This window comes from Methylopila henanensis (assembly GCF_042681025.1).
Classification (GTDB): Bacteria; Pseudomonadota; Alphaproteobacteria; order Rhizobiales; family Methylopilaceae; genus Methylopila; species Methylopila henanensis.
The window spans coordinates 25,501-80,679 of record NZ_JBHUER010000002.1 but is presented as its reverse complement, the minus strand read 5'-3'; the positions used below and the strand labels follow the sequence as shown (position 1 = coordinate 80,679).

The following is a 55,179-nucleotide window of genomic DNA, read 5'->3' as shown; positions in this document are numbered from 1 at the left end:
CACCAGCTTGGCCCGTGTCTCCTCCGCGGCCTGGGCCCGTCGTCCTGCGGCCATCTCCTGCGCTCCGTCGTTCACATACGTCGCGTACGCATATTGACATACGCGCCGTATGACCAGATGTGTTCGACATACGGTCCGTATGTATGGCGCGCGGTCAAGGCGTCGCCGACCGCCGTCCGATCCCCTCGCGCCGGCTTCCCATCAGGAGTTTCAGATCATGACCATCCGCGACGCGGTGTTCCCCTCCGATCCGCAGCCGCTCTACGAGGCTCATCGCTACTCGCCCGCCATCCGCTCGGGCGATCTGCTGTTCGTGTCCGGACAGGTCGGCGTGCGCGAGGACGGCACGCCCGAGCCGGATTTTCCGAAGCAGGTGCAACTCGCCTTCGACCATCTCGAGTCGGTGCTCAAAGCCGCCGGAGCCACCTTCGCCGACGTGGTCGACGTCACCACCTTCCACACCGACCAGGCGTCCCAGATCGAGGCTGTCGCCGCCGCCCGGCTGAAGGCGTTCGGCGGGCCGCCTTACGCGAACTGGACCGTGGTGGGCGTCACCTCGCTGTCCGGCTTCGACTTCGAGATCAAGGTGATCGCGCGCGTTCCCGCGGCGACCTGATCTCGCCAACCTCGACGCCGGCGCTGGTTTTGCCCGTAGGCGGCCGCTGCGCCGCATCATTGTCGCCATTGACACCCTCTGGCCGCATGGCCACCTAATCCTCAACAAAGGCGCGCGTTTCCCCAAAGCTTCGCGCGCCGCTCCCTTGGGCGGCCGCCCTGCGAGGCCTTAGGCTCGCAAGAACGACCGCGCCGAATCGTGGCCGCCGCCCGTACGGGCTGCGGCCTGTGACAAGGAATTCAGACCATGACCGCTGCCAAATCGCGCGCGACCGACGCTCCTGGCGAAGTCGACGTCCACCCGGTGCTGCCGCTCCGGGACATCGTGGTCTTCCCGCACATGATCGTGCCGCTCTTCGTCGGCCGCGAGAAGTCGATCCGCGCGCTCGAGGAGGTGATGAAGGCTGACCGGCCGATCCTGCTCGCGACCCAGCGGAACGCCACCGACGACGATCCGGGCGCCGACGGGATCTTCGAGGTCGGCACGCTCGCCTCGGTGCTTCAGCTGCTGAAGCTGCCGGACGGCACCGTGAAGGTGCTTGTCGAGGGGCAGTCGCGCGCCCGCGTGCTCGGCTACACCGACCGCACCGAGTTCTTCGAGGCCAAGATCGAGGCGGTCGACGACGTGATCGAGAAGCCCGTCGACGTCGAGGCGCTCGCGCGCTCGGTCGTCTCGGACTTCGAGAACTACGTGAAGCTGAACAAGAAGGTCTCGCCCGAGGTGGTGAGCGCCGTCAGCCAGATCGAGGACGCCTCCAAGCTCGCCGACACCGTCGCTTCGCACCTCGCCGTCAAGATCGGCGAGAAGCAGGCGGTGCTAGAGCTGACGGACGTGTTCCAGCGTCTTGAGAAGGTGCTGTCGCTGATGGAGAGCGAGGTCTCGGTCCTTCAGGTCGAGAAGCGCATCCGCACGCGCGTCAAGCGCCAGATGGAGAAGACGCAGCGCGAGTACTACCTGAACGAGCAGATGAAGGCGATCCAGAAGGAGCTCGGCGACGACGACGGCCGGGACGATCTGGCCGAGCTCGAGGAGCGCATCGCCAAGACCAAGCTCTCGAAGGAGGCCCGCGACAAGGCGGAGGCCGAGTTCAAGAAGCTGCGCCAGATGAGCCCGATGTCCGCGGAAGCGACCGTCGTGCGCAACTATCTGGACTGGCTGCTGTCGATCCCGTGGGGCGTCAAGTCCAAGGTCAAGAAGGACCTCGCGCAGGCCGAGGCGCTGCTCGAATCCGAGCACTTCGGGCTCGAGAAGGTCAAGGAGCGCATTGTCGAATATCTCGCGGTGCAGTCGCGCGCCAACAAGCTGACGGGCCCGATCCTGTGCCTCGTCGGGCCGCCCGGCGTCGGCAAGACCTCGCTCGCCAAGTCGATCGCCAAGGCGACCGGCCGTGAGTACGTGCGCATGTCGCTCGGCGGCGTGCGCGACGAGGCCGAGATCCGCGGTCATCGCCGCACCTACATCGGCTCGATGCCCGGCAAGGTCATCCAGTCGATGAAGAAGGCGAAGAAGGCCAACCCGCTGTTCCTGCTCGACGAAATCGACAAGATGGGCATGGACTTCCGGGGCGACCCGGCGTCAGCCCTGCTGGAGGTGCTCGATCCCGAGCAGAACAACTCCTTCAACGACCATTACCTTGAGGTCGATTACGACCTGTCGAACGTGATGTTCGTGACGACGGCGAACACGCTGAACATCCCGCCGGCCCTGATGGACCGGATGGAGGTGATCCGCATCGCCGGCTACACCGAGGAGGAGAAGGTCGAGATCGCGCGGCGGCATCTGCTGCCGGAGATCCTGACCAAGCACGGCCTCGCCGAGAAGGAGTTCACGATCGAGCCGGCCGCTCTGCTCGAGGTCATCCGGCGCTATACCCGTGAGGCGGGCGTGCGCAATCTGGAGCGCGAGCTCGCCAACGTCGCCCGCAAGGCGGTGAAGGAGCTGGTGCTTCAGAAGCGCAAGAAGTCGGTCAAGGTGACGGCCGCCAATCTCGCCGATTACCTCGGCGTCATCCGCTATCGCTACGGCGAGGCGGAGGCCGAGGACCAGGTCGGCGTGGTCACGGGGCTCGCCTGGACCGAGGTCGGCGGCGAACTGCTGACGATCGAAGGCGTCATGATGCCCGGCAAGGGCCGCATGACGGTGACGGGCAACCTGAAGGACGTGATGAAGGAGTCGATCTCCGCCGCCGCGTCCTATGTCCGGAGCCGCGCCATCGACTTCGGCGTCGAGCCGCCGCTGTTCGACCGCCGCGACATCCACGTGCACGTGCCGGAGGGGGCGACCCCAAAGGACGGCCCGTCCGCGGGCGTCGCCATGGCGACCGCGATCGTGTCGATCATGACGGGCATCCCGGTCCGCAAGGACATCGCGATGACCGGCGAGATCACGCTGCGCGGCCGGGTGCTGCCGATCGGCGGCCTGAAGGAGAAGCTGCTCGCCGCGGTCCGCGGCGGCATCAAGACGGTGCTGATCCCGGAAGAGAACGCGAAGGACCTCGCGGACATTCCGGACAGCGTGAAGACCAGGCTGGAGATCATCCCGGTGCGGGTGGTCGACCAGGTCCTCTCCCACGCGCTGCTCCGCAAGCCGGAGCCGATCGAGTGGGATGAGGAGCGGGCTCCGCCGCCCGCTCCTGCGATCGAAGAGGAAGCGCCCGGGCTCCGGGCGCACTGAACGGACGCATGACCGGCCGTCCCGCATGGGGACGGCCGGTTCGTCCATAGCGGGCATAGATCGCGAAATGCACGCGGTCAGGCGCTGAAATCAGCCTTCTACCCCCCGGAAACGTATCGAAACTGACGGAAAACCGCCCGTCTGTCCTTGCGCTCCGGCAGATTTCGCGAAAGTGTGCCGGGCTCGTTCAAGGGGATGCGCCGTTGCGCGATTCCTGTCGTCACATGGAGGGAACGATGAACAAGTCCGATCTGATCGCTGAGGTCGCCGAGACTTCCGGCCTGACGAAGCTCGACGCGGCCAAGGCGGTCGACGCGACCTTCGACGCCGTGATCGCCGCTCTGAAGAAGGGCGATGAGGTTCGCCTCGTCGGTTTCGGCACGTTCGCCGTCGTGAAGCGCGCCGCCGGCGTCGGCCGCAACCTGCGCACCGGCGAAACGATCAAGATCCCCGAGTCCAAGACGCCGAAGTTCAAGGCCGGTCAGGCCCTGAAGGACGCCGTCAACGCGTGATGCGCCCGACGGCGCCGCGCTCCTCAGGATGCGCGGTCGCCGGGGACGTCAGACGTTTACGACTTGCGCGAACGGCCGCTTCCGAAGACAAGGGAGCGGCGTTCGTCGTTCTGGAGCCGGGCGGTTAGCTCAGCTGGTAGAGCATCTCGTTTACACCGAGAGGGTCGGCGGTTCGAGCCCGTCACCGCCCACCACGCTCCGGACTGACGCCCCTCATGACAGGGGCGTCCCGACTTCCGAAAAGCTTCCAGGCGGCCAGGATCGGCGGGCGCTCGCGCGCTCGCCTCAGGATGGCGACGCGCGGTCCTGCGCCAGTTCGGCGATCGCCCGCAGATGGCGCTGCGACACCGGCGCGGTCAGTCCGTTGGAAAGCGTGAGCCGCCCGGCGCGGCCCGAACGTTCAAAGCTCTCGATGGCGGCCGCCGCGACCCACCACGAGCGATGGGCCTGCGCGCCGGGCGTCGGGCCGAGCTCCCTCATGGCGTCGCCAAGCCGCATCAGGACGAGGCTGGAGCCCCGGCTTGTGTGCACGCGCACATAATGGTCCTCCATTTCGAGGCAGACGATCGGGCCGCGGAGGTCCGGCGGCAGCCGGGCCAGCAGAGTGCTCGCCGCCGGCGGCGCCGCGACGGTCGCGTCGCCGCCCGCGACGGCCGGCGGAGGCAGGGCGCGCATCGTCCCGCCTGCGCCCCCGTCATATCCGGCGACAGCCGTGCGCGGCGCTCCGAGAATCCCGTCCGACAGAATGACAACGCCGAGGCATATCAGCGCGATCTGCCCGTACATTTCGATCAGCTCCGGGACGCTCGCCTCCCATCCGACCAACGCGGTGGTCGCAGGCGCCACCACCGCCAACATCGGCGCAGACGCGACGGCGACGAGACAGATTCGCCGAATCCAGACCCCGGCGCTCCGATAAGCGTCGATGTTTCGGAGCGCCTGCTCGACCAGCGCCGCCACGATGAACCAGCACGCCAGCAGGCCGGTCCAGTAGCCGAGCTTCGACAGGAAGTCCGGCTCGTCGGTGGTGAAAGGGCCGATATAGGCGAAGACGAGCCCAAGGCCCAAGGCCACGCCCAGTTCGCCGACGCGCTGGCGTAGCCAGGGCTCGGCCTGAAAATTCGCGAAATCACGCATCGCGGACCTGCTTCCCCTCAAAATTCAGAGCACGTCACGAAGCATTTGGCGCAATGGCGAAGGCGCGCTCGCAGTGTCCCCGCGCGCCGGCCATGGCTGTCTCATCGCGCCGGTCCGTTCGGCAGCGGGAGAGACGTGGACATGAAGCAAATCCGGACGAGATTGGGCATAGCGGCGATTCTGGCCGTTATCGAGGCGACGTCGGCCCATGGCGCCGATCTTTCCGACGAGGCCGCTGCCCCGCCCGTGTCCACCCCCGACGAGCGGGTGTTCTCGGCGTTCGTCGCGGCCGGCGTCGGCTTCGCGCCCGAATACGAGGGCGCCGATTCCTACGACGTCGTTCCGTTCGCGATCGCCAACGTGAAATGGCGCGGCGTCGAGCTGCAGGTCCGTGGCCCGCAAGCCCGGATCGACGTGCTGGCCGACAGCCCCTGGGACATCGGTCCGATCGTTGGCTACCGCGGCAAGCGCGACGACGACGTGAGCGGCCCGGTCAGGCGTCTCGACGAGGTCGACGCGGCCATCGAGGCCGGCGGGTTCATCGGCTACCGCTTCGGCGGCCGCGCGGACGGTCAGGGCGAGATCGGCGTGGAGGCGTCGTTCCTGCAGGACGTCTCGAACGCCCATGACGGTTTCACCATTACGGCGGGCGTGTCCTACGCCGCGCTGAGATGGGGGCCGCTCTACGCCAATGTCGACGTGGAGACGACCTACGCCAGCGAGGATTTCAACCGCGCCTATTTCGGCGTGACCCGGCCCGGATCGGTCGCCTCCGGGCTTCGCGCCTACCGCCCGGACGCCGGCTTCAAGGACGTGAGCGGGGGGCTGACCGTCGGCTACCAGTTCAACGAGCGGTGGGGCGCGCTCGCCCGGGCGGGCGTAACGCGTTACGTCGGCGACGCCGCGGACAGCCCGGTGGTCAGGGACGGGTCGGAGACCACGGGCATGTTCGGCCTCGCGCTGTCCTACCGCTACTGAGCCGCATCAAGCCCGTGCGGACGGGTCGGGCATGCCCGACCGGCCTGGCGGGCGAAGCGATCGGGCCGTCGCGCGTCGCCATATGCGTCCCCCATCGGCGCGCGCCGAATCCGGGCTCCGACGGCCGCCGATCGAAACGGCGGTCGTCGGCAGGCTTACGTGACGACGCCGCGGCCGCGCGCCGCGGAAACGCTCCGGCGCGTCCGGCGTTTCGACAGGGGAAGCGCGGGGAGGGCGGCATGCGGGGACGATCCGGAGAGAAGACGAGACGAGGTCCGCCCATCGATCCCCTTATCGTCGTCGCGGCGGCGATGGCGGTCGCGGCCCTGGCGCTTGGCGCAGCCCCGCGTCAGGGCGGGAACGCGGCGGAGCCTTTCCGAAACGTGTCCGCCTCCGCGCGCGGACGCGACGCCCGCGCCCCCCAGGATTTTCCAGTCCGCGGCTGGCGCGACATCGCGCTGCGTCTCTACGGCCAGATCGCGGAGGATCGCCTGCTGGCGGTCGCCGCCGGCGTCACGTTCTACGCGCTGCTCGCGATCTTCCCCGCGCTGGTCGCCCTCGTTTCGCTCTACGGCCTCACGGCCGACCTTTCCACGCTCGACGCCCATCTCGCGACGCTCCAGGGCGTCGTGCCGCGCGCGGGTCTCGACATCGTGCGCGATCAGGTCGCGCGCATCGTGACGAAGAGCGACGGGGCGCTTGGCTTCGCCTTCGCCTTCGGTCTCGGGGCGGCGCTGTGGAGCGCCAACGCCGGCATGAAGGCGATGTTCGACGCCCTCAACGTCGTCTACGAGGAGAAGGAGAGGCGGTCCTTCGTCGTCCTCAACCTCACCTCGCTCGCCTTCACCTTCGGCGGCATCCTGTTCGTGCTGATCGCGTTCAACGCGGTGGTGGTGCTGCCGATCGCGCTCGAGTTCGTCGGGCTCGGCGGGCGCGCGGAAGCGCTGCTGCAATTCGGACGCTGGCCGGTGCTGTTCGTAGGAGTGCTTGCGGCGCTGACGCTGCTCTACCGTTTCGGTCCGAGCCGCCGGCCGCCGAAATGGCGATGGGCGGCGCCGGGCTCCGTGCTCGCGGGGGCGCTCTGGGTCGGCGGCTCGCTCGCGTTCTCCTGGTACGCGGAGAACCTCGCGACCTACAACGAGACCTATGGCTCGCTGGGCGCCGCGATCGGCTTCATGACCTGGATTTGGATGTCGGCCGCCGTCGTCCTGCTCGGCGGCGAGCTGAACGCGGAGATGGAGCACCAGACCAGGATCGACTCCACCGTTGGCGCGCCCCGGCCGCTCGGACTGCGCGGCGCGGCCATGGCCGATCAGGTCGCGCCTTAAGCGCTGTCTCAGCCGCCGTCATAGGCCTGGCGCAGCGCGGCGATGTCTATTTTCGTCATCGGCAGCATCGCCTGCATCACGCGGGCGGACCGTTCTGCGTCGGGATCGGCGACCCAGGCCCCGATCTCCGCCGCATTGACCTGCCACGTCACGCCGAAGCGATCCGTGATCCAGCCGCAGGACTGCGGCGTTCCGCCGTCCGAGAGCTTGTCCCAGAGCGCGTCCAGCTCGGTCTGGCTCGAGCAGCCGATGAACAGCGAGATCGCGCCGGTGAATCTGAAATGCGGGCCGCCGTTGATCGCCGTGAAGCTCTGGCCGGCGATCTCGAACCCGATCGCCATCACCTCGCCGGCGCGGCCGGGGCCGTCCGCTCCATAGCGCGCGACGCTGGTGACGCGGCCGTCGTCGAACAGCGACACGTAGAAGGCGACCGCCTTCTCCGCGTTCCAGTCGAACCAGAGGTTCGGGATGATCTTCTGCGTCGGAACATGCATGGCGTTCGCTCCCTGGGTCCGGCCTGTCGGCCGCTTTGAACCAAGGACGATCGGACACGCCCGATCCCGACATCCCCTCCCGGCGCGTCGGTCAGGCCTTGCGCGCGCGCGCCTTGGGGATGGGGGCCGCAGCCGCGACCGCGCCGAACTCGGCGACGACCACATATTTTGACCAGAAGGGCTTTGACGGATCGGCCGGGTTCTCGCGCTCCGGCACCCAGAGGACGTTGACGACGCGCCCCCCGCGCTCCGCGACGTCGTTGAGCTTGCTGTTCAATCCTTCGACGGAGTCTTTTGTTATGAGAGTCTCATACTGAAGCATCAAGGCGTTCTCCACCGCGCCTTCTGAATGGGCGCACGTATTGTTCGAACGATTATACGGAGACGCGCGGAGGTTGGAAGCGGTCTCGCCGGGGTCAGGACGCGGCGGCGGACGAAAAAAGCCCGGCCGCTCCCCTGACGGCCGGGCTTGCTTCGCACGTTCGGAGGGAGAGGGGCGGGAATCCGTTCCGACGCCTTTCGGCGGGGGATCCAAATGCGAAGCATGAGGACATTAGGACGCCGCCCCTGAACGCAATCCGGACGGCGCGTTCATCGGCCGTTCATTCCAAAGCGACGGTCGCGCGCGGCCGCGCGTCAGCTTAAGCTGCGGCAGCGAAACCGAGGCAGCGCGCCGATGAGCTTGGGCCGGTTCCCTTCGCAGCTGCGCTACCGCCTCGGGGCGACCGCCGTCGTCCTGGCCGCCGTCGCGGCGCTCGTGGCGCTGGCGTCGCGCGCGCTTGCGCAACCGTTCCTGCTGGCTGACTTCCCGCCGATGAAGGCCGAAGTCGCGGTGGCGACGCTCGCGGCCTGCGTCGCGTGGTTCGCCTTCCGCTCGGGCTCGCGTCTGCTGCGCGGATCGGGCGTCGCACTGGCCGGCGTGGTGGCGGCGATCGCGCTCTTCACGCTCCTCGATCCCATCCTGCGCCTCGACGCGGCCATCGGCGATCGCTCCCAGACCCCGCCGATCGCGACCGCCGTCGCGCTGTTCTGTCTCGCGGGCGTCCTCGCCCTCACAGGCTCGGTCAGGGCGGCCGCCGTCGACGCGCGGCAGGTGCTGCGGCTCGTCGGTCTCGCCACGGCCCTGTTCACGCTGCTGCTCTACATGGCGGAGCCCTCGACGATCAGGGTGGTTCGGGGTTTCGAGACCTTCTCCGTCGACAGCGCAGCGGCGTTCTCGCTGCTGTTCCTCGCGAGCGGCGCCGACCGCGCGGCCACCAGCCTGCGCTGGCAGATCGCTCATCTCGGCATGGTGGCGATCGCGCCGCTCGCCGCGCTCACCGTCCATTTCGCCGGTTCGGAGCGCGAGATCGCGCTGCGGGGCGCGGAGGAGCGGCTGGAAAGCGCGGCCAGACTCGGTGCCGAACGGCTCGATGCTGTGGTCGAGGACGCCCGCCGGCTGCTGCTATTCCTCGCCCGCTCGCCCGACGTGCTGCGCGCTGGCCCGTCGTGCCTCGATCGTCTTGCCTCGTTCTCGACCCTCAACACCAGCCTGAGCGCTCTCTATGTCGTGAACAGGAGAGGGATCGTCACCTGTTCGAACGTTAGGGGCGTCGCGGGCCTGAACATCGCCGACCGGGACTATGTCCGCGACGCCCTGTCGTCGCAGGCGTTCACGGTCAGCGGTCTGTTCGTGTCTCGTCTGAAGAATATGCCGCGCATCGCGGTGGTCACGCCGCTCCTGGTCGAAGCGCGCGAACCCGTCCTGCTCGCGGCGGTGCTCGATCTCGCCTCGTTCGGCGACCCGTTGCGCAACCTCGCGGCGGAGTTCGATCCGCGCGCGACGCTGACGCTGGTCGACCGCCGCGGCATGATCATCGCACGCCATCCGCAGGGACATGCGGCGGGCGCGAGCGCCGTCGACGAGCCCTTCGTGGCGAGGGCGTTGTCGGATCCCGGCTCCACGTTCGAGGCCGTCGAGATCGACGCGCGCTCGACGGTGTTCGCGTCCCGGCGCGTTCTCGCCGACCAGGGCGCCCTGATCGTCGGCCTGCCGAAACGCAATGTCGTCGCGCCGGTCGACAAGCGCATGAACCAGCGGCTCGCGCTGATCGGGCTCGTTCTGGTCGCTTCGGTGGGGCTCGGCACCCTTGGAGGCGAGGCGCTGGCGCTGCGGCCGCTGCGGAGGCTGACGGCCTACGCCCGCAAGCTTCAGGACGGAGATCTCGGCGCGCGGCCGCAGGTCAGCGCGCGCGGCGAGGTGGGCGCGCTCAGCCGCGCGCTCGGCGTGATGGCGGCGGCGGTGGAGGACCGAGAGCGCCGTCTCGCCGGCGCGGAGGCGCTGTTCCGCGGCCTGTTCGATCACTCGCCCGACTGCAAGGCGGTGCTCCGGGTCGACCCCGACGGGGCGTTCCGGGTCGAGACCTGGAACGCCGCCGCCCACCGCGCGACGGGGCTCACGCCCGACGACGTCGTCGGCCGCACGCCGACGGAAGTGTTTCCCGGCCCGCGCGGCGACCTGATTGAGCGCGACCTCGCGCGGACGCTGGAGCTCGGGCAGGTGTCCCGCATCGAGCGCGAGCCGACCGTCAACGGCGTCCCGCAAACTTATGAGATGGTTCAGGTGCCGCTTCGAGGCGCCGACGGCCGGATCGAGCGCATCTTCATCTCCGCCCACGACATCTCCGACCGGAAGCGCGTCGATCGCCTGAAGAACGAGTTCGTGTCCACCGTCAGCCATGAGCTGCGCACGCCGCTCACGTCGATCGCCGGCTCGCTCGGCCTGCTCGCGGGCGGGGTGGCGGGACCGCTGGGCGACAAGGCGAGCCACCTGATCGCGATCGCGCATTCCAACAGCCTGCGGCTGGTCCGGCTGATCAACGACATTCTCGACATCGAGAAGATCGAGGCCGGCCGCATGGCGTTCGATCTGATGGAGATCGACCTGATCGAGATCGTGGAGCAGGCGGTCCGGGGCCTGCGCGCCTATGCCGACGAGTTCGAAGTGGTCATCGACGTCGCGCATGACGAAACCGATCTCGTCGTGCGCGGCGACGCCGACCGCCTGAACCAAGTGGTGACCAACCTCGTCTCGAACGCGATCAAGTTCTCGCCGCGCGGCGGGACGGTGGAGGTGGCGGTGAGCGCCGAGGAGGATGTGGCCACGATCGCCGTCCGCGACCGCGGCGCGGGCATACCCGAAGCCTTCCGGCCGCGCCTGTTCAGCAAGTTCGCCCAGGCGGACGGCTCCGACAGCCGCCGCAAGGGCGGCACCGGGCTTGGCCTCGCGATCGTCAAGGAGATCGTCGAGCGTCACGCCGGCGCCGTGTCCTACGGCACGGAGCTTGGCGTCGGCACCGAGTTCCGCGTCCGGCTGCCGCGGTTCCGTCGGCGCGACGTCGCCCCGCCGATGTTCGCCTCGGGCGAGGCGCTGCCGCGGGTGATGATCTGCGAGGACGACGTGTTCATCGCGGCGCTGCTGTCCGAGCTGCTGCGCGACGCCGGCTTCGACAGCCTCGCCGTGGGAACCGTGCGCGCCGCGCTGAAGGCGGCCGAGACCGAGCAGATCGACGCCATCCTTGTGGACCTCAACCTGCCGGACGGCGACGGCATCAGCCTGATCCGCGACCTGCAGGCGGCTCCGCGCACCCGCGACATCCCGATCGTGGTCGTCTCCGCCCAGGCCGGCCGGGGACGGGCCGACGCGCGCGCCTCGGCGCTCGACGTCGTCGCCTGGCTTGAAAAACCCGTCGACGCGCGACGGCTCGCGGCGGTGCTGCGCGCCCGGCTCGGCGTCCGCGAGCCCCGGCCGCGCGTCCTTCACGTCGAGGACGACGCCGACCTGCGCAAGGTGGTGGCTGCGGCCATCGGCTCGATAGCGGACGTGGTGTCGGTCGGAAGCTTCGACGACGCGGAGCGGGAACTGGCCCGAGGCGCGTTCCAGCTCGCCATCGTCGACATGACGCTCGACGACGGTTCGGGGCTCGATCTTCTGGCGACGCTGGAAACGCGCCGGCCGCACGCGATTCCGACGATCATCTTTTCCGCCGACGACATCGATCGCGACGTCGCCGCCCGCGTCGAAGCGGCGCTGACGAAGTCACGGACGTCGCTGTCGGTGCTGGTCGAGACCGTACGGCGCCTGGTCGCCGAACGCCGCCGGGTCGTCACGCTCTGACGGAAGCCCGGAGCGTGACCGTCCGCGCCGGTCGAGTCGGAGCGAGCTTATCCGGTTGGGCGGGTGGGCCGCTCGCCGTCAGCGGGATTTCCGGAGCGCCGAGCTGGCTGCGTCCACGGCCTTTCCGGCCGTCTTCTGCAGCTTGCCTTCGGTCTCTTCGGCCTTCCCTTCGGCCTGCAGCCCGACGTCGCCGATCGCGCGGCCGACCGCGGCCTTGCCCTTGCCGACAGTCTCCTTGACCGCGCCCTTGATGGTGTTGGTGTTGACCATGACGATCCCCGATTTGCGTTGGTTGGGAAGTGCCTCGCCCGCCGTCAGCGCAGCAGGCGCCCGAGCACGAGGCCGGTGAACAGCGCGGCCCCTGCGGCTGCGAGAGGGTTCTCGCGGATCGCGTCCGACAGCGACGTCGATCGCCGAAGCGCGGGAGCCCGTGTCGAAGAGGTGGAGCGGGCGGAGTCGCGGACCGCCGAAACGCCCTCGTCCGCGGCGTCCTCAATGACGCGCGCCGTCTCCGCGCCTGCGCTTCGCGCGCCGCGGGCGGCCTTGCGCGCCACGTCGGCCGTGGCTTCGGCGGCTTCGGTTGCTTTCGAATCGGCCATCGAGCGAGTTCCTTCCTGTCCGTCGCCGAAACGCGCCGCAATCTGCGCGACGAGCCCCGGCGTCATCACTGCGTGCCCCATGAACGCCGGGTTCGGCCCTGGGTTCCCTCGGGACGAGCCCCTGTCGCCGCGGGGCGGCGCCGTTCCGCGCGAAGGATGTGGGAAAAGGCGGCTCATGCCTGCTTGCGGAGCGAAACGCGGCCTCGTATAAGGGCCGCCGTCGGCCACGGAGTGTAGCGCAGCCTGGTAGCGCACCTCGTTCGGGACGAGGGGGTCGCAGGTTCGAATCCTGCCACTCCGACCAACCTTTTCAATGGGTTGGGGGTCGACAAAGAACGTCGCGGCCATGAGCCTGGCGACGTTTCACGTCGCGGGACGCCCGCGGCTTTGTTCTTTCCCAGACAAGAACGCTCCGCCGTCCGGTCCAGCACGACCGGCGAGGGGACGCGAACGCGCCCGGTTCGTTCCGCCTCTTTGATCGGCTGTGACGCGCCGCCAGCGCAACCGTGTGCAGAACGCCTGCGAAGGCGTTCATCTCAGTGGGCGGTATTCGAGTATTTGTTTTTAACAATTATAATTAGGGGGCTTTCACAAGAATTTTTGGCGCGTCTCGTCGTCGTGAATACTTTCCTCTCCCTGGCTTATTGCGCCATGGGTCCGCGACGCCGCATATAACACTTGCAGATGCGGGTTTTGTCGCGCGGCTCCACGGAATATTTCCGTCCGCGCGCACGGGGGAACTATCTTATGACTACTTTGGCTGCGGGCCCTTCCGGGGCGCCGTCGGGCGACTCTGCGCCGGCGTCTTCGGGCGGGACTGAAACCCTGCGCAACACGCTCGGCCTTCTGCCGATGATCGCGCTGTCGGCCGCCCTCGCGACGCCGGCTTTCGGCCAGCAGGCCGCTCCGCCGGCCGCAGACGGCGCCCACACCGCGCTCGACGAGATTTCGGTGATCGGGCAGGGCGGCGCCGGCGAGGGTTACAAGACCGAGACGCTGTCGTCGGCCAAGGCCACGGCTCCGCTTCTCGACACGCCGCAGACGGTCACGGTCGTGCCGCGGCAGGTCATCGAAGAGCGCGGCTCGCGCACGCTGACCGAAGTGCTGCGCAACACGCCGGGCATCAGCTTCGACGCCGGCGAGAACGGCTTCGGCACCTCCACCAATAACTTCACGCTCCGTGGTTTCGACACGAGCGGCAGCGTCTATGTGGACGGCGCGCGCGATTCCGGCAGCTACGCCCGCGACACCTTCAACGTCGACCGCGTCGAGGTCATCAAGGGTCCCGCCGCCGACAACGGCCGCGGCGGCCTCGGCGGCTACGTCAACATCGTGACCAAGGCGCCGACGCTCGACACCTTCGCGCGCGGCGACGCCAGCCTGAGCTTCGATCAGTACGGCACCGATCCGCTGAAACGCGCGACCATCGACGTCAACCGCGCGATCTCCGAGACCGTCGCCATCCGGCTGAACGCCATGGGCGAGCATGGCGGCGTGATGGGCCGGGATGTGGCCGAGAGCCGCGCCTTCGGCATCGCGCCCTCGATCAGCTTCGGCCTCGGCACCGCGACCCGAGCGACCCTGTCCTACGAGCACCAGCAGCGGAACGACATCCCGGACTGGGGCGTGCCGGGCGCCACCATCAAGGGGCTCGACACCCACCAGTCGAACGCCCGCGCCCGGCGCGACAGGTTCTATGGGCTGTCTTCGGATTTCGACGACTCCCAGGCCGACAGCGCGATCGCGCGTTTCGAACATGACCTGACCGACGGAATCACCGTCAGCAACCAGACGCGCTGGGCGCGGGTGGACCGCAGGTCCCGCTACACGCACGCGCTCGGCTATCGGCCCGACGACCAGCATGTCACGACGCAGACGCAGTTCTACGACCGTGTGAACGAGTCGCTGTCGAACCAGACCAACCTGCAGGCGAAGTTCGACACCGGCGCGTTCCGCCACACCGTGTCCACGGGCGTGGAAGTCACACGCGAGACCTCGAAGGCGGACCGTTTCGCCAGCATCGACGGCCGGGCTATCCCGGTCGGCAACCCGAACCCGGATCGCGACCCGTTCGACGACAGCGAAGATAGCCTAAGGTTCAGCCCGAACGCCGCGAGCGACGTGAAGATCACCACGGTCGCGGCCTATCTCTACGACACCGTCGACTTGAACGAGCAGTGGCAGATCACGGGCGGCGTGCGCGTCGAACGCTACAAGCTCGACCTGGACGACATCAACCTGATCAACCCCGCGGCCGGGTTCAACTACGACGAGACCAAGACCACGCTCAACGGCAAGATCGGTTTGGTCTACAAGCCGGTGCGGGAGGGCAGCCTCTACGCCTCGTTCGGCACGACGGCGCTGCCGCCCGGCTCGTTCCTGTCGAACCCGGACATCTCCCGCACCGGCGCCAACGGCTTCCCCGGCTTCGTGCCCGGCGCCAAGACCGTGCGCGGCTACAACTACGAGATCGGCGCAAAGTGGGACTTCTTCGGCGGCGCGCTCTCGACCACCGCGGCGGCGTTCCACACCGAGAAGCATAACGCGCCGATTACGGGCGCTGACGTCGTCGGTGGTCCGGTCGAGCTGAAAGGTTATGGCAAGCAGATCGTGCAGGGCGTCGAGATCGGCGTGGCGGGCAAGATCACCGAGGCCTGGAGCGTGTTCGGCGGCGCCACGTTGCTGCGCAGCGAGCGCAAGCACAGCGCCTATCTCGACCGCGTGCGCAATAACGCGAATACGGGCGACTACGGCGACTACACCCGCACCGACGGCGACCGGCTGGCCTTCACGCCCAACTTCTCGGCGACGCTCTGGAGCACCTACGACGTGACGCAGAAGTTCACGGTCGGCGCCGGCGTGCAGTATTCGGGCTCGTCCTATCTCGGACGGCCGGACGACGCGCTGCGCATCATCCCGAACGGGCGTTACGGCAAGCTGCCGAGCTACTTCCTCGCCAACGCCATGCTGGGCTACAAGGCCACCGAGAACATCGACGTCCGCTTCAACGTGGACAACGTGTTCGGCGAGAAATACGCCGTCACCACCAACTGGAACGGGTCGCGCGCGACGCTCGGCGCCCCGCGGGTGTTCCGCGTAAGCTCGAGCTTCAAGTTCTGACGCCGTCCGAACTCAGGCGACGAGGCGCGGGCCTGGTCCACCCCTCGTCGCCACCGATCGCGGGAACACGATGCTCGTCTCCATCCCTGACGTCCTGACGCCGGACGAGGTCGCGCATATCCGGGAGGCGCTGGAGACGGGCGACTGGGCCGATGGACGCGCCACGGCGGGCGGGCAGGCCGCCGCCGTCAAGCGCAACCTGCAGGCGGCGGGAGATTCGCCCGTCACGCAGCGGCTCGGGCAGATCGTCCTGCAGGCGCTCGCCCGCAACGCGCGCTTCACCACCGCGGCCCTGCCGCTGCAGGTGACGCCGCCGATGTTCAACCGCTACGATCCCGGCATGACCTTCGGCGCGCATGTGGACGGGGCGATCCGCACGACGCCGGGAACCGGCGCGCGCATCCGCGCCGACGTGTCGTCGACGCTGTTCCTCACGCCGCCGGAGGATTACGACGGCGGCGAGCTCACGATCCGCGACACCTATGGCGAACACGCCGTCAAGCTGCCGGCGGGCCATCTCGTGGTCTATCCCTCAACCAGCCTGCACGCCGTCACGCCGGTGACGCGCGGCAGCCGCTGGGCGGCTGTGTTCTGGACCCAGTCGATGGTGAAAGACGACTGGCGTCGCACGATGCTCTACGATCTCGATATGTCGATCGTGAGCGTCCGCGAGCGTCTCGCGGACGACGATCCGGCCGTGGTCGGCCTCATGGCGCACTACCACAACCTGCTGCGGTCGTGGTGCGAGGTCTGACCTGCGCGCCGCGCGTCGTCGCGGGGCGGCGATGAGCGCGGGGCCGGCCGTGCCGCCGGACGTGGCGTCGCTCGCCGATTACGAGCGCCACGCGAAGGCGCTGCTGCCGCCGGACGTGTGGGCCTACGTCGCCGGAGCGGGCGCCGACGGGCTGACCCAGCGCTGGAACCGCGAGGCCTTCGACGCCCGCGCGCTCGCCGGCCGCGCGCTCGTCGACATGGCGGGCGCGACCACCGCCGCCACCCTGTTCGGCGCCGAGATGCCGTTCCCGATCATGCTCGCGCCGGTCGCGCGGCAGACGCTGGCGCATCCCGACGGCGAGCGCGCCACGGCGCTCGGCGCCGGCGCCCTCGGCGCGTGGATGACGCTGAGCGTGCTGTCGAGCGCCGCGGTCGAGGAGGTCGCCGCCGCGGCCCGTGCGCCGCTCTGGCTCCAGCTCTACATGCAGGGCGACCGGGACTGGACGCTCGGGCTGCTGCGGCGGGCGGAGGCCTGCGGCTGCCGCGCGATCGTGCTGACGGTGGACGCCGCCGTCAGCGGGGTGCGCAACGATGAGCAGCGCGCCGGTTTCCGGGCCGAACGGATCGACGCCGTGCATCTGCACGGCGCGCCGATGGCGCGCTCCAGCGCCGGGCCCGGCGAGAGCCCGGTGTTCAAGGGGCTGCTCGACGGCGCGCCGACCTGGGCGGACGTCGACTGGCTCCGTGCGCAAACGGCGCTCCCGCTGCTGCTGAAAGGCGTCGTCCATCCCGACGACGCCGAGCGCGCCCTCGACCGCGGCGTCGACGGGATCGTGGTCTCGAACCATGGAGGGCGGACGCTCGACACTCTGCCCGCGAGCCTTCACGCGCTGGAGCGGATGGCGGAGCGCGTTGGCGGCCGGGCCCCGCTGCTGCTCGACGGCGGGGTGCGAAGAGGCACCGATGTGCTGAAGGCGCTCGCCTGCGGCGCGAGCGCGGTGATGGTCGGCCAGCCGCAGATCCACGCGCTCGCCGTCGCGGGCGCCGTGGGCGTGGCCCACATGCTGGCGATCCTGCGCGCCGAGTTCGAGGTCGCGATGGCGCTGACAGGCCGCCGCGCGGTCTCCGAGATCACGCGCGACACGCTCTGGTGAGCTTTTCCGCTCAGCCCGCGAGGTCGAGCGGCGGCAGCCGGCGCGAGAGGCGGTCGGCGATCACGGAGACCACATGCTCCGCGTCGCGGCCGACGGCGCCGAAGCGTCCCGAGCCCCAGGTGTTGAGCCACGGCAGGCCGATGAAGGACACGCCTTCCGCCCCCGTCACGCCGCGCTTGTGGACCGGCCGTCCGGCGCCGTTGAACACCGGAACGTCGAGCCAGCGGAAGTCCGGCGTGAAGCCGATGCACCACACCACCGAGGCGACGCCCGATGCGGCGAGGTCGAGCGTTCCGCGCTCGGCGGGCGGCGTCCACACCGGCTCGTAGACCGAAGGCGGCGGCGCCTCGACGCCGGTCTCCGCGATATGCCGGTCGATCGCGGCGTTGATGCCGTTGTAGGTGCGGTCGGCAAAGTCGAGGCTTTCGGCGAGGTTCTCCCGGAAGCGCAGGACGCCGTCGTCGTAATCCTCCAGCACGCCGTAGAGCTCCATGCCTTCGTTCGCGAAGCGCCGGAGGTCGATGTCGCGGCCGCCGTCGCGGCCGGTGACGTAATGGTTGGTGTTGTCGCGCACGCCCTCGCGCAGCGGGTGCTTCTCCACCGTCATCTCGTAGTAGCCCATGTCCGCGAGCCAGGTGACGACGTCGCGGCCGCGGTAGAACCGGGCGCAGCGCGGAGCGGGCCCGACCGCGAGATGCACCTTGCGGCCCGCGAGGTGCAGGTCTTCCGCGATCTGCGCGCCCGACTGCCCGGAACCGACGACCAGCACGGCCCCCTCCGGAAGCTGTCCGGCGTTGCGGTACTGCTCGGAGTGGATCTGCGCGATCGATTTCGGCAGTTTCTCCGCCATGCGTGGGATGATCGGGGTGTGGTAGCCGCCGGAGGCGACGACGACTTCGTCGGCGGTGAAATCGCCGGCGGAGGTCGCGACGGAGAAGCCGCCTTCGGGACGGCGCGCGACCCGCGTCACCGACACGCCCTCGCGGATCGGCGGGTCCACCTTCTCCACGAAGCGGCGGACATAGGCGACGATCTCGTCCTTCACCATGAAGCCGTCCGGGTCCGGCCCGTCATAGGGATGGCCGGGCAGGTCGCACTGCCAGTTCGGGGTGACGAGGCAGAAGTTGTCCCAGCGCCGCGTCTCCCACACATGGGCGGCGGTCTTCGCCTCGAACACCAGATGATCGATCTTGCGCTGCTTCAGCCAGTAGCTGACGGAAAGGCCCGCCTGGCCGCCGCCGACGACGACCACGCTGTGATGCGGAATGGCGCTCATCGTGGTGCTCCCCGGCTCACTCTTCGAAGGACAGGACGGCGACGCGCGCGTCGGCGGTCGCGGAGAAACGGCGCGCCTGGGTTTCGATGCGCGCGAGCTGCTCGAGCGCGCTCGAGCAGGCGAAGCCGTACTTCGCCCGAACCCGTTCGCTCGCGATGTTCAGCGCGGTCCGCGACCGCTCGAGAAAATCGCCGACGGGATAGCTCTCGCCCGCGGCCATGTGCTCGCGAATGACGAGCGAGGGCGAGTAACAGCTCTCGGTGGCCCCGTCCGGCCAGCGGACGGTGAAGCGCATCTCAGGCATGGGCGGCCTCCTTCGGCAGGGCGGCGTAGACATCGAGGTGGGCGCGGGCGACGGCGCTCCAGCCCATCCGGGCGGCGGCGACCGGACCGCGCTTCGCAAGGCGGGAGCGCGTCGGTTCGGCGAGAGCGATCATCAGCGCGTCGGCGATCGAGCCGGGCTTGAGCGGATCGCACCAGGCGACGTCGCCGTCCTCGAAATGCTCGGTGAAGGGCGCGAGCCGCGACACGACCGCGGGGACGCCGCTCGCGAGCGCCTCCAGCGCGACGAGGCCAAAGCCCTCGCGCAGCGACGGGAACGCCAGCGCGTCGGCGAGCCGGTACAAGGCCGGCATGTCGGCGTCGGGCAGGGGGCCGGTCACGATCACGTCGCCGTCGGCCAGACCCGCGGCGGCGAGCTCGATGTCGAAGCCGGCGCGGTAGGCGTCGTGGTCGAGCAGCGAGGCGCCGCCCGCGATCACGAGCTGGGCGCGGTCGTGCATGCGCCGGACCTGGAGGAACGCCGCCAGGATGCGGCGCGTGTTCTTGCGTTCCTCGACGCCGCCGACGCTCAGGATCACCGGGCCGCCGCCGAGGCCGAGGCGCGCGGCGAGTGCCGCCTCCCGGCCGTCCGGCTCCGGGCGGAAGCGCTGGCCGTCGACGCCGTTTCCGACGATCGTGGCGGCGAGGCCGAACCGTTCCTGCACCACGCTCCGCCACATCTCGCTCACTGTGAAGGCCGCGTCGGCGGCGGAGACGGAGCGGCTCTGCAGGGCGTCGAGCCTCGGATCGGCGAAGGGATCGAGATGGTGCACGGTGCGCGCGAAGGCCGGGATCAGCCCGGCGGCCTTGAGGTCGGCCAGCGCGTTGCCGGAGATGCCGTCCTGCGCGTGGAACACGTCGAAACGGCGCGCCGCCGGACGTTCGAAATGCCGGCGGTAGTCGGCGATGCGGGCGAGCACCATGTCGGTCACCCCGCCCTCGACCCGCGTCGCGGGCACGGAGACGGTTTCGAACGTCGTCGTGCGGAAGAAGCCGCGGCCGTCGGGGTCCGGCGCGTGCGCCACCGGCTCGTGGCCGAGCGCCGCGAGCGCCGTGGCGAGTTCGAGGGCGTGCACCACGCCGCCGCGCGGATTGACCGAATGGCACAGCAGCGCCACGCGCAAGGGCCGGGGCGCGCTCATGCCGCCGCCTGCGCCGGAGCGCAGCCGAGAAGCGGGGATTGCGTCAGGTCCCAGACCGTCGCGCGCTCGTCGCCGTCGGCGATCTCCACCAGGCCGCCGGCTGTGACCGAGCCCACGTCGGCCGCCGCGATCCCACGCGCGGCGAAGCGCGCGACGACGGCGCCGACGTTCTCCGCGGACGCCGCGAGCAGGAAGCCGAAGCTCGGGAAGCTCCGGAGCCAGCGCGCGAGCGGAGCCTCCGGGGGGCGAGGCGCCGCCGCGACCTCGACCCGCACGCCCACGCCGGAGCATTCGGCCAGCATCGCCGCGGTGCCGACGAGGCCGGCCTGGCTGATGTCCTTCGCCGCCCGGGCGAGGCCGGCCTCCGCGATTTCGGCCAGCAGCGCCAGATCGCCCCGTAGACGCTCCGGCGGCGCGTCGGTCGCGGCCTCCCAGTTGTCGAACGGCTCGCGGTAGCGGCCGCGCAGGTCAATCGCCGCGATCAGCCGGTCGCCGGGCCGCGCGTCGAAGCTCGTCAGCAGCGCCTTCGCGCGACCGAGCACGGCGACCGAGAGCTGGCCGCGGTCGCAGGCGAGATTGGTGTGTCCGCCCACGATCGGGACGCCATAAGCCGCCGCCGCCGCCTTCAGCCCCGCGAGCACCGGCGCAGCGTCGGCCTCGCCCGCGGCCCACAGCGCGTCGACCACGGCGACGGCGCGTCCGCCCATGGCGGCGACGTCGGACAGGTTCACCATCACGCCGCACCAGCCGGCGAACCACGGGTCCTTCTCCACGAAGGCGTTCATGAAGCCCTCGATCGCGAACAGGAGGAAACCGTCGGCGTCGGGGATCGCGGCGCAATCGTCGCCGACCGGCACGGCGGAGGCGCCGGAGAGGCCGAGCCGCCCCGCCGCGCGGGCGATGTCGGCCTTGGCGGCGAGCCCTGCGCCGTCACGCAGCGCGGCGGCGAGGGTTTCGAGCGCGGTCACGCCGCCCTCCGCGCCGGGGCGTAGAAGCCGGTCTCAGGCGTCGTGAAGGGCGGATAGAAGGCGAGGTCGGCCTCCATCTTCAGGTGCGGGCGTCCATGAAGTTCCACCTCATCGAGAACGGACCAGCGTAAGCGCTGGAAAAGCGGGCCGTTCTGGCTCTGGACGTGGGCGAAGAAGCGCGTGCAGCCGCGGGCGCGGGCGGAGGACACCGCGAGCCGGATCAGCGCCGCGCCGAGCGCGCCGACGCGGCGGTGGCCGGCCGCGACGGCGAGGCGGGAGCCCCACCAGACGTCCGGCGCCTCCTCGTGGATGCGCACGGTGCCGACCACCGCGTCATGGGCGACCGCGAGCGACGACACCGCGACCAGCGGGATCGCGCGATCATCGACGGCGTCGCGATCGTCCCTCTCGAACACCTTCTGCTCGTCGCAGAACACGGCGCGGCGAAGCTCGGCCGCGCCGCGCCGCTCCCAGGCGCCGACGGCCCACTTGATCTGGTAGCCCGCGGGGACGAACGGCCTTACCGGCTCGAAGAGCATGGCGACGCCCCCCGTTCGTAGGTGGCGAGCGAGGAGCAGGCGCCGCATTTCGCGCATCCAGCCTTCACATCCACCGCGCGCAGGCCGTTCGCGATCAGCATGCCGGCAAGCGGGCGCAGGATGGAGGCCATGAAGGCCGGCGACGGCGTCGGGTGGCTTTCGAGCGGCGTGCCTGAGATCGGCGTGAACGGCACCACGAAGGGGTAGACGCCGAGCGCGGTCAGCCGCTCGCAGACGTCGAGCACCTCTTCGGGCGTGTCGCCGAGGCCCGCGAGGATGTAGGTCGAGACCTGACCCCGCCCGAACACGGGGACGGCGGCGGCGAAGGCTTCGAAGTAGCGCTCGACCGAGACCGTCGCCTTGCCCGGCATGATGCGCCGGCGCACCGGCTCCGACACGGCCTCGAGATGCATGCCGAGCGCGTCCGCGCCCGCGTCGCGCATGCGCCCGAACCAGGCGTCGTCCTCCGGCGGCTCGCACTGCACCTGGATCGGCAGGTTCACGCGGGCCTTCACGCCTGCGGCGCTCTCGCTAAGCACCGCGGCGCCGCGGTCGGGGCCCTTCGGGGTGCCGGTGGTCATCACCATGTGGCGCACGCCGTCGAGCCGGACGGCGGCTTCCGCCACCTCGGCGAGCTGCGCCGGCGTTTTGTGGGCGATGGTGCGCCCGGCCGCGAGCGACTGGCCGATCGAGCAGAACTGGCAGGTCTTCGTCCGGCTCTGGTAACGGATGCAGGTCTGCAGCACCGTGGTCGCCAGCACGTCGCGGCCGTGCAGCGTCGCGATGTGGCTGTAGGGCACGCCGTCGGCGGTCTTCAGCCCGTAGAACTTCGGCGCGAGCGGGAACGAGGCCTCGGCGACGACGGCGCCGTCGCGGGTGATGCGGCTGCGGCCGAAGGCGTCCGGCTTCTCGACCAGATAGGGGCTGTCGAAGGCCGGCGCTGTGTGCACCGGCGCCATCACGGTCATGCCGTCGATGGTGATGGCCTTGTGGTCCGAGGGGCCTGCGCCGCCGCGGCGGCTCTGGGCGCCCGCGCTAGGATCGACGAGCCGGACCCCGAAGGACTGCAACTCGTTGATCAGCTCCTCGGTCGGCAGCGTCGGCTTCGGCTTGGTCGGCATCGGCGTCATCGGATGCGCTCCAGGAGGGAAGGTCGGCGGACCGGCGGACCGGGCCTGCGGGTCGGTCGTCGAGGACGAGGCTCAGCAGCTCCGGTCGGGCGTAGTGGCCGACGCTGTCCATCATCCGCTTGCGCTTCAGCACGAGCGCCATGTCGAGATCGGCGATCAGAAGACCTTCGCCGGAGGTGAGCGGCGGCGCGAGATGCGCGCCCTCGGGCGACACGATCGCGGTCATGCAGCCGCCGGTGAGCGCCTTGCGCAGCTTCTCGTCCGGGGCGATGCGCTCGCGCTGCGCATCCGTCAGCCAGCCGGTGGCGTTGACGACGAAGCAGCCGCTCTCCAGCGCGTGGTGACGGATCGTCACCTCCATCTGGTCGGCGAAGATCTGGCCGACCATGGAGCCCGGAAACTGCGCGGCGTGGATCTCCTCGTGGTCCGCCATCAGGGCGTAGCGGGCCAGCGGGTTGTAGTGCTCCCAGCACGCTAGCGCCCCGACACGGCCGACGGCGGTGTCGACGGCGCGCAGGCCGGAGCCGTCGCCCTGACCCCAGATCATCCGCTCGTGATAGGTCGGCGTGATCTTGCGGCGCTTGAGCTTCAGCGTCCCGTCGGCGTCGAAGATCAGCTGGGCGTTGTAGAGCGAGCCGTGGTCGCGCTCGTTTATTCCGAGCACGACGACCAGGCCGCGCCGCCGCGCCGCCGCGGCGACCGCGTCGGTCACGGGGCCGGGGACCGACGGCGCGTGCTCGTAGAGCCTGAGGTGCTCCGCGCCGGTGACGACCGGCGGATGCACGAAGGAGAAGTACGGGTACCAGGGCACGAAGGTCTCGGGGAACACCACGAGGTTCGCGCCCTTCGACGCCGCCTCGTCCAGCGCGTTCAGCACACGCGTCAGCGTGCCGGCGCAGTCGTCGAGATCCGGCGCGATCTGTACGGCCGCGGCCCGGACGATGCGTTTCTCGCTCATCGCCATGTCTCCCTGGCCGTCTCCCGGATCGGCCTGCGGCCATCCGGGACGACGGCTGTGGCCGCTCTCAGAGCGTCCAGGTGTCGAGGATGAAGGCGTTCTCCTTGCGGTGAAGGAGAATGACGTCGAGCACGTCGAGCGGGCTGATCGGCGTGACGCCCGGGATCAGCGCGCCTTCGCCGTGGCCGTAGAGCGCCTGGAGCGCGAAGCGGCAGGCGTAGACCTTGCCGCCGTCGGCGAGGATCTTCTCGATGCGGTTGTTGAAGTTGAGATGGCCGGGAAAGGCCTCGTCGCCCAGCGTCGGAAAACCGCGCTGCACGCCGAGCGTCACGCCGGGGCCGTAGAGCAGCACCGAGGTCTCGAAGCCCTTGGCGATCAGGCGCGAGGCCTGCAGCAGGTTGACGAGGCCGATCGAGCCCTCAAAGGCCACGGTGTGGAAGGTGACGAGCGCCTTTTCGCCCGGCGCCGCCTTCACGTCCTCGAACACCTTGCTTTCGTAGTCGACCAGAAAATCGCCCTTCTGATTGGCGGGCTTCGTCACTGCGGGCATCTCGCTCTCCTGTTCGGCTGCCGGGCCTCGCCGCCCGGGTCGCTGACAGGGGAGCAACCCTCGTGCCAACCGCCAAAAAGCGCTGGCATACAAAGACTGCATCAAATTGCATTCAATTTTCCATGCAATATTGGATGGATTGCGGGCGCCTGAAATCCCTGAAACTGAACGTATGACGCGTCAACAGGCACTGGTCGCCTTGGACATGAGCAAAATATTGCAGGTATTGCAGGGTGGCTCGACAGCCGAAGGCATGCAGTCAATAATCCCGCAATTAGGGAAATTGCAGGCAGACTGGCATGGCCGACTGGACTCCCGACTTCGCCCTCAGCGACAAGCCGCGTTACCTCGCGATCGCCGATCTGATCGCGGCCGACATCCGGTCCGGGCGGCTCGCGGTCGGCGACCGGCTGCCGCCGCAGCGGGTGCTGGCGAAGCGGGTCGGGATCGATTTCACCACGGTCGCGCGCGGCTACGAGGAGGCGCGCAAGCGCGGTCTCGTCACCGCGCGGGTGGGGCAGGGCACCTTCGTCGCTGGCGCGCCGCAGACGACGCAGATGCGCGCCCACGCCCGGCTGTCCGCCGACCTCACCATGAACCTGCCGCCGGAGCCGACGGACCCCGCCCTGCTCGACATGATGCGCGAGGGTCTGGCGGCGGTCGCGCGCGATCTCGTGCCACGGCTGCGCTACCAGGGCTTCGGCGGCTCGGCGGAGGACAAGGACGCCGCCTCGTCCTGGCTCGGCCGGCGCGCGCTGGTGCCGTCGCAGGACCGCCTGTTCGTCACGCCCGGCGCCCATCCCGCGCTGCACGGCGTGTTCAGCATTCTGGCGAAGCCCGGCGACGTGATCCTGTGCGAGGCCGTCACCTATCCCGGCGTCCGCTCGATCGCGGCCCAGCTCGGCGTCCGGCTGGTGGGGCTTGCGATGGACGAGGACGGCGTGACGCCGGAGGCGCTCGAGGAGGCCTGCGCGCGCCATGCGCCGAAGGCGGTCTATCTCAACCCCACGCTCCAGAACCCGACCACCCTGACCATCCCTGAGGAGCGGCGGGCGGCTCTCGCGGCGGTGGCGCGCGCGAACGAGCTGCCGATCGTCGAGGACGACGCCTACGGCTTCATCCCGACGCGGAAGATCTCGCCCTTCGCCGCGATCGCGCCCGATCTCACCTGGCACGTGGCCGGCCTCGCCAAATGCATCGGCGCGGGTCTGCGGGCGGCCTATGTGGTGGCGCCGAGCGCGCGGGCGGCCTGGCCGTTCGTGGCGGCGCTCAGGGCCGCGACCGTCATGGCCTCTCCGCTGACCGTCGCGCTGGCGACGCGCTGGATCGAGGACGGCGCCGCCGACGCCATGCTGCGCTTCATCCGCGAGGAGACCGCGGCCCGTCAGCGCATGGCGGCGGAGATCCTGCCTCCCGGCTCGTTCCGCGCGGACCCGCTGAGCTTCAACCTCTGGATTCCGCTGCCGCCGCCCTGGAGCCGGTCCTCCTTCGTCGGGCAGATGCGCGAGACCGGGATCGGCGTCGTGGCGAGCGACGCCTTCACGGTCGGCTCCGCGCCGACAGAGGCTGTGCGGGTGTGCATCGGGGGGCCGTCGACGCGCGACGAGATCAGGGCGGCGCTCGAGTTCATCGGCCACGCGCTGACTGAGCCGCCGGAGCTCGCCTCGGCCTATATCTGAGCTCGCGGGGGCGGCTCAGCCCCCGGCGATCTCCACATTGCCGTCGAAGCCGGCCCGGACGGAGAAGTTGCGCTGGAAGGTGCGTCCGTCCCGGCGCACGATCGCGACATAGTCGCCCTCGGACAGCACGATCGGCGGCAGCTGGCCGATCGACTCGCGGATCACGTCGCCGCCGGGCGTCAGGATGGTCCAGGAGGTGTCCGGCAGCTCCGGCGCGCCGGGCTCGTGCACGAGCTTCAGCGCGACCTGCGCCGCCTTGTGGTGCACCTGGGCCTCGACGAACTTGCCGGCGCCGACCTCCAGATCGACCTCGATGATGGCGTTGGCGTCGCCATAGGCCGAGACGACGTGATAGGTGCCGGCGGGCAGTCGGAGGGTCGTGCCGGGCGCGATCTTCTCGGCGACCGTCCGCGTCACGCCGCCGTCGTCGCGGGTGAGGGTGAAGCTCAGCCGGTCGCCCGGAATCTTGACGTCGCCGACGAAGCCGGTGAGCCGCACCGCGCCGGCCTCGATCACCAGCGTGTCCTCGCGGGGCCCCCGCGCGTCGACCGTGACGTAGCGCGCCACCGCCACCAGCCCGTAGACCGCGTGCACCACGTAGCCGCCCGGATCGAGCTCGAAGCGCGGCGAGCTGTCGGTCGATTCGGCGACCATCATGTGCTCGCCGTTGGCGTCGGCCGTGTCGGTGAACACGCGCCACTTCACCCCGCTCATCACGCGCGGCCCGTTCTTGCTGAAGGCCGCGTGCAGGGTGAGCGGCTGCTTGATCACCGGAGCCGTGGGCGAGGGCAGCGCCGCCGGGGTCGTCCGCGCGGGGGCGGGCGCCGGCGCCATCGGCTCGGTCGCGGCGGCGGGGGGCGCCGCCGGCTTCGCCGGGGCGAGATTTGGAATCCTGATCCCGTTCAGCAGATCGCCGGCGCCGCCGAACGGGTCCGGCCGGCCGAGGGCGGCCTCCGGCGGGGGCAGCCGCGGCGCGGCGGGGCGGCTGGAGTCGCCGTCTTTCGGGGCGAGCAGGTCGATCCGGCCGGTGAAGCTGCCGCCATAGCTGAAGCCGCCGCGCTCCTTGGCGGCGGGTCCGCCGCCTCCGCCCGGCGTGGCCTTTCCGCCTTCCTGCGCGAACGCAGGATGCGCCGCGCACGCCATGGCGGCGGCGGCGCAGGCGGCGACCCAGGCGGGGACTGAGCGACGGTGCATCCCCGTGCGATGCCACCGCGCGCGGGTCTTGGCAAGTGCGGGTGACGTGGAGCCCGCCGTTGCGCGGGCCCGCGCCGCGTGCGATGGCCGCGTCGTCCCGCGCGAACGCAGGAGAAGCGCCATGACCGACGCCGCGAACCCGACCATCGAGCTGCTGAGCGCCCGCCGCTCCGTGCCGGCGAACGCGCTGGCCGAACCCGGGCCCGACGCCGGCCAGCTCGAGCGCATGCTGACCGTTGCGGCGCGCGTGCCCGACCACGGCAAGCTCGCGCCCTGGCGCTTCGTCGTGATCGAGGGCGGGGCCCGCAAGAGCCTCGACCTCAGGCTCGCGGCCCTGCTGAAGGAGCTTCAGCCCGACGCCCCGCCCCAGCGCGTCGCGCAGCAGGAAAACCTGTTCTCGGGCTCCGCGCTCGTCGTCGCGGTCGTCAGCCGCGCGGCGCCGCATGTGAAGATCCCGGAATGGGAGCAGGTGCTGTCCGCCGGGGCGGTCTGCATGAACCTCGTCGTCGCCGCCAACGCCTTCGGCTTCGGCGCGCAGTGGCTGACGGGATGGGCCGCCTACGAGCCGCGAGCGCTGGAAATCCTCGGCCTCGCGCCGCAGGAGAAGATCGCAGGCTTCATCCACGTCGGCGCACCGACCGAGCGCTGGAGCGACCGTCCGCGGCCGGACCTCGCCGAGATCGTGACGCGGTGGAGCGCCTGATGGTCCACAGCTACGAGGTCGCCAAGGGCCATCGCCTGCCGCACGACCCGTTCAAGGCGATCGTCGCGCCGCGCCCGATCGGCTGGATCTCCACGGTCGACGCCGAAGGGCGGCCGAACCTTGCGCCCTACAGCTTCTTCAACGGCGTCGCGGGGTCGCCGCCAATGGTGATGTTCTCGTCCGAGGGCTGGAAGCACTCGGTCGCGAACGTGGACGCCACCGGCGAGTTCGTCTGCAACTTCGCGAGCCTCGCGCTGAAGGACGCGATGAACGCCAGTTCCGCGCCGGTCGCAGCCGGCGTCGACGAGTTCGAGCTCGCGAGGCTCGAGACGGCGGAATCGAGCCTGGTGCGGCCGCCGCGGGTCAAGGCGAGCCCGGCGGCGCTGGAGTGCAAGGCTCTGAGCGTGACCGAGCTTTCCGATCTCGACGGCCGCAGGATCGGGCGCTGGATGGTGGTCGGTCAGGTCGTGGCGGTCCACATCCGCGAGGAGTTCCTGACCGGCGGCCTGTTCGACACGGCGAAGGCCGGCGCGCTCGCGCGCTGCGGCTACATGGACTACGCCGCGGTCGAGACCGTGTTCGCGCTCGAACGCCCGAAGGCGTAAGCGCCGCCGCTCACAGCGCGCCGAGCGCCGCCGCCTGTTCGGCCGTCAGCGCGAACTTTGCGTTGAACCCGTCCGTCCGCGCCGCCTCGGCGTCCCGGATGAAAGCGTCGTCATCGCCGGCGAAGGCGCTGTCGATCGCCGTGACGCCGGCTGCCGCCGCGGCGACGACCACCGCGCTGCGGACCGTGGCGAGGGGCGCGATCAGCGCGCCGCCCGGACCACGGGGCGAGGCGGCTCCGAGATCGGCGGCGAGAGCGTCCGCGTCCCAAGCGATCCCTGCGAGCCGGGGATGACCCGCCCCGAGGCCGGCGAGACCGAGCGCGCCCTTCGCCGTCGCGATGCGGGCGACGACGCGGAGCGCGCCGTCTGGCCACTCGCCTAGCGCCTCGGCGACCGCGAGCCGGGCGGCGAGATGCTCGACGTCGGCGCGCGACGAGGTCGCCTCCAGCACCACGCCTGCGATGACGGGCACCGCGGCGAGCGTCGCGGGATCTAGCGCGTCGGGAGCGGGCAGGGCGAGCCAGATCGGGACGGATACGTCACCGGTGTGGAGGCCGGCGAGCGCCTCCGCGTCGATCACCAGCGGCCCGCTGGCGGCGGGTTTGAACGGGTCGGCGCCGGATGCGCGGAGATAGGGCGTCATTCCCATTGTTTCGCTCAGGCCGGCCGGGCGGCGCAAGGTGGCCGCCGCCCCGTCGCCCATATGGTTAACCCGAGATTTACCATGATCGGAGCAAGCTTTCCGCAGGCGTCGCAGGGGAACGCCGCAGCCGGAATCGCGCCCGCCATGCAGCTTCTGTCTCCGGCCGACGCCGTGAGCCGCGTGACCGCCGCCCTCAAGGGCGCGGCCGACGCGACGGGAGCCGGATTCGACTACCTGCTTCGCACCGCCCAGCGCGAATCCTCGCTCAACCCGACCGCGAAGGCGTCGAGCTCTTCGGCCCGCGGCCTGTTCCAGTTCATCGATCAGACCTGGCTGCAGGTACTGAAGGAGGACGGTCCGAAGCTCGGCCTCGCCGAGGAGGCGGCCGACGTGACGCGCACCACCTCGGGCCGCTACGTCGTCGCCGACCCCGCGCGCCGGGCGGAGCTGCTGGCCCTGCGCGACGATCCGACGACGTCGGCGCTGCTCGCCGGCGCCTTCACCCGCCGCAACGCCGCGACGCTCCAGGCCGGGATCGGCCGGGCGCCGACCGAGGGCGAGCTCTACGCCGCGCACTTTCTCGGCGCGAAGGGCGCTACGGAGCTGATCAGGCTCGCCGCCGACCAGCCGTCGACGGGCGCCGCGAGCGCCTTTCCGGCGCAGGCGTCCGCGAACCGCGCGATCTTCTACGACAAGGGCCGCGAGCGCACCGCGGGCGAGGTCTACGCCCGCCTGACCGCCGGCGGCGGCTCGACCGCGACGGTGACGACCGCTCTCGCCCTGCAGGAGGCGCGGACGCGGACCGAGGACGTCGCCCCGTTCAACGCCGGCGTCGAGGACGACGGCCGCGCCTTCCATTCGCTGTTCAAGACAGGCCGCCGTTCGCCGGTGTCGGCCTATGTGGCCGAAGCTTGGTCGTCATTCGGCGCGGCGGGCCTCGTTTCCGACGTCTCGGGTCCGTTCCGGGGCCTGAAGACCGCGGCCCGCGCCGAGCCAGCGCCGGACCAGCTGCTTGCGGCCTCGGCCCGCGCCTACGCGGCGTCGCCGGCCGCGGTCGCCGCCGGAAACGCCGTTCAGGCGCCGCAGGCGGCGGCTGCGCCGGCCAGGGCGCGCCGCACGGCGTCGGTCGCGGTCGCCGCGCAGACCGCCGCTCCCGCTCCCGTCGCCGCTGCGCCCGCCAATCCCGCGCCGGTCCGGCGCGCGGTCATTCCCACCATCTCGCCATCGGCCCGCAAATGATCGTGGAACGCTACCTCGAATGGGCCGAGACCGCTCCCGCGCAGTTGCGCGCCGAGGCCGCCGACGGCTTGGCGCGTTCCTACCTCCATGGCGAGCTGGAGCACGAGATCCGCGACGAGGTCGAGGCGGCGCTGATGCGCATCCTGGACGACACGAGCCTCGCGGTGCGCTGCGCCGTCGCGGAGGTGCTCGCGGCCGCTCCGGACGTCGCGACGCCGCTCGTGCTTGCGCTCGCCTTCGACGCTCCCGACGTCGCCGAGCCGGTGCTGGCCCGCTCGCCGCTGCTGACGGACGTGGAGCTGGTCGATCTCGTGGCCCAGGGCGGCGTCCGCCAGCAGGTCGCGATCGCGCGGCGGGCGCGCGTCTCGGGCCCGCTCTGCGCCGCCATCGCCGAGGTCGCCTGCGGGGAGGCCTGCGCGACGCTGCTGGCGAACGCCGGCGCCCGTCCGCCCCGTTCGGCGGTGGAGCGCATCGCCGAACGCCACGGCGCCCATGGCGGGGTGCGCGACGCCTTGCTCGGGCGCGGCGACGCCAGCCCTGCGGTGCGGCAGGCTTTGATGCGCTCTGTTGCGGGCGCGCTGCAGCTGTTCGTGACCGACCGCGGCTGGCTCGCGCCGGACCGCGCCCGCCGCGCCGCCGACGAGGCTTGCGAACGCGGCGCGCTGGTGATCGCCGCCGGAGAGGCGGACGCGCAGGGTTTCGTGCGGCTGCTGGTCGACCGCGGCGAGTTCTCGGCCGGCCTCGCGCTCCGCGCCCTGCTCTGCGGCAACGTCGCGATCTTCGAGGCGGCGCTTTCGGTTCTGTCGGGCCAGACGCCCCAGCGGGTCGCGGGCTTCGTGCGCGACTTCGACGGCCGCGGCTTCGAGGCGCTCTACCGTCAGGCCGGTTTCCCGACGCCGGCGCTGCCGGTTTACCGCGCGGCGCTCGCGGCGGCCCGCGAGGCCGGTTTCGCCGGCGGCCGGGCGCAGGACGCGGAACTCTCGCGCCGCATGGTGGAGCGCGCGCTCACCGCCTGCGAAGGGGTGGATGTCGACGTCGCCGCGCTTCGGGCGCTGCTGCGCCGGTTCGCGACCGAAGCGGCGCGCGCCGACGCCCGCCGCGCCTTCCAGCCCGCGGCGCGCGAGCTGCTCGCGCTCGAGGCGCCGAAGGCGGCCTGAGCCCGGTCAGACCTTCGGTTTGAGGAAGCCTGCGCGCAGCATGGCGAGCCGTTCGACGATCTCGGCGGCGACAGGATGCTCCCGGCCGCGCACGTCTTCGCGCACGATCGCGCGGATCGCCTCCACATGCCGGTCCACGTAGGATTGCGGCGGCAGCGGCCCGTTCTGCTCCAGCATCAGGCAAAGCCCGTCCGCGATCTCGCCGGCGAGCGGAAAGCCGAAGGTCGCGGACTGGCCGCGCAGGTCGTGCGCGCTGCGGTACAGGTCGTCGAGCGCCTCTACGTCGCGGCCGATCGCGAGCGCCGCGCGCATGGCTTCGAGCCGATCGATCTCCTGCTGCATCCAGCCGTCGAACTCGGTCGACAGCAGTTCGAGCGCCTGCTCGGCGCGGAGGATCGCCTCCTCGTCGCTCTTGTCCCGCAGGCCGACCGAGCGGGTGGCGCGCTCCTTCAGCCGGTTCGGCGGACGCAGCACGATGTGGTCCGTGAAGGACTCCACCGGCACGCCCCAGGAGGCCGCAGGGACGAGAGCAGGGGCAGGGGGCGCGTCCGGCATGGGTCCAAGCCTCAGGAAACGACGCTGTCGCGCAGGCGCGCATTGGCTGTGTCTTCGACCACGTTCGCCGTCTTTGAGCGCCGCTCGGGTCCGGAGTAGCTCGCCGCGGTGCTCCGGCGGCGGTCCGGGCCGAAATAGTCGCGCGTCTTGATGAAGGGCCGCGGGTTCAGCACGCAGTTGAGCAGGCGCTGATGCAGCGCCTTCGAGGAGATCGGCTTGCAGAGGAATTCGGTGACGCCGGCGTCGCGGGCGCGGATGACCCGGCTCTTCTCGGAATGGCCGGTCAGCATGATGATCGGCACGTAAGGGTTCATGCCGCTGTCGGGCTGACGGATCATCGTCGTTAGCTCGACCCCGTCGAAGATCGGCATCGACCAGTCGACGATGATGATGTCCGGCAGATGGGTCGTGAACATCTCGAGGCCCGCGGCGCCGTCCTCCGCCTCGTAGACCTCGCGCGAGCCGAATCCGTGCAGCAGCGTGCGGACGATGCGGCGCATGTGCGCGTTGTCGTCGACGACGAGGATTCGGAGCTTTGTGAAGTCGACGCGGATCATGTCGCGGGCGAAGGACCATCAGACCATTCGAAATCATGGCCTGTCGTCGTTAACGCCGCGTTTCTGCGCTCACCAGCCGAACTGCTCGGCGAGGATGCGCTCGTCTAGCCCGTGGCCGGGATCGTGCAGCATTACGAGGTTGGTCTTGCGGTCGAGCGCGATCTCGACCCGCTTGATGTCCCGGAACTCGGTGTTGTCGGCGACGGCGGCCACCGGGCGCTTCTCCGGCTCCAGCACGTCGATCGCGACCGCCGCCCGGTCGGGCAGCAGGGCGCCGCGCCAGCGCCGCGGCCGGAACGGCGAGATCGGCGTCATCGCGAGCAGGGGGCTCGCGAGCGGCAGCAGCGGGCCATGGGCCGAGAGGTTGTAGGCGGTCGAGCCCGTCGGCGTCGCGACCAGCACGCCGTCGCAGACGAGCTCGCCGAGCCGCGGCTTGCCGTCCACCTCGATCCTGAGCTTCGCCGCCTGGTAGGTCTGGCGCCAGAGCTGGACCTCGTTGATGGCCTTCGCCACATGGACCTGGTTGTCCCGGTCGCGCGCGCGCATGGTCAGCGGGTGGATGACGGTGCGCTCCGCCGCCGCCAGCCGCTCCGGCAGGTCGTCCTCGCGAAAGTCGTTCATGAGGAAGCCGACCGAACCGCGGTTCATGCCGTAGATCGGCACGTTGCGGCCCATCAGGTCGTGCAGCGTCAGCAGCATCATGCCGTCGCCGCCAAGCGCGACCACCACGTCGGCGTCCTCGACCGCCACGCCGCCATAGCGCTGGGCGAGCTTCGCCCGCGCCTCGCGCGCGTCGTCGGCGCCGCTCGCGACGAAGGCGATGCGTTCAAAGCCGCGGTCGGTCATGCGCCTGCGCCGTCTCCGTGACGCGCGCGTCGGTCAGCGCGCGGATCCGAGCCATACACGGCCCCGCGGCCGCGCGTCCATGCGCGCCGCGTCAGAGCACGGGATTCCACATTTCGGGGACGAAGGCGAACTCGTCGTTCGAGCGGCGCGCGATGTGGCCGACGGCCGGGAAGGGGAAGTGGTAGCCGGCGACGAGCAGGCGGTCCTTCGTCACCATGTCCAGCATGCGCCGCCGGGTCGCCTCGGCCTGGCCGGGGTCCATGTCGAACACGGCGTGCCAGCCCGGATTGCGCACGAACAGCGAGGGGTGGTTGGTGGTGTCGGACCAGATGATGAGCTCTTCCGATCCGGACGACAGGCGGAACGCGGTGTGGCCGGGCGTATGGCCCGGCGCGGGAATCGCGACGAGGCCGGTCACGAACTCGGTCTCGGGGTCATAGCGGCGGACGTCGCGCTTGATCGGCTCGAACACCCGGCGCGCCATCTTGAACGCGCCCTTCAGCGCCTCGGGCGCCCGGCTCATCTGGCCGTCGTCCATCCAAAACGCCCACTCCGCCTCCGGCACGACGATCTCGGCGTTGGGGAAGGCGAGCTCGCCGCTCTTCAGGCGCACGCCGCCGATGTGGTCGGGGTGGAAGTGCGAGATCAGCACCGTGTCGACCGCTTTCGGCTCGATGCCCGCGGCCGAGAGGTTCTCGTAGAGCTGGCCCGCAGTCGGGGCGAGGTGGCCGCCGGTGCCGGCGTCGACGAGGATCAGGCGGCTGCCGGTGTTCACCACCACGCTCGTGAACGAGATCGCGACCGAGGAGGTGTCCATGAAGGCGTCGGACAGGGCGCGCCGGACGTCCTCGACAGGGGCGTTCCGGACGAAGCTCGCGTCCAGCGGCCGGCGGTTCAATCCGTCGGTGAGGGCCGTGACCTCGATGTCGCCGACCTTGTAGCGGTAGACGCCGGGCGCCTGCCGGCCCGCCGCCGGCGCCGCGGCGAGCGCGCCGCCTGCGCCGGCCGGGGCCATCGCGGAAACCGCCGCGGCGGCGATCATCGAGCGTCGCGTCATGGATGTCATCTCGCGTCTCTCTCAGGCGGATCGTGGGGCGGCGCGCCGGCCTGAAAGCTGGATAGGTCAGCCGGACACCGGCTGCAATCGCCGGGAGGCGTCACTGTTGCGTGACGCCCCCGCGCTGCGGCGCCGCTCAGGCGGCGCGGCGCTCCCCGCGCGCGAGCAGGGCGAGGACCACGTCGCCCGCCACCCGTTCGGCGTGCTTCGTCACCTCCGGCTGCCCCATGAGCTCGCCGAAGGCTCCGCGCGCCAGCGGACCCGCGACCCAGAACGCCTCGGCGCCCAGCCCGTCCGCGCCGATCGCGCGGCTGGACGCGTCGACCGCGAGGCCGAGGCCCACGTCGTCGAGCCGCACCAGCCCCTCGCGCGCAAGCGCCGCGAACAAGGGATCGCTCACGGTGAGCTGGCTGTGGGCGGGGCCGGTGGCGAGGATCACGCGGTCGAACACGAAACCGCGTTCGCCGCCGCCCGCAAGCCGGAGCGTCGTCGCGAGCCCGGCGTCGTCCGCTTCGACCCGCTTCGGTTCGCCCTTCAGCACTGTGAGCTGTCCCGCGGCCCGGAGGCGCGCGATCGCCGCCTCGATCTGCGGAGCGACCCGGAAGCGGTGCACATCCCAGAACGGGCGCAGCCGCCGCACGACGCGGCGGCGTTCGGCGACCGGGAGCGCCCCCCAGATCACGGGCGCCTGCGTGCGGACGGCGTCGAGCGCGTTGCGCCAGGTCAGCCCCTGGGCTTCGGCCGCGTCGACCACGCGCCGGATGCGCAGCAGCAGCCGGCTGGCGCGGGTTTCGGGCTCGGTGGAGAAATCGCCGAAATCGCCGGCCTCGCCGCCATGGCCGCGCGACAGCAGCCCGCGTCGCGACACCGCGACGATCGGGCCGCGATGGCCGCGGCGTTCGAGCGACGCTACCGCGTCGGCCATGGTCAGGCCGGTCCCGACGATCAGGATGCGCGCATCGGCCGGAATGGCGTCGAACGCGCCGCCGCGCTGGGCGTCCACGACGATCCTCGGATCGTCGATGAGCGACGCGAAGGCGGCCGGGGCGACCGGCGCCGGATGGGTCGCCGCCAGCACCAGCACGTCGGCGTCGAGCGTCGCGCCGTCGGACAGGGTCACGGCGTAGCCGCGGGCCGTCTTAGTCGCGCCGGTCGCGCGGGCGACGCGGTGCTCGATCGCGCCCGAGAGCAGATAGGGCTCCAGCGTCGCCGCGGCGTAGCGGCCGAACACGGAGCGCCGCGGAAAGGCGCGTCCGTCGGCGGTGAGCGCGTCCGGGTCCTCGTGGAGCGCGACGTCCGCCTTCAGCCAGCGGTCGAAATGGCAGGGGTCCGACGGCACGAAGCTCATGCGCGTCGCCGGCACGTTGATGCGGTGGGCCGGCTCCTCGGTGGAGTAGGCGAGCCCGCCGCCGAGGTGGTCGCGCGGCTCGATCACGACGATCCGGAACTCGCCGGGCCGCCGCCGCGCGATCTGATGCGCGACGACGGCTCCGCTGGAGCCGCCGCCTATGATCGCGATCACCGCTCTGTCGTCATGCTCGCGCAAGGCGCCGCTCCTCAGGACTGCGAGACCCGCAGCGCCGGGCGCGAGTCGTTGGCGATGGTCTCGCCGAACGGGCCCATGTTGACCGTGGTCTCCACCTGCTCGGTCCGCGTCGCGAGCGGCAGGTGTGGGAAGGTCAGCTCGGCGAAGCGGTAGGCTTCTTCGAGATGCGGGTAGCCCGACAGGATGAAGGTGTCGATGCCGATCGCCATGTATTCCTTCATCCGCGCCGCGACGGTTTCGGGATCGCCCACGAGCGCCGTGCCCGCGCCGCCGCGGACGAGGCCGACGCCCGCCCACAGGTTGGGGCTGACCTCGAGCTTGTCGCGCCGTCCGCCGTGGAGCGCCGCCATGCGCTGCTGGCCGACCGAATCCATCCGCGCGTAGACCTTCTGCGCGGCCGCGATGGTGTCGTCGTCGAGGTGGCTGATCAGCTTGTCCGCCGCGGCCCAGGCCTCCTCGTTGGTCTCGCGCACGATGACGTGCAGCCGGATGCCGAAGCTGACCTCGCGCCCGGCCTTCTCGGCCGCGGCGCGAACGACGGCGACCTTCTCGGCCACGGCCGCTGGCGGCTCGCCCCAGGTGAGGTACTTGTGGATCGTGTTGGCCGCGACGTCGGTCGCCGCGGGCGACGAGCCGCCGAAGTAGAGCGGCGGCCCGTTCTCCTGCTGCGACGGGAACAGCAGCCGGCCGTCCTCGATCCGGATGTGCTCGCCCTCGTAGCGCACGGTCTCGCCCGCGAGCAGGCGCTTGTAGACGTCGAGGAACTCGCGCGTCACGGCGTAGCGTTCGTCGTGGTTCAGGAAGATGCCGTCGCCGGCGTTCTCCGCCGGATCGCCGCCGGTTACGACGTTGATCAGCAGGCGCCCGCCCGAGATGCGGTCGAGCGTCGCCGTCATGCGGGCCGCGAGCGTCGGCGACTGCAGTCCCGGCCGCACGGCGACGAGGAAGCGCAGCTTCTCCGTCAGCGGCGCGAGCGCCGAGGCGACGACCCACGAATCCTCGCAGGAGCGGCCGGTCGGCAGCAGGACGCCGTAGTAACCGAGCTGGTCGGCCGCCTGCGCCACCTGGCGCAGGTAGCCGAGGTCCACATGGCGCCCGCCCTTGGACGTGCCGAGATAGCGGCCGTCGCCATGGGTCGGCAGGAACCAGAGGACGTTGGCGGTTTCTGCGGCCTGTCCGGTCATTGCGCCGCCTCCGCGGTTTTGATGGTCACGACCGCATCCTGGACCACGATCGGCTTCGGAAGAAGCTTCAGTTCGAGGAAGGCGTCCGCGATGCGCTGCTGGGCGGCGACCACCTCCGGCTTAAGCGGGCCGACGCCGAGGCCGAGGCGGGAGATCGCCGTGGTCAGCAGCGGCGCCGGAATGCCGACCAGCGGCGAGAGCTCCTCGGCGGCGGCCTTCGGGTCCTTGGCGACCCAGTCCTCGACCTTGCGCAGTTCGGACAGCACAATGGCGAGCACGTCCTCGTTGTCCTTCACGTAGTCGCGCGAGCTCAGGAAGAACTGGTGGTTCTCGACGATGCCCTCGCCGGTGGTCAGCACCCGCGCGCCGGCGACTTCGGCCGCGGCGAAGAAGGGATCCCACACCGACCAGGCGTCGACCTTGCCGCTCTCGAACGCCGAGCGGGCGTCGGCGGGGGTGAGGAAGGAGAGCTTGACGTCGCCGTAGGAGACGCCCGCCTTCTCGAGCGCCTTGACCAGCAGGTAGTGGCTGTTCGATCCCTTGGCGACGGCGATGTTCTTGCCCTTCAGGTCGGCGAGCGACTGAAGCGCGCTGCCCTTCGGCACGAGGATCGCCTCGGCCTTCGGCGACGGCGGGTCATAGGCGACGTAGGTGAGCTTCGCGCTGGCGGCCTGGGCGAAGATCGGCGGCGCCTCGCCGGTGGTGCCAAAGTCGATCGCGCCGGCGTTGACGGCCTCCAGCAGCGGCGGGCCGAACTGGAACTCGGACCACTTCACGGTGACGCCGAGCGGCTTGAGCTTCTCTTCCAGCGAGCCCTTGCCCTTCAGCAGGATGAGGGTGCCGTACTTCTGGAAGCCGATGCGCAGCGTGCGCTCGGCCGCGTCCGCGGCGGTCGCCGCGCCGAGCGAGGCGAGGAGGAGGGCTGCGGCGAGGGTTCTGCCTGCGCGAAGACCGAAGGAGGACATCTGAGGGGTTCCGGATCAGGAGTGCGAGGAGGTTTCGGGGATCAGGCGGCGATCGCCGGCCGGGCGAGCGCGCTGGCGGCTTCCGAGACGAGGGTGTCGAGCCGGCGCGCGACCCGTTCGTCGGTGACGCGGCCGTCGACGACGTCCCGGTCGATCACGAACACGGCGGTCGGCAGGGTCAGAGCGTCGAACGAGCCAAACAGCGGACGGAGCTGGTGCTCCACCGCGAGCGCGTGACGATCGCTGCCGCCGGTCGCGAGCAGGGCGACGGGCACGCCGGCGAGCGCGCGGTAGTCCACCAGGTCGATGAGGTGCTTGAAGAAACCGGTGTAGGAGCCTTTGTAGATGGGCGAACCGGCGATGATCAGGTCGGCGCTTTCGATCGCGCGCAGCGTCTCTTCGAGCGCGGGCGAGGCCGCGCCGCGGCTGAACGCCTGGCCGAGATCGGGGCCGATCTCCGCGACGTCGATCAGCGTCACGGCTCCGCCGGAGCGCGACTGGACGCGCGCGGCGACGTCTTCGACCAGCCGGCGTGTGCGGGATGGCTGCGACAGGCTGCCGGTGATCGCGACGATGGACTTGCGGGTCGTCATGCGTAGGCCTCCTGGAGAGCGTCTCCGGACGCCTCCGCGGCGACGCGGTCGCCGGTCTTGAACAACTGGTCGAGGATGATTCCCTCGAGCCGCGCGAGCTCGGGCGAGCCGCGGCGGCGGGGGCGGGGAAGGTCGACGGCGAGGTCGAGCGCGATGGCGCCGTCCTCGACAAGCACGACGCGGTCGGCGAGGGCGAGCGCTTCGGAGACGTCATGGGTCACGAGCACGGCGGTGAAGCCCTGCTCCTGCCAGATGCGCTCGACGAGGCCCTGCATCTCGATCCGGGTCAGCGCGTCGAGGGCGCCAAGCGGCTCGTCGAGCGCGAGCAGGCGCGGATGGCTGACGAGCGCGCGGGCCAGCGCCACGCGCTGCTTCTGACCGCCGGAGAGCGCGGACGGCCAGTCCCCGCCCCGGTCGCCGAGGCCGACCTCGTCGAGGGCGCTCTGGGCGGCGGCGCGGGCGGCGGCCTTGTCGGACTTGTCCCGCACGCCGACCACGACGTTGTCGATCACGCGCGCCCAGGGCAGCAGCCGCGGCTCCTGGAACATGATGCGCGCCGCCTGCACGTTGGGAGCCGCGTCCGCCACGCGCACGTCGCCGGCGGTCGGGGTTTCGAGGCCGAGGATCGTGCGCAGCAGGGTGCTCTTGCCGCAGCCGCTCTTGCCGACCACGGCGACGAACTGGCCGGCCGGAATGTGCAGGTCGACGTTCCTGAGCACCGGTTTCGCGCCGAAAGACTTCGAAAGGCCGCGCAGGGTGACGGTGGCGCCCTTGCCGCCGGCGCCAAGGCGCGTGGCTCCGCCGGACTGGCGTTGGGCGACCGGCGAGAAGGCCGCGAGGCCGCGGGCCGTAAGCGAGCGTGCGGTCATCGACGGCGTCCTTCAGTGAGCGAGATAGGCCGGGTGCCAGGAGAGCGTCGCGCGCTCCAGCCAGCGGGCGATGGAGTCGGCGAGCTTGCCGAGCAGGGCGTAGATCAGGATCGACAGCACCACGACGTCGACCAGCATGAACTCACGGGCGTTCATGGCCATGTAGCCGAGGCCCGAGGAGGCAGAGATCGTCTCGGCGACGATCAGCGTCAGCCACATGATGCCGAGCGCGTAGCGCAGGCCGACGAAGATCGAGGGCAGGGCCCCCGGCAGCACGACCCGGAAGAACAGCTCGCGGTTCGTCATGCCGTAGGTGCGGCCCATCTCCACGAGCTGGGCGTCGACGGTGCGCACGCCGTGCAGCGTGTTGAGGTAGATCGGGAACGATACGCCGAGCGCGACCAGGAAGACCTTCGCTGTCTCGTCGATGCCGAACCACAGGATGACGAGCGGGATCATCGCGAGGTGCGGGATGGTGCGAACCATCTGGATGGTGGGGTCGGTGAGGCGCTCGGACAGCTTCGACAGGCCGTTCGCGAGGCCGAGCGCGAAGCCGATGCCGCCGCCGATCAGGAAGCCGACGCCGGCGCGCCAGGCGCTGACGCCGATGTTGGTCCAGAGTTCGCCCGAGAGCGCGAGCCGCCAGCCGGCGGCCACCACGGCGGTCGGCGCCGGCAGCACCTCCGGCGCGAGCTGTCCGAGGGACGAAAGGCCCTGCCAGACGAGGATCAGCCCGACGGGGATGACGAAGGCGAGAAGGTTCTTGGCGTCGAAGCGCATCGCTGGAGTCCTCAGGCGCCGGAGGTCCACACCGCGTCGGCTACGACGACGGGGTTCGGGATCAGACCAAGCCGGTGGAAGCGGTCGGCGTTGGCCTGCTGCCCGGCGGCGATCTCCGTGGTGACGGGGGCGACCTTGAAGCCGGTGCGCTCGACCGCGCGGCGTTGGGCGGAAAGGGGGGTCTTGGTGGCTTCGGCGAACAGCGTCGCGACGTCGGCGGGATGCGCGTCCGCCCATTCGCCGACGCGGGCGATTTCGTCGATCGCGGCCTTCAGCAGTTCCGGATGCTCGGTCGCGAAGCCGCGGTTCGCCAGCGTGAAGCTGCGCTGCGGTCCGGCGTCGACGCTGGATGACAGCACGCGGGCGCCGAACTGGTCCTCAGCGATGGCGTAGAACGGGTCCCACACCGCCCAGGCGTCGACCGCGCCGCGCGCGAAGGCGGCTTGCCCGTCCGCGGGCGGGAGATAGGCGGCGGTGACGTCGTCGAAGGCGAGGCCGGATTGCTCGATCAGGATGGCGGCCACGTTGTGCGCGCTGGATCCCTTGGGAATGGCGATGCGCTTGCCCTTCAGGTCCACGACGGTCTTCAGCTCAGAGTCCTTCGGCACCAGGATCGCTGCGCCGGAGGCTGGGTAGGTCGCGGCGTAGACGAAGCGGCCGCGCGCGGCCTGGGCGAAGATCGGCGGCGCGTCGCCGGTGGTGCCGATGTCGATCGCGCCCACGTTGAGCGCCTCCATCAGCGGGGGGCCGAAGGTGAACTCCAGCCACTCGACCGCCACGCCATCCGCGGCGAAGCGCTCCTCGAGAGCGCGCCGCGTCTTGGCGATGAGGAACACGCCGTTCTTCTGCAGCCCGATGCGCAGGCGCCTCGGTTCGGCTCGGGCGGGGCGGACGACGAGGGAGGCTGAGGCGAGGCCAAGCCCGGTCAGCGCCGTGCGGCGGGTGATCATGGCGGATGCGTCTCGTAGGTTTGGGTGCGGCTCGGGGCGGGCGCTAGCGGGCGATGCGGCGAAGGACGAACGTCAACAGATCGGTCGACAGGGCATCGCAGAGGCCTTCCGGCGGAAACTCGGTCGCCGTCGGCGGGTCTCCCGTCGCGGCATGCCAGAACATACCCATACATTCCATAGAACATGTCAACATTAAACTTCGCGGAACTGCGGCGCGCAGGCTGGCGACGGCCGCGCGGCGAATGGGTTAGGAAGGGCGACGCACGGGGCTCGTCCGTTCGAATCGGATGCGCGCCTGTTCCGCCGCCGTCGCCGCTTCGCCAGGGAGGCCTCCCGTGTCCGACCAGCCCTCCTCAGCTTCGCCCGGCTCCGGGCGCTTCGGACTGAAACGCTTCGCTTCGGGCATGCTGGGCTACGCCTCGGGCCTGCCCCTGCTGCTGGTCGGCAGCACCTTCGCGTTCTGGCTGCGGGAGTCGCATGTCAGCGTGCAGGTCATCGGCCTGCTGTCCTGGGCGTCAATCGCCTACAGCCTGAAGTTCCTGATCGCGCCGGTGATGGACGCCTACAGCCTCGGGCCGCTGGGGCGGGCGCTTGGCCGGCGCCGGGCGTGGATACTCGCGGCGCAGATCTGCGTCGCCACGGGGCTCGCGGCCATGGCGTTCGGCGATCCCGCGACGAACCTCGCGCTTGCGGCCGTCGCCTGCTTCGTGACCGCCGGCGCGTCCGCCGCGCAGGACGCGGCCGTCGACGGCTGGCGCGTGGAGGCGGCGGGGCCCGACGAGCAGGGCCTTCTGGTCGCGGCCTACCAACTCGGCTACCGGCTCGCGATGCTGACCGCCGGCGCCGGGGCGCTCTACCTGGCCGACGGTCTCGGCTGGATCGGGGCCTATGGCGTGATGTCCGCCATCATGGCGCTGGTCGCGCTGCTGACGCTGACGATCGTGCCGGCGACCGCGCGCGACGCCGAGCGGATCGCCACGGGCCGGGGCGCGGCCGCGCTCGCGGCCCCGATCAGGGACCTTATGGCGCTTGTCGCCACGACCCCGCTGACGACGCTCGCGCTGATCGGCCTCTACCGGGTGCCGGACCAACTCGCCAACGTGATGTCGTCGCCGCTCTACAAGGACCTGCAGTTCACCAACATCGAGATCGCCAACGTCACGAAGATCTTCGGCGTCATCCTCGGCATCGCCGGCGCGTTCCTCGGCGGCTTCCTGCTGAAGAGCTTCAGCGTCCGGACCGTGCTGATCATCGGCATCGTCGCCTCGTCCGCGACGAACCTGTTCTACACCGCGCTGGCGGCGACAGGGCACAGCATCGCCATGCTGACCGCGACCATCAGCTTCGACAACGTCGCCTCCGCGGTCGCGGGCACGGCGCTGATCGCCTTCATGTCGAAGCTCGCGGCCTCGGAGTTCTCGGCGACCCGTTACGCCGTGCTGAGCTCGATCTACGCGCTGCCCGGCCACCTGCTCGCCGGCGGCTCCGGCTTCGGCGTCGCGGCGGTCGGCTATGGGCCGTACTTCGTCATCACCTTCCTCACCGGCCTGCCTGCGCTCTTGCTCTGCCTGTGGCTTCCGCGCGAGAGCAGGGGGCCGAAGACGGCCGCGGCCGAGACCGCGGCCTGAGCCGATACCGGAAATTCAGAAGGAGACGTCCATGTCCAACCGCATCGTCCTGCGCGCCGGCGAGGCGCTCGTCGCAGGCGGCCCTCCCGGCACCGCCGCCGAGCCCGAAGTCGTCATCGGCGAGCTCGACGGACCGGTCGGGACCGCGCTCGCGACCCTCACCGGCGATCAGGTCGCCGGCCACACCCGCGTGTTCGCCCTGCTCAACACCGACATCATGGTGCGCCCGGTGACGCTGTGCGTCTCCAAGGTCACCGTCGACAATCCCCGCTACACCAACATCCTGATGGGCACGGTGCAGTTCGCGATCGCGAACGGCGTGCTCGACGCGGTGCGCGAGGGGCTGATCCCGAAGGAGAAGGCCAACGACCTCGGCATCATCTGCTCGGTCTGGCTCGCGCCCTCGATCGTCGACGTCGAGAACCTCGATCACAAGGCGCTGTTCGACATCCACCGCAAGGGTATGACGCAGGCGATCCGCAAGGCCATGTCGAACGAGCCCACCATCGACTGGCTGCTCGAGAACCAGGAGCGGATCACCCACAAATACTACCAGATGGGCCTCGACGGTAAGGTGTGAGCGCGTTCGCGGAGGGGAGGCGGGCGATCCCGTCTCCCATCGCGCGCGGCGCGACGAGGCTCGCCGTCGCCGGGGCGACGTTTCTCCTCGGCTGCGCCATCGCGGTCGCCGGCGAGGACCGGCTCGCCCGAATCGTGGACGACGTGGTGCGTCCGCTCATGGCGGAGCACGACGTGCCCGGCATGGCGGTCGGGATCGTCGTGGGCGGCGAGCGGCGCGTGTTCACCTACGGCGTGGCGGAAAAGGCCAGCGGCCGGAAGGTCACGCCGGACACGCTGTTCGAGATCGGATCGGTCAGCAAGACCTTCACCGCGACTCTCGGGGCCTACGCGCAGGAGCGCGGGGCTTTTGCGCTGTCGGACATGGTCAGCCGGCGCCTGCCGGCGCTCGCCGGAACAAGCTTCGACGGCGTCAGCCTCCTCGACCTCGCGACCTACGCTGCGGGCGGCCTGCCGCTGCAGTTTCCGGACGCGGTCGACACCTCCGACGAGATGCTCGCCTTCTACCGCGGCTGGCGGCCACGGTTTCCGGCGGGCTCCCGGCGCCTCTATTCCAACCCGAGCATCGGGCTGTTCGGCCACATCGCGGCCCGAAGCCTCGGACGCCCGTTCGACGAGCTGATGCCGGAGGTGATCTTTCGGCCCCTCGGGCTCACGAGCACCTATCTCGACGTGCCCGCGTCGCGCATGAAGGACTACGCCCTCGGATACGCCCGGGATGGCGGGGCGGTGCGGGTCGCGCCGGGCATGCTCGATTCCGAGACCTACGGGATCAAGACGACCGCAGCCGACCTCCTCCGCTTCGTCGCGGCGAACATGGATGGGACCGGTCTCGACGACGCTCTGCGCCGGGCGATCGCCGAAACCCATCGCGGCCGCCTCCGGGTCGGCGGGATGATTCAGGGGCTCGGCTGGGAGAAGGTCGAGGCGCCCATGACGCTCGATCGCCTTCAGGCGGCGAACGCGAGCGCGATGATCTTCGAGCCGCAACCCGCCGAGAGGCTCGATCCGCCGCAGCCGCCGCAGCCCGGCGCGCTGCTGGGCAAGACCGGATCGACCAACGGCTTCGGCGCCTACGCCGCCTTCGCGCCCTCGCGCGGCGTAGGGATCGTGCTGCTCGCGAACCGGAACTATCCGATACCGGCCCGCATCGCCGCGGCGCACCGGATCCTGCGCGAGCTTGGCGCCGTCGCCCGTTAGGCGGATCAGGCCCTAAAACGGATGGGCCGGCGCGACCCATGGAGGATCGCGCCGGCCCATCTTTTCATTCAGCCGCTGCGGCTCAGCAGCAGCGGAACGCGCTTCCCGGGCCGCCGCCATAGCGACGGTCAGTCGCCTGCCGGTAGAACGTTGCGCGGTCCATGGGCTCCACGTCCGGATGCGTGGCCCGGACGTGGGCGGCGTAGGCGTCGTAGTCCTGCAGCCCGACCATCAGATGCGCCGTCTGGCGCGCCATCCGGCACGCGCAGACGAGCGGGTCGAGCTTCATCCGGACGCTGGCGAGCGCCTGTCGCATCGGCTTACTCCGCGGGCTGCGCGTGGGCGTCGTTCGCGGTGACGCCGTCGGCCTTCAGCGCCGCGAAGATCCACTTGACCCCGAAGAACACCATCGCGAGCACGACCGCCATGAAGGCGATCGTGAGCCCGGCGTTGACGTAGTCGTTGAACACGATGCGGCCCATCTGCTCGACGGACTTCGCCGGCGCGAGCACTTCGCCGCGCGCGGCCGCGTCGCTGAACTTGCGGGCGTGGGCGAGGAAGCCGATGGACGGGGACGGGTGGAACAGCTTCTGCCAGCCCGCCGTCAGCGTGCAGATCAGCAGCCAGACCGTGGGGACGATCGTGACCCACGCGTAGCGCTCGCGCTTCAGCTTGAACAGCACCACGGTGCAGAGCATCAGCGCGATCGCCGCCAGCATCTGGTTCGAGATGCCGAACAGCGGCCACAGCGTGTTGATGCCGCCGAGCGGATCGACGACGCCCTGATACAGGAAGTAGCCCCACGCCGTGACCGCAAGCGCCGTCGCGACCACGTTCGCCGTCCACGACTTGGTGTCGCGGAAGGAGGGGACGGCGTTGCCGATCAGGTCCTGGATCATGAACCGGCAGACGCGCGTGCCGGCGTCGACGGTGGTCAGGATGAACAGCGCCTCGAACAGGATGGCGAAGTGGTACCAGAACGCCATCAGCGCCTCGCCGCCGATGAGCTGCGAGAGGATGTGCGACATGCCGACGGCGAGCGTCGGCGCGCCGCCCGCGCGGGACAGGATGGTGTGCTCGCCGACCTGTTGCGCGAGCAGCGTCAGGTCCTGCGGGGTGATGAGGAAGCCCCAGCTCGAGACGGCGGCGGCGGCGGATTCCGGCGTCGTGCCGATCAGCGCGGCCGGGCTGTTCATGGCGAAGTAGATGCCGGGATCGAGCACCGAGGCCGCGATCAGCGCCATGATCGCCACGAAGCTCTCGGTGAGCATCGCGCCGTAGCCGATGAAGCGGGCCTGGGTCTCGTTCTCGATCAGCTTCGGCGTGGTGCCTGAGGCGATCAGCGAGTGGAAGCCGGAGACCGCGCCGCAGGCGATGGTGATGAACAGGAAGGGGAACAGCGAGCCGGCGAAGACCGGGCCGGTGCCGTCGATGAACTTGGTGACGGCGGGCATCTTCACGTCCGGCATCACCACGAGGATGCCGACCGCGAGGCCGACCACCGCGCCAATCTTCAGGAAGGTCGAGAGGTAGTCGCGCGGCGCGAGCAGCAACCAGACCGGGATCACCGAGGCGACGAAGCCGTAGCCGATGATGAGCAGCGCGATCGTCTCGCCCTTCAGTGTGAACAGCGGAGCGAGCGTCGGGCTCTCGGCCACGTGCTGTCCGTAGACGATGGACGCCATCAGCAGGACGACGCCGATCACCGAGATCTCGCCGACGCGGCCCGGCCGCAGGTAGCGGCTGTAGAGGCCCATGAACAGCGCGATCGGGATGGTGGCGGCGACGGTGAACATGCCCCAGGGGCTGCCGACCAGCGCCTTCACCACGACGAGCGCGAGCACGGCGAGGAGGATGATCATGATCAGCAGGATGCCGATCTGGGCGATCATGCCCGCGGTCTGGCCCATCTCCTGGCGGATGATGTCGCCGAGCGAGCGGCCGTCGCGGCGGGTCGACAGGAACAGGATGATGAAGTCCTGCACCGCGCCGGCGAACACCACGCCGACGATGATCCAGAGCGTTCCCGGCAGGTAGCCCATCTGCGCGGCGAGAACGGGGCCGACGAGCGGGCCCGCGCCGGCGATGGCGGCGAAGTGGTGGCCGAACAGCACGTGCTTGTTGGTCGGCACGTAGTCGAGCCCGTCGTTCAGCCGCACCGCGGGCGTGGCGTAGGCGGGGTCGAGCCGCAGGACCTTGTTCGCGATGAACAGGCTGTAATAGCGGTAGGCCACGAGATAGGTGCAGACCGCCGCGACGACGATCCAGAGAGCGCCGATCGATTCGCCGCGGTGCAGGGCGACGGTTGCGAGCGCGAAGGCGCCGATCAGCCCGAGAGCGATCCAGGGCAGGTGTGAACGTGCGGCAGTCATGGAACAGCGCCCCTCCCGGGCCGTTGACCGGGCGGTTTTCAACTGTTCTTGCCCGTTACGATATTCCATAAGCCCATATTGCAGCGCACGTAAACGACCTTTAGCCGTTCCGTGTAAGCTGTTCCCACATTCATTCCTCCGCGTGCGCGCCGAGCCGGCTCCCGGCGCAGGCGGCGGGCGACGAAGACAGGGCCGCCGCCGAACCCATGCTCGACAAGCTCGATTTCCTACTGGCGCTGGCGCAGGAGCGTCATTTCGGGCGCGCGGCTGAAGCGTGCGGCGTGACCCAGCCGACGCTTTCGGCCGGCGTGAAGCAGCTCGAGGACGCGCTCGGCGTCCGGCTGGTCGAACGCGGCGCGCGGTTTCATGGCTTTACGCCCGAGGGCATGCGCGCGCTCGAATGGGCGCGCCGGATCGTCGGCGACGCCCGCGCCATGCGGCAGGACATCGACGCGCTGAAGCGCGGCGTGGTCGGGCATCTGCGGATCGCGGTCATTCCGACCGCGCTGCCGATGGTCTCCCAGCTCACGACGCCCTACCGCGCCCAGCATCCGGACGTGCGCTTCACCATCCTCAGCAGCACCTCGCTCGAGATCGGCTCGGCGCTCGACAACCTCGAGGTCGACGCCGGCGTCACCTATCTCGACAACGAGCCGCTCGGCCGGGTCTCGGTGGTGCCGATCTGGCGCGAGGGCTACCGGCTCGTCACCTCCGCCGACGACACGTTCGGCGATCGCGACAAGGTCACGTGGCGGGAGGTCAGCCGGCTGCCGCTCTGCCTGCTGACGCCGAACATGCAGAACCGCCGCATCGTGGAGACGCTGCTGCGGGAGGCGGGCGGCTCGCCGTCACCGACCCTGGAATCGAACTCGACCGAAGTGCTGCTGAGCCATGTGCGCACCGGCGCCTGGTCGAGCGTGCTGCCGCAGAGCTTCGGCGACTCGGTGAGCCTGCCGCCGAAAATCCGCTCGATCCCGATCGTGGAGCCGGAGGTGGTGCACACGGTCGGTCTGGTGGTGCCGCACCGCGATCCCACCACCCCCGCGACGACCGCGCTGGTGGCAACGGCGAAGGCTCTCGCGGTGAAGGTTTCGGGCGTCGGACAGGCGTGACGATACGCCTCTGCAGAGGCCCTTAGATACCCTTTTTGATAGACATGTTCTATCGCGTAACGGAACAACGCTATTGATCGCAGGGGGAGGCGAGCCCACAGTTTGGAATAACAAGAATTATATCTGGAGGAGCGCGGACCATGAGCGGCATCACCGTTGCGCCGTCGTCGCGCGGACGGCACGAGGCCTGGAGCGCGGAGCGCGGGCGCGAAATCATAGCGGAGCATCTTCCGCTTGAAGGAGCGACCATGCCCATCCTGCATGCGATGCAGGAGACGTTCGGCTACGTGCCGCAGGACGCGGTCCCGTTGATCGCGGAGGCCATGAACCTCTCGCGGGCTGAGGTTCACGGCACCTTCACCTTCTACCACGACTTCCGGCACGAGCCGGCCGGCAAGCACATCGTCAAGGTGTGCGTCGCCGAGGCCTGTCAGGCCGCCGGCGCCCGCGTCACCACCGACAAGATCGCGAAGGCGCTCGACTGCGCCTATGGCGAGACCCGGCCCGACGGGCAGGTCACGCTGGAGCCGATCTATTGCCTCGGCCTCTGCGCCTGCGGGCCCTCGGCGATGGTCAACGGCCGTCTCGTCGGCCTGATCGACGACGAAGCGATCGACGAGATCGCGGCGGAGGTGCGGTCGTGAGCGTCGTCATCTACGTTCCGGGCGACGCGGCGGCGGTCGCCGTCGGCGCCGACCGCGTGGCCAAGGCGTTCGTGGACGGCCTCGCCCGCCGCGGCGTCGAAGGCCGGGTGGTCCGTAACGGCTCCCGCGGCATGGTGTGGCTCGAGCCGCTGGTGGAGGTGGTCACCCCCTCCGGCCGCGTCGGCTACGGCCCCGTGAAGCCCAAGGACGTCGAGGCGCTGCTGGACGGCGGCCTGCTCGACGGCGCGGGGCATGACCTGCGCCTCGGCGACGTGGAGAAGATCCCGTTCTTCGCCAAGCAGGAGCGCTTCACCTTCAAACGCGTCGGCGTGACCGATCCGGTCTCGCTCGACGACTACCTCGCCCATGGCGGCTACAAGGGGCTTGAGCGCGCGATTGCGATCGGCCCGGCTGACACGGTCGAGGAGGTGTTCAATTCAGGCCTGCGCGGCCGCGGCGGCGCAGGCTTCCCCACAGGCATCAAGTGGCGCACCGTCGCCGCCTGCGCGCCGGGCAAGAAGTACGTCGTCTGCAACGCCGACGAGGGCGACAGCGGCACCTTCGCCGACCGCATGATCATGGAGGGCGATCCCTTCCAGCTCATCGAGGGCCTGACGATCGCCGGCGTCGCCGTCGGCGCCGACATGGGCTACGTCTACTGCCGCTCGGAATATCCGCACGCGATCGCCGCCATGAACAAGGCGATCGTGGCCGCTCGCAAGGCCGGCTATCTCGGCTCCCGCGTCGCGGGCTCGAACTACGCCTTCGACATGCAGGTGCGCGTCGGCGCCGGCGCCTATGTCTGCGGCGAGGAGACCTCGCTGCTCGAGAGCCTCGAGGGCCGCCGCGGCCTCGTCCGCGCCAAGCCGCCGCTGCCGGCCCACAAGGGCCTGTTCGGCAAGCCGACGGTGATCAACAACGTCCTGTCGCTCGCGGCGGTGCCGTTCATCATGGCCGAAGGCGCGAAGGCCTACGCCGACGTCGGCTTCGGCCGCTCCCGCGGCACCATGCCGATCCAGCTCGCCGGCAACGTGAAGTATGGCGGGCTCTACGAGATCGCGTTCGGCGTGACGTTGGGCGAACTCGTCGAGGACGTCGCCGGCGGCACCTTCACCGGCCGCGACGTGCGCGCGGTGCAGGTGGGCGGGCCGCTCGGGGCCTACTTCCCGCGCGCGCTGTTCGACACGCCGTTCGACTACGAGGCCTTCGCCAAGCGCGACGGCCTGATCGGCCACGGCGGCATCGTCATCTTCGACGACACCGTCGACATGGCGAAGCAGGCGCGTTTCGCGATGGAGTTCTGCTCGGTCGAGAGCTGCGGCAAGTGCACGCCCTGCCGCATCGGCTCCACCCGCGGCGTCGAGGTCATGGACAGGATCATCGCCGGCGTCGAGCGCGAGAAGAACCTCGCGATCCTCGAAGACCTGTCCCACACGATGAAGCTTGGCTCGCTTTGCGCTCTCGGGGGCTTCACGCCTTACCCCGTCATGAGCGCGCTCACCCATTTCCCCGAAGATTTTGGCCGCGGTCCCATGCCGCTGGCTGCCGAGTGAGGAGGAACTGATGTCCCTCGTCCATGAGACCGACTACGGCACGCCGCTTTCCAAGTCCGAGAAGATGGTGACCCTCACCATCGACGGCGAACGGATCTCCGTGCCCGAAGGCACCTCGATCATGCGCGCCGCGATGGAGATGGGGAACCAGATCCCCAAGCTCTGCGCCACCGACAGCGTCGAGGCCTTCGGCTCCTGCCGCCTCTGCCTGATCGAGATCGAGGGCCGCAACGGCACCCCGGCCTCCTGCACCACGCCCGTCGCCGACGGCATCGTGGTCAAGACCCAGACGCCGCGGCTGAAGCAGCTGCGCAAGGGCGTGATGGAGCTCTACATCTCCGATCACCCGCTCGACTGCCTGACCTGTTCGGCCAACGGCGACTGCGAACTGCAGGAGCAGGCCGGCGTCGTGGGTCTGCGCGAGGTTCGCTACGGCTATGAGGGCGAGAACCACCTCGTCTCCAAGAAGGACGAGTCGAACCCGTACTTCACCTACGACCCGTCGAAGTGCATCGTCTGCTCGCGCTGCGTCCGCGCCTGCGAGGAGGTGCAGGGCACCTTCGCGCTGACGATCTCCGGCCGCGGCTTCGACAGCCGCGTGTCTCCGGGCATGAACGAGCCGTTCCTGCAGTCGGAATGCGTGTCCTGCGGCGCCTGCGTGCAGGCCTGCCCGACCGCGACGCTGCAGGAGAAGTCGGTCATCGAGATCGGCACGCCCGAGCATTCCAAGGTCACCACCTGCGCCTATTGCGGCGTCGGCTGCACCTTCAAGGCCGAGATGCGCGGCGACGAGCTCGTCCGCATGGTGCCGTGGAAGGACGGCAAGGCGAACCACGGCCATTCCTGCGTCAAGGGCCGCTTCGCCTACGGCTACGCCACGCACAGGGAGCGCATCCTCAAGCCGATGATCCGCGCCAAGATCACCGATCCGTGGAGGGAGGTGAGCTGGGAGGAGGCGATCGAGTACACGGCGTCCGAGTTCAAGCGCATCCAGGGTAAGTACGGCCGGTCCTCGATCGGCGGCATCACCTCCTCGCGCTGCACCAACGAGGAGACCTACCTCGTCCAGAAGCTTGTGCGCGCCGGCTTCGGCAACAACAACGTCGACACCTGCGCCCGCGTCTGCCACTCGCCGACCGGCTACGGCCTGAAGACGGCGTTCGGCACCTCCGCCGGCACGCAGGATTTCGACTCGGTCGACGACAGCGACGTCATCCTCGTGATGGGCTGCAACCCGACCGACGGACATCCGGTGTTCGGCAGCCGCATGAAGAAGCGGCTGCGCGAGGGCGCCAAGCTGATCGTCATCGATCCGCGCCGCATCGATCTGGTGAAGAGCCCGCACATCCGGGCCGACTACCACCTGCCGCTGAAGCCGGGCACCAACGTCGCCATCGCGACGGCGCTCGCCCATGTGGTCGTCACCGAAGGGCTGGTCGACGAGACCTTCGTGCGCCAGCACGGCGACCTTGAGACCTTCCAGGAGTGGGCCGCCTTCGTCGCCGAGGAGCGGCACTCGCCCGAAGCCACCGAGTCCATCACCGGCGTGCCGGCGAACCTCGTGCGCGGCGCTGCGCGGCTCTACGCCACCGGCGGCGACGCGGCGATCTATTACGGCCTCGGCGTCACCGAGCATTCCCAGGGCTCGACGACCGTCATGGCGATCGCGAACCTCGCCATGGCGACCGGCAACATCGGCCGTCCGGGCGTCGGCGTGAATCCGCTGCGCGGCCAGAACAACGTGCAGGGCTCGTGCGACATGGGCTCGTTCCCGCACGAGTACCCGGGCTACCGCCACGTCTCCGAGGACAATGTCCGCGAGATGTTCGAGCAGCTCTGGGGCGTCCCGCTCGATCCGGAGCCGGGCCTGCGCATCCCGAACATGCTGGACGCGGCCGTCGACGGCACCTTCAAGGGCCTCTACGTGCAGGGCGAGGACATCGCCCAGTCCGACCCGGACACCTACCACGTCACCTCCGGCCTCGCGGCGATGGAGTGCGTGGTGGTGCAGGACCTGTTCCTGAACGAGACCGCCAACTACGCCCACATCTTCCTGCCGGGCTCGTCCTTCCTCGAGAAGGACGGCACCTTCACCAACGCCGAGCGCCGCATCCAGCGCGTGCGCAAGGTGATGGCGCCGAAGGCGGTCTACGCCGACTGGGAGGTCACGCTGCTGATCGCCAAGGCGATGGGCTACGACATGGACTACAGCCATCCGTCCGAGATCATGGACGAGATCGCCGGCTCCACCCCGAGCTTCGCGGGCGTCTCGTTCGACGCTCTCGACCGGAAGGGCTCGATCCAGTGGCCGTGCAACGACGACGCGCCGGACGGCACGCCGATCATGCACATCGGCGGCTTCGTGCGCGGCAAGGGCAACTTCGTCATCACGGAGTATGTCGGCACCGACGAGAAGGTGGGCCCGCGCTTCCCGCTGCTGCTCACCACCGGCCGCATCCTCAGCCAGTACAATGTCGGCGCGCAGACCCGCCGCACCGAGAACTCGCGCTGGCACGAGGAGGATCGCCTCGAGATCCATCCGGTGGACGCCGAGGACCGCGGCGTGCGCGACGGCGACTGGGTGACGCTGCGCAGCCGCGCCGGCGAGACCTCGCTCCGCGCGCTCATCACCGACCGCGTGGCGCCGGGCGTGGTCTACACCACGTTCCACCACCCGACGACGCAGGCGAACGTCATCACCACGGACTTCTCGGACTGGGCGACCAACTGTCCGGAGTACAAGGTGACGGCGGTGCAGGTCGCCCCGTCCAACGGCCCGAGCGCCTGGCAGGAAGGCTACGAGGAGCACTCCGAGCTCAGCCGCCGCATCCTGCCGCAGGCGGCGGAGTAACCGCCGCCGAGACGCGACGGAGTCTCGTCATCCCGGACGACGGCGCAAACCGTCGATCCGGGATCGTTCGACGGACGGGCCAAACCGCTGGGCGTCTTGTCCCGGCCTTGAGCCGGGACCCAGAGCCGTTGCGGGTCGAAGTCGATGACGTCCGCGTTTCTGGGTCCCGGCTCAGGGCCGGGACAAGGGCGCGGATGATTGAGCGCTTTAACGCCTGAAGTGGTGCTCCCATATCCCGTCGATGACCGACCTTCCGCCCTCCGTTCTCCGTCTCCCGCGCGCCGTCTGGCGCGAGGGGGCCTTCGTCGAAACCGCGGACCGCGCCGTGCCGGCCGAGACGCCGGTGGCGCTGGTTTATGACGGCGGCACGCAGGCGGTGATGATGGCCTCGCCCGCCGACGCCGAGGATTTCGCGGTCGGCTTCAGCCTGACGGAAGGCATCGTCGGCTCGGTCTCCGAGATCGAAAGCCTCGAGGTGGTCGATCAGGGGATCGGCCTCGAGGCGCGGATGTGGCTCGCGAAGAACCCGGCGCGCGACCTCGGCGCCCGCCGCCGCGCGCTCGCTGGCCCCACGGGCTGCGGGCTCTGCGGCGTGGACAGCCTCGCGCAGGCGGTGAAGCCCGCCCGGGTGGTCGCGTCCGATACGGTCTTCACGGCGGCCGAGGTCCATGAGGCGCTGGAGGCGCTGTCGCGCGCGCAGACCCTGAACTTCGCCACCCGCGCCGCGCACGGCGCGGCGTTCTGGAGCCCGGCCGAAGGCCTCGTCGCGGTGCGCGAGGACGTCGGCCGCCACAACGCGCTCGACAAGCTCGCGGGCCATCTCGCGCGCACGGACCGCGACGTAGCGACCGGTTTCATCGTGCTGTCGAGCCGCGTGTCGGTCGAGATGATCCAGAAATCGGCCGTGATCGGCGCCGGCCTCGTGGTCGCCGTCTCCGCCCCGACCGCGCTCGGCGTGAGGATGGCCGAGGAGGCCGGCGTCACGCTCGCGGCCATCGCCCGCGGCGACGGCTTCGAAGTCTTCACCCACCCGCATCGCATCGTCGCGGACAAGGCGTCGAAGAACGCCGCCCTCCGCAAGGTTTGAGGATACGCACTCCATGGCGCACGCCCACGAAGCCCGTCCGGGCGTCCCCGAGATCGAAGGCCGCGAGCATAAGACCACGCTCGACCGCCTGATCTACATGGCGAACCAGATCGGCTGGTTCTTCAAGAGCCAGCCCGAGCGGCTGAGGATTCCCGGCATCGTGGACCACATCCAGCACTTCTGGGACCCGCGCATGAAGAAGGAGATCTTCGAGCATGTGGGCGCCGGCGGCGCCGGGCTGGAGCCGGAGCCGCTGGAGGCGCTCAAGGTTCTGAAGGCCGCGCATGACGGCAAGATGGCGACCCGCGGCGAGGCCGAGGTGGTTGAGACCGGCCAGCCGCGCACCGGTGAGGCCCCGCTCGAGGTGACCGAGAACGGCCGCGGCTGAAGCCGCCGCCGTCTGACAATCCCGAGAACGGCGGCGAAGGCGTTCTGGTCCGGCCGGGGGCGGCGCGCTATCTGGCGTCGCGGTTCCCGCAGGATGACGCCGCCGTGGTTCTGAACGACAAGCCGCTGTTCTCGATCGCCCGCTGGACGCCGGCGTGGCGACTGCCCGAATTCAACACCCTGATCGCCATTCTGCTCGCGTCCGGCATGGTCCTGGCCTTCGCCAAGATCGCCGACGAGATGGTCGAGGGCGAAACCCGCGCGTTCGACGAAGCCGTC

The 55,179-nt window shown here is 70.2% G+C and carries 52 protein-coding genes and 2 tRNA genes (1 of these 54 only partly in view); 25 read left to right on the top strand and 29 right to left on the bottom strand.

The annotated features are described in order from the left end of the window. Positions 1–54, bottom strand: the beginning of a protein-coding gene (locus ACFSCV_RS03060; protein WP_378796901.1) for a TetR/AcrR family transcriptional regulator. Its footprint begins 543 nt before the window's first position; 54 of the gene's 597 nt are visible here — the first part of the coding sequence; it begins with the start codon at positions 52–54; its stop codon lies beyond the left edge, outside the window. Positions 55–217: 163 nt separating this feature from the next. Here ACFSCV_RS03060 and ACFSCV_RS03055 point away from each other — a divergent pair, with 163 nt between their 5' ends. The 4 genes from ACFSCV_RS03055 (at position 218) to ACFSCV_RS03040 (ending at position 3,995) form a co-directional block, all read left to right on the top strand. Next, positions 218–616 (top strand): RidA family protein, encoded by a 399-nt coding sequence (locus tag ACFSCV_RS03055; RefSeq protein WP_378796899.1) that lies wholly within the window; start codon positions 218–220, stop codon positions 614–616. Between the two features lie 246 nt (positions 617–862). Continuing rightward, positions 863–3,289: an endopeptidase La gene (lon, locus tag ACFSCV_RS03050; RefSeq protein WP_378796897.1), complete on the top strand. Its 2,427-nt coding sequence runs from the start codon at positions 863–865 to the stop codon at positions 3,287–3,289. Positions 3,290–3,525: 236 nt separating this feature from the next. After that, entirely contained in the window at positions 3,526–3,801 is a 276-nt protein-coding gene (locus ACFSCV_RS03045) for an HU family DNA-binding protein (protein WP_271201684.1), read from the top strand. A gap of 118 nt (positions 3,802–3,919) precedes the next feature. Then, a tRNA-Val gene (locus tag ACFSCV_RS03040) sits at positions 3,920–3,995 on the top strand. Positions 3,996–4,086: 91 nt separating this feature from the next. Here the strand turns inward: ACFSCV_RS03040 and ACFSCV_RS03035 are convergent. Next, a complete protein-coding gene (locus ACFSCV_RS03035; RefSeq protein WP_378796895.1) occupies positions 4,087–4,938 on the bottom strand; it encodes a LytTR family DNA-binding domain-containing protein in 852 nt (283 codons plus the stop codon). A 246-nt stretch (positions 4,939–5,184) separates the two neighbouring features. Here ACFSCV_RS03035 and ACFSCV_RS03030 point away from each other — a divergent pair, with 246 nt between their 5' ends. Together ACFSCV_RS03030 and ACFSCV_RS03025 are read left to right on the top strand one after the other, a co-directional pair. Continuing rightward, positions 5,185–5,916, top strand: a complete 732-nt coding sequence (locus ACFSCV_RS03030; RefSeq protein WP_378796893.1) for a MipA/OmpV family protein — start codon at positions 5,185–5,187, stop codon at positions 5,914–5,916. Positions 5,917–6,299: 383 nt separating this feature from the next. After that, positions 6,300–7,244, top strand: coding sequence for a YihY/virulence factor BrkB family protein (locus ACFSCV_RS03025; RefSeq protein WP_378796891.1), 945 nt, complete (start codon positions 6,300–6,302; stop codon positions 7,242–7,244). A gap of 8 nt (positions 7,245–7,252) precedes the next feature. Here ACFSCV_RS03025 and ACFSCV_RS03020 read toward each other — a convergent pair whose 3' ends face one another. Next, complete coding sequence (locus tag ACFSCV_RS03020) at positions 7,253–7,738, bottom strand: VOC family protein (RefSeq protein WP_378796889.1); 486 nt, start codon at positions 7,736–7,738, stop codon at positions 7,253–7,255. Positions 7,739–7,829: 91 nt separating this feature from the next. Next, positions 7,830–8,015 carry a hypothetical protein gene (locus tag ACFSCV_RS03015; protein ID WP_378796887.1) on the bottom strand — a complete coding sequence of 62 codons (186 nt, stop codon included), beginning with the start codon at positions 8,013–8,015 and terminating at the stop codon, positions 7,830–7,832. A gap of 399 nt (positions 8,016–8,414) precedes the next feature. Between ACFSCV_RS03015 and ACFSCV_RS03010 the strand changes: the two genes are divergently transcribed. Beyond that, positions 8,415–11,894, top strand: coding sequence for an ATP-binding protein (locus ACFSCV_RS03010; protein WP_378796885.1), 3,480 nt, complete (start codon positions 8,415–8,417; stop codon positions 11,892–11,894). A 78-nt stretch (positions 11,895–11,972) separates the two neighbouring features. On the opposite strand, the gene ACFSCV_RS03005 is transcribed toward ACFSCV_RS03010, so the two are convergent. Continuing rightward, positions 11,973–12,164 carry a CsbD family protein gene (locus tag ACFSCV_RS03005; RefSeq protein ID WP_378796883.1) on the bottom strand — a complete coding sequence of 64 codons (192 nt, stop codon included), beginning with the start codon at positions 12,162–12,164 and terminating at the stop codon, positions 11,973–11,975. Between the two features lie 44 nt (positions 12,165–12,208). Further along, positions 12,209–12,493, bottom strand: a complete 285-nt coding sequence (locus tag ACFSCV_RS03000; RefSeq protein WP_378796881.1) for a hypothetical protein — start codon at positions 12,491–12,493, stop codon at positions 12,209–12,211. A gap of 227 nt (positions 12,494–12,720) precedes the next feature. Here ACFSCV_RS03000 and ACFSCV_RS02995 point away from each other — a divergent pair. The 4 genes from ACFSCV_RS02995 (at position 12,721) to ACFSCV_RS02980 (ending at position 17,481) form a co-directional block, all read left to right on the top strand. After that, positions 12,721–12,797, top strand: a tRNA-Pro gene (locus ACFSCV_RS02995). A gap of 443 nt (positions 12,798–13,240) precedes the next feature. After that, the gene (locus ACFSCV_RS02990; protein ID WP_378796879.1) at positions 13,241–15,613 is read left to right on the top strand and encodes a TonB-dependent receptor; all 2,373 of its coding nucleotides are present in this window, start codon (positions 13,241–13,243) and stop codon (positions 15,611–15,613) included. Positions 15,614–15,683: 70 nt separating this feature from the next. Next, entirely contained in the window at positions 15,684–16,367 is a 684-nt protein-coding gene (locus tag ACFSCV_RS02985) for a Fe2+-dependent dioxygenase (RefSeq protein WP_378796877.1), read from the top strand. Between the two features lie 31 nt (positions 16,368–16,398). Further along, positions 16,399–17,481, top strand: a complete 1,083-nt coding sequence (locus ACFSCV_RS02980) for an alpha-hydroxy acid oxidase (RefSeq protein WP_378796875.1) — start codon at positions 16,399–16,401, stop codon at positions 17,479–17,481. A gap of 10 nt (positions 17,482–17,491) precedes the next feature. Here ACFSCV_RS02980 and ACFSCV_RS02975 read toward each other — a convergent pair whose 3' ends face one another. The 8 genes from ACFSCV_RS02975 to ACFSCV_RS02940 all read right to left on the bottom strand — a co-directional run bounded on the left by ACFSCV_RS02975 (position 17,492) and on the right by ACFSCV_RS02940 (position 24,365). Continuing rightward, a complete protein-coding gene (locus ACFSCV_RS02975) occupies positions 17,492–18,757 on the bottom strand; it encodes an MSMEG_0569 family flavin-dependent oxidoreductase (protein ID WP_378796873.1) in 1,266 nt (421 codons plus the stop codon). A gap of 16 nt (positions 18,758–18,773) precedes the next feature. Beyond that, positions 18,774–19,061 carry an MSMEG_0570 family nitrogen starvation response protein gene (locus ACFSCV_RS02970; protein WP_378796871.1) on the bottom strand — a complete coding sequence of 96 codons (288 nt, stop codon included), beginning with the start codon at positions 19,059–19,061 and terminating at the stop codon, positions 18,774–18,776. Further along, positions 19,054–20,220, bottom strand: a complete 1,167-nt coding sequence (locus ACFSCV_RS02965) for an MSMEG_0565 family glycosyltransferase (protein WP_378796869.1) — start codon at positions 20,218–20,220, stop codon at positions 19,054–19,056. Before ACFSCV_RS02965 ends, ACFSCV_RS02970 begins: the two co-directional genes overlap by 8 nt. Then, positions 20,217–21,188: a sll0787 family AIR synthase-like protein gene (locus tag ACFSCV_RS02960; protein WP_378796867.1), complete on the bottom strand. Its 972-nt coding sequence runs from the start codon at positions 21,186–21,188 to the stop codon at positions 20,217–20,219. The genes ACFSCV_RS02965 and ACFSCV_RS02960 overlap by 4 nt, the downstream gene beginning before the upstream one ends. Further along, positions 21,185–21,727 carry an MSMEG_0567/Sll0786 family nitrogen starvation N-acetyltransferase gene (locus tag ACFSCV_RS02955; protein ID WP_378796865.1) on the bottom strand — a complete coding sequence of 181 codons (543 nt, stop codon included), beginning with the start codon at positions 21,725–21,727 and terminating at the stop codon, positions 21,185–21,187. The genes ACFSCV_RS02960 and ACFSCV_RS02955 overlap by 4 nt, the downstream gene beginning before the upstream one ends. Further along, entirely contained in the window at positions 21,709–22,857 is a 1,149-nt protein-coding gene (locus ACFSCV_RS02950) for an MSMEG_0568 family radical SAM protein (protein ID WP_378796863.1), read from the bottom strand. The genes ACFSCV_RS02955 and ACFSCV_RS02950 overlap by 19 nt, the downstream gene beginning before the upstream one ends. Next, positions 22,763–23,815 (bottom strand): Nit6803 family nitrilase, encoded by a 1,053-nt coding sequence (locus ACFSCV_RS02945; RefSeq protein ID WP_378796861.1) that lies wholly within the window; start codon positions 23,813–23,815, stop codon positions 22,763–22,765. The genes ACFSCV_RS02950 and ACFSCV_RS02945 overlap by 95 nt, the downstream gene beginning before the upstream one ends. A gap of 67 nt (positions 23,816–23,882) precedes the next feature. Then, positions 23,883–24,365, bottom strand: a complete 483-nt coding sequence (locus tag ACFSCV_RS02940; protein WP_378796859.1) for an MSMEG_0572/Sll0783 family nitrogen starvation response protein — start codon at positions 24,363–24,365, stop codon at positions 23,883–23,885. A gap of 299 nt (positions 24,366–24,664) precedes the next feature. Between ACFSCV_RS02940 and ACFSCV_RS02935 the strand changes: the two genes are divergently transcribed. After that, a complete protein-coding gene (locus tag ACFSCV_RS02935) occupies positions 24,665–26,044 on the top strand; it encodes an aminotransferase-like domain-containing protein (RefSeq protein ID WP_378796857.1) in 1,380 nt (459 codons plus the stop codon). 15 nt (positions 26,045–26,059) lie between these two features. Here the strand turns inward: ACFSCV_RS02935 and ACFSCV_RS02930 are convergent, their stop codons facing one another. Continuing rightward, on the bottom strand, positions 26,060–27,238 hold the full coding sequence (locus ACFSCV_RS02930; RefSeq protein WP_378796855.1) for a hypothetical protein: 1,179 nt from the start codon (positions 27,236–27,238) through the stop codon (positions 26,060–26,062). A 121-nt stretch (positions 27,239–27,359) separates the two neighbouring features. On the opposite strand from ACFSCV_RS02930, the gene ACFSCV_RS02925 reads away from it, so the two are divergent. Together ACFSCV_RS02925 and ACFSCV_RS02920 are read left to right on the top strand one after the other, a co-directional pair. Continuing rightward, positions 27,360–27,941 (top strand): nitroreductase family protein, encoded by a 582-nt coding sequence (locus tag ACFSCV_RS02925; protein WP_378796853.1) that lies wholly within the window; start codon positions 27,360–27,362, stop codon positions 27,939–27,941. Next, positions 27,941–28,546, top strand: a complete 606-nt coding sequence (locus ACFSCV_RS02920) for a flavin reductase family protein (protein ID WP_378796851.1) — start codon at positions 27,941–27,943, stop codon at positions 28,544–28,546. Before ACFSCV_RS02925 ends, ACFSCV_RS02920 begins: the two co-directional genes overlap by 1 nt. A gap of 10 nt (positions 28,547–28,556) precedes the next feature. Here ACFSCV_RS02920 and ACFSCV_RS02915 read toward each other — a convergent pair whose 3' ends face one another. Further along, positions 28,557–29,189 carry a hypothetical protein gene (locus ACFSCV_RS02915; protein WP_378796849.1) on the bottom strand — a complete coding sequence of 211 codons (633 nt, stop codon included), beginning with the start codon at positions 29,187–29,189 and terminating at the stop codon, positions 28,557–28,559. Between the two features lie 81 nt (positions 29,190–29,270). On the opposite strand from ACFSCV_RS02915, the gene ACFSCV_RS02910 reads away from it, so the two are divergent. Both ACFSCV_RS02910 and ACFSCV_RS02905 read left to right on the top strand, forming a co-directional pair. Beyond that, positions 29,271–30,428 carry a lysozyme family protein gene (locus ACFSCV_RS02910; protein WP_378796847.1) on the top strand — a complete coding sequence of 386 codons (1,158 nt, stop codon included), beginning with the start codon at positions 29,271–29,273 and terminating at the stop codon, positions 30,426–30,428. Continuing rightward, positions 30,425–31,585: a DUF2336 domain-containing protein gene (locus ACFSCV_RS02905; protein WP_378796845.1), complete on the top strand. Its 1,161-nt coding sequence runs from the start codon at positions 30,425–30,427 to the stop codon at positions 31,583–31,585. Before ACFSCV_RS02910 ends, ACFSCV_RS02905 begins: the two co-directional genes overlap by 4 nt. A gap of 6 nt (positions 31,586–31,591) precedes the next feature. Here ACFSCV_RS02905 and ACFSCV_RS02900 read toward each other — a convergent pair whose 3' ends face one another. The 11 genes from ACFSCV_RS02900 to ACFSCV_RS02850 form a co-directional block, all read right to left on the bottom strand. After that, positions 31,592–32,140, bottom strand: coding sequence for an Hpt domain-containing protein (locus ACFSCV_RS02900; protein ID WP_378796843.1), 549 nt, complete (start codon positions 32,138–32,140; stop codon positions 31,592–31,594). An 11-nt stretch (positions 32,141–32,151) separates the two neighbouring features. Next, positions 32,152–32,697 (bottom strand): response regulator, encoded by a 546-nt coding sequence (locus ACFSCV_RS02895; RefSeq protein ID WP_378796841.1) that lies wholly within the window; start codon positions 32,695–32,697, stop codon positions 32,152–32,154. Positions 32,698–32,766: 69 nt separating this feature from the next. Then, on the bottom strand, positions 32,767–33,543 hold the full coding sequence (locus ACFSCV_RS02890; protein ID WP_378796839.1) for an NAD kinase: 777 nt from the start codon (positions 33,541–33,543) through the stop codon (positions 32,767–32,769). A 91-nt stretch (positions 33,544–33,634) separates the two neighbouring features. Further along, positions 33,635–34,600, bottom strand: coding sequence for an MBL fold metallo-hydrolase (locus tag ACFSCV_RS02885; protein WP_378796837.1), 966 nt, complete (start codon positions 34,598–34,600; stop codon positions 33,635–33,637). A gap of 136 nt (positions 34,601–34,736) precedes the next feature. Continuing rightward, positions 34,737–36,146, bottom strand: a complete 1,410-nt coding sequence (locus tag ACFSCV_RS02880; protein WP_378796835.1) for an FAD/NAD(P)-binding protein — start codon at positions 36,144–36,146, stop codon at positions 34,737–34,739. Between the two features lie 11 nt (positions 36,147–36,157). Further along, entirely contained in the window at positions 36,158–37,330 is a 1,173-nt protein-coding gene (gene ssuD, locus ACFSCV_RS02875) for an FMNH2-dependent alkanesulfonate monooxygenase (RefSeq protein ID WP_378796833.1), read from the bottom strand. Beyond that, positions 37,327–38,295: a sulfonate ABC transporter substrate-binding protein gene (locus ACFSCV_RS02870; RefSeq protein WP_378796831.1), complete on the bottom strand. Its 969-nt coding sequence runs from the start codon at positions 38,293–38,295 to the stop codon at positions 37,327–37,329. The genes ssuD and ACFSCV_RS02870 overlap by 4 nt, the downstream gene beginning before the upstream one ends. A gap of 41 nt (positions 38,296–38,336) precedes the next feature. Further along, positions 38,337–38,888 (bottom strand): FMN reductase, encoded by a 552-nt coding sequence (gene msuE / locus ACFSCV_RS02865; RefSeq protein WP_378796829.1) that lies wholly within the window; start codon positions 38,886–38,888, stop codon positions 38,337–38,339. After that, entirely contained in the window at positions 38,885–39,757 is an 873-nt protein-coding gene (locus ACFSCV_RS02860) for an ATP-binding cassette domain-containing protein (protein WP_378796827.1), read from the bottom strand. Before ACFSCV_RS02860 ends, msuE begins: the two co-directional genes overlap by 4 nt. Before the next feature lie 12 nt (positions 39,758–39,769). Continuing rightward, complete coding sequence (ssuC, locus tag ACFSCV_RS02855) at positions 39,770–40,537, bottom strand: aliphatic sulfonate ABC transporter permease SsuC (RefSeq protein WP_378796825.1); 768 nt, start codon at positions 40,535–40,537, stop codon at positions 39,770–39,772. 11 nt (positions 40,538–40,548) lie between these two features. Next, the gene (locus ACFSCV_RS02850; protein ID WP_378796823.1) at positions 40,549–41,487 is read right to left on the bottom strand and encodes an aliphatic sulfonate ABC transporter substrate-binding protein; all 939 of its coding nucleotides are present in this window, start codon (positions 41,485–41,487) and stop codon (positions 40,549–40,551) included. Positions 41,488–41,822: 335 nt separating this feature from the next. On the opposite strand from ACFSCV_RS02850, the gene ACFSCV_RS02845 reads away from it, so the two are divergent. The 3 genes from ACFSCV_RS02845 to ampC are packed head-to-tail and all read left to right on the top strand — an operon-like array spanning position 41,823 to position 44,894. Next, a complete protein-coding gene (locus ACFSCV_RS02845) occupies positions 41,823–43,115 on the top strand; it encodes an AmpG family muropeptide MFS transporter (protein ID WP_378796821.1) in 1,293 nt (430 codons plus the stop codon). Positions 43,116–43,146: 31 nt separating this feature from the next. Beyond that, complete coding sequence (locus ACFSCV_RS02840; protein WP_378796820.1) at positions 43,147–43,695, top strand: formaldehyde-activating enzyme; 549 nt, start codon at positions 43,147–43,149, stop codon at positions 43,693–43,695. A gap of 38 nt (positions 43,696–43,733) precedes the next feature. Then, the gene (gene ampC / locus ACFSCV_RS02835) at positions 43,734–44,894 is read left to right on the top strand and encodes a class C beta-lactamase (RefSeq protein WP_378797460.1); all 1,161 of its coding nucleotides are present in this window, start codon (positions 43,734–43,736) and stop codon (positions 44,892–44,894) included. Positions 44,895–44,976: 82 nt separating this feature from the next. Here ampC and ACFSCV_RS02830 read toward each other — a convergent pair whose 3' ends face one another. Continuing rightward, positions 44,977–45,210, bottom strand: a complete 234-nt coding sequence (locus ACFSCV_RS02830) for a YbdD/YjiX family protein (RefSeq protein WP_378796818.1) — start codon at positions 45,208–45,210, stop codon at positions 44,977–44,979. Positions 45,211–45,214: 4 nt separating this feature from the next. Next, positions 45,215–47,266, bottom strand: coding sequence for a carbon starvation CstA family protein (locus ACFSCV_RS02825; protein ID WP_378796816.1), 2,052 nt, complete (start codon positions 47,264–47,266; stop codon positions 45,215–45,217). A gap of 206 nt (positions 47,267–47,472) precedes the next feature. Here ACFSCV_RS02825 and ACFSCV_RS02820 point away from each other — a divergent pair, with 206 nt between their 5' ends. The 6 genes from ACFSCV_RS02820 to ACFSCV_RS02795 all read left to right on the top strand — a co-directional run bounded on the left by ACFSCV_RS02820 (position 47,473) and on the right by ACFSCV_RS02795 (position 54,901). Further along, positions 47,473–48,378: a LysR family transcriptional regulator gene (locus tag ACFSCV_RS02820; RefSeq protein WP_378796814.1), complete on the top strand. Its 906-nt coding sequence runs from the start codon at positions 47,473–47,475 to the stop codon at positions 48,376–48,378. 140 nt (positions 48,379–48,518) lie between these two features. Next, the gene (locus tag ACFSCV_RS02815) at positions 48,519–49,022 is read left to right on the top strand and encodes a formate dehydrogenase subunit gamma (RefSeq protein ID WP_378796812.1); all 504 of its coding nucleotides are present in this window, start codon (positions 48,519–48,521) and stop codon (positions 49,020–49,022) included. After that, the gene (locus tag ACFSCV_RS02810; protein ID WP_378796810.1) at positions 49,019–50,575 is read left to right on the top strand and encodes a formate dehydrogenase beta subunit; all 1,557 of its coding nucleotides are present in this window, start codon (positions 49,019–49,021) and stop codon (positions 50,573–50,575) included. Before ACFSCV_RS02815 ends, ACFSCV_RS02810 begins: the two co-directional genes overlap by 4 nt. Before the next feature lie 10 nt (positions 50,576–50,585). Next, positions 50,586–53,426, top strand: coding sequence for a formate dehydrogenase subunit alpha (fdhF, locus tag ACFSCV_RS02805; RefSeq protein WP_378796808.1), 2,841 nt, complete (start codon positions 50,586–50,588; stop codon positions 53,424–53,426). Positions 53,427–53,667: 241 nt separating this feature from the next. Further along, on the top strand, positions 53,668–54,513 hold the full coding sequence (gene fdhD / locus ACFSCV_RS02800; RefSeq protein ID WP_378796806.1) for a formate dehydrogenase accessory sulfurtransferase FdhD: 846 nt from the start codon (positions 53,668–53,670) through the stop codon (positions 54,511–54,513). Between the two features lie 13 nt (positions 54,514–54,526). Next, on the top strand, positions 54,527–54,901 hold the full coding sequence (locus ACFSCV_RS02795) for a formate dehydrogenase subunit delta (RefSeq protein ID WP_378796804.1): 375 nt from the start codon (positions 54,527–54,529) through the stop codon (positions 54,899–54,901). Positions 54,902–55,179 lie beyond the last annotated feature (278 nt).

What these genes read in the sequence shown, in the direction of transcription:
- ACFSCV_RS02820 (WP_378796814.1), top strand. Translation starts at nt 47,473, where the DNA reads ATGCTCGACAAGCTCGATTTCCTACTGGCGCTGGCGCAGGAGCGTCAT.
- ACFSCV_RS02905 (WP_378796845.1), top strand. Translation starts at nt 30,425, where the DNA reads ATGATCGTGGAACGCTACCTCGAATGGGCCGAGACCGCTCCCGCGCAG.
- ACFSCV_RS02970 (WP_378796871.1), bottom strand. Translation starts at nt 19,061, where the DNA reads ATGCCTGAGATGCGCTTCACCGTCCGCTGGCCGGACGGGGCCACCGAG.
- ACFSCV_RS02870 (WP_378796831.1), bottom strand. Translation starts at nt 38,295, where the DNA reads ATGTCCTCCTTCGGTCTTCGCGCAGGCAGAACCCTCGCCGCAGCCCTC.
- ACFSCV_RS02825 (WP_378796816.1), bottom strand. Translation starts at nt 47,266, where the DNA reads ATGACTGCCGCACGTTCACACCTGCCCTGGATCGCTCTCGGGCTGATC.
- fdhD (WP_378796806.1), top strand. Translation starts at nt 53,668, where the DNA reads ATGACCGACCTTCCGCCCTCCGTTCTCCGTCTCCCGCGCGCCGTCTGG.
- ACFSCV_RS02910 (WP_378796847.1), top strand. Translation starts at nt 29,271, where the DNA reads ATGATCGGAGCAAGCTTTCCGCAGGCGTCGCAGGGGAACGCCGCAGCC.
- ACFSCV_RS03035 (WP_378796895.1), bottom strand. Translation starts at nt 4,938, where the DNA reads ATGCGTGATTTCGCGAATTTTCAGGCCGAGCCCTGGCTACGCCAGCGC.
- ACFSCV_RS02885 (WP_378796837.1), bottom strand. Translation starts at nt 34,600, where the DNA reads ATGACGCGACGCTCGATGATCGCCGCCGCGGCGGTTTCCGCGATGGCC.
- msuE (WP_378796829.1), bottom strand. Translation starts at nt 38,888, where the DNA reads ATGACGACCCGCAAGTCCATCGTCGCGATCACCGGCAGCCTGTCGCAG.
- ACFSCV_RS02930 (WP_378796855.1), bottom strand. Translation starts at nt 27,238, where the DNA reads ATGCACCGTCGCTCAGTCCCCGCCTGGGTCGCCGCCTGCGCCGCCGCC.
- ACFSCV_RS02965 (WP_378796869.1), bottom strand. Translation starts at nt 20,220, where the DNA reads ATGAGCGCGCCCCGGCCCTTGCGCGTGGCGCTGCTGTGCCATTCGGTC.
- ACFSCV_RS03055 (WP_378796899.1), top strand. Translation starts at nt 218, where the DNA reads ATGACCATCCGCGACGCGGTGTTCCCCTCCGATCCGCAGCCGCTCTAC.
- ACFSCV_RS03045 (WP_271201684.1), top strand. Translation starts at nt 3,526, where the DNA reads ATGAACAAGTCCGATCTGATCGCTGAGGTCGCCGAGACTTCCGGCCTG.
- ACFSCV_RS02940 (WP_378796859.1), bottom strand. Translation starts at nt 24,365, where the DNA reads ATGCCCGCAGTGACGAAGCCCGCCAATCAGAAGGGCGATTTTCTGGTC.
- ACFSCV_RS02900 (WP_378796843.1), bottom strand. Translation starts at nt 32,140, where the DNA reads ATGCCGGACGCGCCCCCTGCCCCTGCTCTCGTCCCTGCGGCCTCCTGG.
- ACFSCV_RS02890 (WP_378796839.1), bottom strand. Translation starts at nt 33,543, where the DNA reads ATGACCGACCGCGGCTTTGAACGCATCGCCTTCGTCGCGAGCGGCGCC.
- ACFSCV_RS02950 (WP_378796863.1), bottom strand. Translation starts at nt 22,857, where the DNA reads ATGACGCCGATGCCGACCAAGCCGAAGCCGACGCTGCCGACCGAGGAG.
- ACFSCV_RS02795 (WP_378796804.1), top strand. Translation starts at nt 54,527, where the DNA reads ATGGCGCACGCCCACGAAGCCCGTCCGGGCGTCCCCGAGATCGAAGGC.
- ssuD (WP_378796833.1), bottom strand. Translation starts at nt 37,330, where the DNA reads ATGACCGGACAGGCCGCAGAAACCGCCAACGTCCTCTGGTTCCTGCCG.
- ACFSCV_RS02985 (WP_378796877.1), top strand. Translation starts at nt 15,684, where the DNA reads ATGCTCGTCTCCATCCCTGACGTCCTGACGCCGGACGAGGTCGCGCAT.
- ACFSCV_RS02990 (WP_378796879.1), top strand. Translation starts at nt 13,241, where the DNA reads ATGACTACTTTGGCTGCGGGCCCTTCCGGGGCGCCGTCGGGCGACTCT.
- ACFSCV_RS02815 (WP_378796812.1), top strand. Translation starts at nt 48,519, where the DNA reads ATGAGCGGCATCACCGTTGCGCCGTCGTCGCGCGGACGGCACGAGGCC.
- ACFSCV_RS02850 (WP_378796823.1), bottom strand. Translation starts at nt 41,487, where the DNA reads ATGATCACCCGCCGCACGGCGCTGACCGGGCTTGGCCTCGCCTCAGCC.
- ACFSCV_RS02945 (WP_378796861.1), bottom strand. Translation starts at nt 23,815, where the DNA reads ATGAGCGAGAAACGCATCGTCCGGGCCGCGGCCGTACAGATCGCGCCG.
- ACFSCV_RS02975 (WP_378796873.1), bottom strand. Translation starts at nt 18,757, where the DNA reads ATGAGCGCCATTCCGCATCACAGCGTGGTCGTCGTCGGCGGCGGCCAG.
- ACFSCV_RS02830 (WP_378796818.1), bottom strand. Translation starts at nt 45,210, where the DNA reads ATGCGACAGGCGCTCGCCAGCGTCCGGATGAAGCTCGACCCGCTCGTC.
- ssuC (WP_378796825.1), bottom strand. Translation starts at nt 40,537, where the DNA reads ATGCGCTTCGACGCCAAGAACCTTCTCGCCTTCGTCATCCCCGTCGGG.
- lon (WP_378796897.1), top strand. Translation starts at nt 863, where the DNA reads ATGACCGCTGCCAAATCGCGCGCGACCGACGCTCCTGGCGAAGTCGAC.
- ACFSCV_RS02955 (WP_378796865.1), bottom strand. Translation starts at nt 21,727, where the DNA reads ATGCTCTTCGAGCCGGTAAGGCCGTTCGTCCCCGCGGGCTACCAGATC.
- fdhF (WP_378796808.1), top strand. Translation starts at nt 50,586, where the DNA reads ATGTCCCTCGTCCATGAGACCGACTACGGCACGCCGCTTTCCAAGTCC.
- ACFSCV_RS02915 (WP_378796849.1), bottom strand. Translation starts at nt 29,189, where the DNA reads ATGACGCCCTATCTCCGCGCATCCGGCGCCGACCCGTTCAAACCCGCC.
- ACFSCV_RS03010 (WP_378796885.1), top strand. Translation starts at nt 8,415, where the DNA reads ATGAGCTTGGGCCGGTTCCCTTCGCAGCTGCGCTACCGCCTCGGGGCG.
- ACFSCV_RS02935 (WP_378796857.1), top strand. Translation starts at nt 24,665, where the DNA reads ATGGCCGACTGGACTCCCGACTTCGCCCTCAGCGACAAGCCGCGTTAC.
- ACFSCV_RS02920 (WP_378796851.1), top strand. Translation starts at nt 27,941, where the DNA reads ATGGTCCACAGCTACGAGGTCGCCAAGGGCCATCGCCTGCCGCACGAC.
- ACFSCV_RS03020 (WP_378796889.1), bottom strand. Translation starts at nt 7,738, where the DNA reads ATGCATGTTCCGACGCAGAAGATCATCCCGAACCTCTGGTTCGACTGG.
- ACFSCV_RS03005 (WP_378796883.1), bottom strand. Translation starts at nt 12,164, where the DNA reads ATGGTCAACACCAACACCATCAAGGGCGCGGTCAAGGAGACTGTCGGC.
- ACFSCV_RS02980 (WP_378796875.1), top strand. Translation starts at nt 16,399, where the DNA reads ATGAGCGCGGGGCCGGCCGTGCCGCCGGACGTGGCGTCGCTCGCCGAT.
- ACFSCV_RS02895 (WP_378796841.1), bottom strand. Translation starts at nt 32,697, where the DNA reads ATGATCCGCGTCGACTTCACAAAGCTCCGAATCCTCGTCGTCGACGAC.
- ACFSCV_RS02840 (WP_378796820.1), top strand. Translation starts at nt 43,147, where the DNA reads ATGTCCAACCGCATCGTCCTGCGCGCCGGCGAGGCGCTCGTCGCAGGC.
- ACFSCV_RS02925 (WP_378796853.1), top strand. Translation starts at nt 27,360, where the DNA reads ATGACCGACGCCGCGAACCCGACCATCGAGCTGCTGAGCGCCCGCCGC.
- ACFSCV_RS02860 (WP_378796827.1), bottom strand. Translation starts at nt 39,757, where the DNA reads ATGACCGCACGCTCGCTTACGGCCCGCGGCCTCGCGGCCTTCTCGCCG.
- ACFSCV_RS03000 (WP_378796881.1), bottom strand. Translation starts at nt 12,493, where the DNA reads ATGGCCGATTCGAAAGCAACCGAAGCCGCCGAAGCCACGGCCGACGTG.